Annotated in this window: 50 protein-coding genes and 3 tRNA genes (1 of these 53 running past the window's edge); 38 read left to right on the top strand and 15 right to left on the bottom strand. The window is 58.3% G+C overall.

The window, feature by feature from the left end:
• The 8 genes from atpB to ABD720_RS08025 form a co-directional block, all read left to right on the top strand.
• On the top strand, nt 1-603 hold the 3' portion of the coding sequence (gene atpB / locus ABD720_RS08060) for a F0F1 ATP synthase subunit A (protein ID WP_425547971.1). 225 nt of this gene lie to the left of the window's left edge; only the last 603 of its 828 coding nucleotides appear in the window; its start codon lies beyond the left edge, outside the window; its stop codon occupies nt 601-603.
• 86 nt (nt 604-689) lie between these two features.
• Nucleotides 690-935 (top strand): F0F1 ATP synthase subunit C, encoded by a 246-nt coding sequence (gene atpE / locus ABD720_RS08055; protein WP_009664937.1) that lies wholly within the window; start codon nt 690-692, stop codon nt 933-935.
• A 66-nt stretch (nt 936-1001) separates the two neighbouring features.
• Nucleotides 1002-1472 carry a F0F1 ATP synthase subunit B gene (locus ABD720_RS08050; protein ID WP_344762754.1) on the top strand — a complete coding sequence of 157 codons (471 nt, stop codon included), beginning with the start codon at nt 1002-1004 and terminating at the stop codon, nt 1470-1472.
• Between the two features lie 2 nt (nt 1473-1474).
• Nucleotides 1475-2008 carry a F0F1 ATP synthase subunit delta gene (locus tag ABD720_RS08045; protein WP_344762753.1) on the top strand — a complete coding sequence of 178 codons (534 nt, stop codon included), beginning with the start codon at nt 1475-1477 and terminating at the stop codon, nt 2006-2008.
• A gap of 51 nt (nt 2009-2059) precedes the next feature.
• Nucleotides 2060-3595 (top strand): F0F1 ATP synthase subunit alpha, encoded by a 1536-nt coding sequence (gene atpA / locus ABD720_RS08040; RefSeq protein ID WP_344762752.1) that lies wholly within the window; start codon nt 2060-2062, stop codon nt 3593-3595.
• A gap of 29 nt (nt 3596-3624) precedes the next feature.
• A complete protein-coding gene (gene atpG, locus ABD720_RS08035; RefSeq protein WP_344762751.1) occupies nt 3625-4494 on the top strand; it encodes a F0F1 ATP synthase subunit gamma in 870 nt (289 codons plus the stop codon).
• Between the two features lie 159 nt (nt 4495-4653).
• Nucleotides 4654-6054: a F0F1 ATP synthase subunit beta gene (gene atpD / locus ABD720_RS08030; protein WP_344762750.1), complete on the top strand. Its 1401-nt coding sequence runs from the start codon at nt 4654-4656 to the stop codon at nt 6052-6054.
• Between the two features lie 76 nt (nt 6055-6130).
• Nucleotides 6131-6553 (top strand): F0F1 ATP synthase subunit epsilon, encoded by a 423-nt coding sequence (locus tag ABD720_RS08025; RefSeq protein ID WP_344762749.1) that lies wholly within the window; start codon nt 6131-6133, stop codon nt 6551-6553.
• A 107-nt stretch (nt 6554-6660) separates the two neighbouring features.
• Here the strand turns inward: ABD720_RS08025 and ABD720_RS08020 are convergent, their stop codons facing one another.
• Both ABD720_RS08020 and ABD720_RS08015 read right to left on the bottom strand, forming a co-directional pair.
• Nucleotides 6661-8436, bottom strand: a complete 1776-nt coding sequence (locus ABD720_RS08020; RefSeq protein WP_344762748.1) for a sensor domain-containing diguanylate cyclase — start codon at nt 8434-8436, stop codon at nt 6661-6663.
• A gap of 41 nt (nt 8437-8477) precedes the next feature.
• The gene (locus ABD720_RS08015) at nt 8478-9611 is read right to left on the bottom strand and encodes an ABC transporter substrate-binding protein (protein ID WP_344762747.1); all 1134 of its coding nucleotides are present in this window, start codon (nt 9609-9611) and stop codon (nt 8478-8480) included.
• Nucleotides 9612-10038: 427 nt separating this feature from the next.
• On the opposite strand from ABD720_RS08015, the gene ABD720_RS08010 reads away from it, so the two are divergent.
• From ABD720_RS08010 to ABD720_RS08000, 3 genes are all read left to right on the top strand, one after another.
• Entirely contained in the window at nt 10039-10845 is an 807-nt protein-coding gene (locus tag ABD720_RS08010; RefSeq protein ID WP_344762746.1) for a PPK2 family polyphosphate kinase, read from the top strand.
• 93 nt (nt 10846-10938) lie between these two features.
• The gene (gene hemE, locus ABD720_RS08005; protein WP_344762745.1) at nt 10939-12018 is read left to right on the top strand and encodes a uroporphyrinogen decarboxylase; all 1080 of its coding nucleotides are present in this window, start codon (nt 10939-10941) and stop codon (nt 12016-12018) included.
• 737 nt (nt 12019-12755) lie between these two features.
• On the top strand, nt 12756-14795 hold the full coding sequence (locus ABD720_RS08000; RefSeq protein WP_344762744.1) for a primosomal protein N': 2040 nt from the start codon (nt 12756-12758) through the stop codon (nt 14793-14795).
• Between the two features lie 16 nt (nt 14796-14811).
• Here ABD720_RS08000 and ABD720_RS07995 read toward each other — a convergent pair whose 3' ends face one another.
• Nucleotides 14812-15282 (bottom strand): SRPBCC family protein, encoded by a 471-nt coding sequence (locus ABD720_RS07995; protein WP_344762743.1) that lies wholly within the window; start codon nt 15280-15282, stop codon nt 14812-14814.
• 709 nt (nt 15283-15991) lie between these two features.
• Here ABD720_RS07995 and ABD720_RS07990 point away from each other — a divergent pair.
• The 6 genes from ABD720_RS07990 (at nt 15992) to ABD720_RS07965 (ending at nt 23711) form a co-directional block, all read left to right on the top strand.
• On the top strand, nt 15992-16390 hold the full coding sequence (locus ABD720_RS07990) for a CAP domain-containing protein (RefSeq protein WP_344762742.1): 399 nt from the start codon (nt 15992-15994) through the stop codon (nt 16388-16390).
• 200 nt (nt 16391-16590) lie between these two features.
• On the top strand, nt 16591-19428 hold the full coding sequence (locus ABD720_RS07985) for a M16 family metallopeptidase (protein WP_344762741.1): 2838 nt from the start codon (nt 16591-16593) through the stop codon (nt 19426-19428).
• Nucleotides 19429-19488: 60 nt separating this feature from the next.
• Nucleotides 19489-21537: a UvrD-helicase domain-containing protein gene (locus ABD720_RS07980; protein WP_344762740.1), complete on the top strand. Its 2049-nt coding sequence runs from the start codon at nt 19489-19491 to the stop codon at nt 21535-21537.
• 210 nt (nt 21538-21747) lie between these two features.
• Nucleotides 21748-22164: a hypothetical protein gene (locus ABD720_RS07975; protein ID WP_344762739.1), complete on the top strand. Its 417-nt coding sequence runs from the start codon at nt 21748-21750 to the stop codon at nt 22162-22164.
• A gap of 109 nt (nt 22165-22273) precedes the next feature.
• Complete coding sequence (dinB, locus tag ABD720_RS07970; protein ID WP_344762738.1) at nt 22274-23353, top strand: DNA polymerase IV; 1080 nt, start codon at nt 22274-22276, stop codon at nt 23351-23353.
• Nucleotides 23354-23432: 79 nt separating this feature from the next.
• Nucleotides 23433-23711: a type II toxin-antitoxin system Phd/YefM family antitoxin gene (locus ABD720_RS07965; RefSeq protein WP_344762737.1), complete on the top strand. Its 279-nt coding sequence runs from the start codon at nt 23433-23435 to the stop codon at nt 23709-23711.
• A 356-nt stretch (nt 23712-24067) separates the two neighbouring features.
• Here ABD720_RS07965 and ABD720_RS07960 read toward each other — a convergent pair.
• From ABD720_RS07960 to ABD720_RS07945, 4 genes are all read right to left on the bottom strand, one after another.
• Nucleotides 24068-24144, bottom strand: a tRNA-Asp gene (locus tag ABD720_RS07960).
• Between the two features lie 30 nt (nt 24145-24174).
• Nucleotides 24175-24250 (bottom strand) — tRNA-Val (locus tag ABD720_RS07955).
• A gap of 121 nt (nt 24251-24371) precedes the next feature.
• Nucleotides 24372-25217, bottom strand: a complete 846-nt coding sequence (gene fghA, locus ABD720_RS07950; protein ID WP_425547942.1) for an S-formylglutathione hydrolase — start codon at nt 25215-25217, stop codon at nt 24372-24374.
• On the bottom strand, nt 25217-26323 hold the full coding sequence (locus ABD720_RS07945; RefSeq protein ID WP_344762736.1) for an S-(hydroxymethyl)glutathione dehydrogenase/class III alcohol dehydrogenase: 1107 nt from the start codon (nt 26321-26323) through the stop codon (nt 25217-25219). The genes fghA and ABD720_RS07945 overlap by 1 nt, the downstream gene beginning before the upstream one ends.
• Nucleotides 26324-26447: 124 nt before the next feature.
• Between ABD720_RS07945 and pip the strand changes: the two genes are divergently transcribed.
• Complete coding sequence (gene pip / locus ABD720_RS07940; protein ID WP_344762735.1) at nt 26448-27419, top strand: prolyl aminopeptidase; 972 nt, start codon at nt 26448-26450, stop codon at nt 27417-27419.
• Nucleotides 27420-27445: 26 nt separating this feature from the next.
• Here the strand turns inward: pip and ABD720_RS07935 are convergent, their stop codons facing one another.
• From ABD720_RS07935 to ABD720_RS07920, 4 genes are all read right to left on the bottom strand, one after another.
• Nucleotides 27446-29491, bottom strand: a complete 2046-nt coding sequence (locus ABD720_RS07935) for an AsmA family protein (RefSeq protein ID WP_344762734.1) — start codon at nt 29489-29491, stop codon at nt 27446-27448.
• A gap of 94 nt (nt 29492-29585) precedes the next feature.
• The gene (locus tag ABD720_RS07930) at nt 29586-30161 is read right to left on the bottom strand and encodes an SRPBCC family protein (RefSeq protein WP_344762733.1); all 576 of its coding nucleotides are present in this window, start codon (nt 30159-30161) and stop codon (nt 29586-29588) included.
• A gap of 29 nt (nt 30162-30190) precedes the next feature.
• The gene (locus ABD720_RS07925; protein WP_344762732.1) at nt 30191-30748 is read right to left on the bottom strand and encodes an SRPBCC family protein; all 558 of its coding nucleotides are present in this window, start codon (nt 30746-30748) and stop codon (nt 30191-30193) included.
• Nucleotides 30749-30831: 83 nt separating this feature from the next.
• Nucleotides 30832-30981, bottom strand: coding sequence for a hypothetical protein (locus ABD720_RS07920; RefSeq protein ID WP_344762731.1), 150 nt, complete (start codon nt 30979-30981; stop codon nt 30832-30834).
• A gap of 141 nt (nt 30982-31122) precedes the next feature.
• Here ABD720_RS07920 and ABD720_RS07915 point away from each other — a divergent pair, with 141 nt between their 5' ends.
• The 6 genes from ABD720_RS07915 (at nt 31123) to ABD720_RS07890 (ending at nt 35026) form a co-directional block, all read left to right on the top strand.
• Nucleotides 31123-31617, top strand: coding sequence for a TonB family protein (locus ABD720_RS07915; RefSeq protein WP_344762730.1), 495 nt, complete (start codon nt 31123-31125; stop codon nt 31615-31617).
• A 110-nt stretch (nt 31618-31727) separates the two neighbouring features.
• On the top strand, nt 31728-32279 hold the full coding sequence (locus ABD720_RS07910; protein ID WP_344762729.1) for a hypothetical protein: 552 nt from the start codon (nt 31728-31730) through the stop codon (nt 32277-32279).
• A complete protein-coding gene (locus tag ABD720_RS07905) occupies nt 32276-33712 on the top strand; it encodes a dihydrolipoyl dehydrogenase (RefSeq protein ID WP_344762728.1) in 1437 nt (478 codons plus the stop codon). The genes ABD720_RS07910 and ABD720_RS07905 overlap by 4 nt, the downstream gene beginning before the upstream one ends.
• Nucleotides 33713-33891: 179 nt before the next feature.
• Nucleotides 33892-34194, top strand: coding sequence for an ElaB/YgaM/YqjD family protein (locus ABD720_RS07900; RefSeq protein WP_344762727.1), 303 nt, complete (start codon nt 33892-33894; stop codon nt 34192-34194).
• A gap of 16 nt (nt 34195-34210) precedes the next feature.
• Entirely contained in the window at nt 34211-34603 is a 393-nt protein-coding gene (locus ABD720_RS07895) for a phage holin family protein (RefSeq protein ID WP_344762726.1), read from the top strand.
• A gap of 39 nt (nt 34604-34642) precedes the next feature.
• Nucleotides 34643-35026, top strand: a complete 384-nt coding sequence (locus ABD720_RS07890; protein WP_344762725.1) for a hypothetical protein — start codon at nt 34643-34645, stop codon at nt 35024-35026.
• An 81-nt stretch (nt 35027-35107) separates the two neighbouring features.
• On the opposite strand, the gene ABD720_RS07885 is transcribed toward ABD720_RS07890, so the two are convergent.
• Nucleotides 35108-35983, bottom strand: a complete 876-nt coding sequence (locus ABD720_RS07885; RefSeq protein ID WP_344762724.1) for a c-type cytochrome — start codon at nt 35981-35983, stop codon at nt 35108-35110.
• A gap of 183 nt (nt 35984-36166) precedes the next feature.
• Here ABD720_RS07885 and ABD720_RS07880 point away from each other — a divergent pair.
• Nucleotides 36167-36242 (top strand) — tRNA-Arg (locus tag ABD720_RS07880).
• Between the two features lie 204 nt (nt 36243-36446).
• Here the strand turns inward: ABD720_RS07880 and ABD720_RS07875 are convergent.
• Nucleotides 36447-37949, bottom strand: coding sequence for an ATP-binding protein (locus tag ABD720_RS07875; protein ID WP_344762723.1), 1503 nt, complete (start codon nt 37947-37949; stop codon nt 36447-36449).
• A gap of 776 nt (nt 37950-38725) precedes the next feature.
• Here ABD720_RS07875 and ABD720_RS07870 point away from each other — a divergent pair.
• The 6 genes from ABD720_RS07870 to ABD720_RS07845 all read left to right on the top strand — a co-directional run bounded on the left by ABD720_RS07870 (nt 38726) and on the right by ABD720_RS07845 (nt 47383).
• On the top strand, nt 38726-40996 hold the full coding sequence (locus tag ABD720_RS07870) for a PAS domain S-box protein (protein ID WP_344762722.1): 2271 nt from the start codon (nt 38726-38728) through the stop codon (nt 40994-40996).
• Nucleotides 40993-41640 (top strand): response regulator, encoded by a 648-nt coding sequence (locus ABD720_RS07865; protein ID WP_344762721.1) that lies wholly within the window; start codon nt 40993-40995, stop codon nt 41638-41640. Before ABD720_RS07870 ends, ABD720_RS07865 begins: the two co-directional genes overlap by 4 nt.
• Before the next feature lie 209 nt (nt 41641-41849).
• A complete protein-coding gene (locus tag ABD720_RS07860) occupies nt 41850-43022 on the top strand; it encodes a sensor histidine kinase (RefSeq protein ID WP_344762720.1) in 1173 nt (390 codons plus the stop codon).
• Entirely contained in the window at nt 43006-43446 is a 441-nt protein-coding gene (locus ABD720_RS07855) for a response regulator (protein WP_344762719.1), read from the top strand. The genes ABD720_RS07860 and ABD720_RS07855 overlap by 17 nt, the downstream gene beginning before the upstream one ends.
• On the top strand, nt 43446-45551 hold the full coding sequence (locus ABD720_RS07850; protein WP_344762718.1) for an EAL domain-containing protein: 2106 nt from the start codon (nt 43446-43448) through the stop codon (nt 45549-45551). The genes ABD720_RS07855 and ABD720_RS07850 overlap by 1 nt, the downstream gene beginning before the upstream one ends.
• A 110-nt stretch (nt 45552-45661) precedes the next feature.
• Complete coding sequence (locus tag ABD720_RS07845) at nt 45662-47383, top strand: methyl-accepting chemotaxis protein (protein WP_344762717.1); 1722 nt, start codon at nt 45662-45664, stop codon at nt 47381-47383.
• 103 nt (nt 47384-47486) lie between these two features.
• On the opposite strand, the gene ABD720_RS07840 is transcribed toward ABD720_RS07845, so the two are convergent.
• Nucleotides 47487-48320: a type II toxin-antitoxin system HipA family toxin gene (locus ABD720_RS07840; RefSeq protein WP_344762716.1), complete on the bottom strand. Its 834-nt coding sequence runs from the start codon at nt 48318-48320 to the stop codon at nt 47487-47489.
• Nucleotides 48321-48636: 316 nt separating this feature from the next.
• On the opposite strand from ABD720_RS07840, the gene ABD720_RS07835 reads away from it, so the two are divergent.
• The 7 genes from ABD720_RS07835 to ABD720_RS07805 all read left to right on the top strand — a co-directional run bounded on the left by ABD720_RS07835 (nt 48637) and on the right by ABD720_RS07805 (nt 56898).
• A complete protein-coding gene (locus ABD720_RS07835; RefSeq protein WP_344762715.1) occupies nt 48637-49368 on the top strand; it encodes a type IV toxin-antitoxin system AbiEi family antitoxin domain-containing protein in 732 nt (243 codons plus the stop codon).
• 2 nt (nt 49369-49370) lie between these two features.
• Nucleotides 49371-49868 (top strand): nucleotidyl transferase AbiEii/AbiGii toxin family protein, encoded by a 498-nt coding sequence (locus ABD720_RS19315; protein WP_425547941.1) that lies wholly within the window; start codon nt 49371-49373, stop codon nt 49866-49868.
• Between the two features lie 33 nt (nt 49869-49901).
• Nucleotides 49902-50369 (top strand): hypothetical protein, encoded by a 468-nt coding sequence (locus ABD720_RS19310; protein WP_425547940.1) that lies wholly within the window; start codon nt 49902-49904, stop codon nt 50367-50369.
• A gap of 256 nt (nt 50370-50625) precedes the next feature.
• Nucleotides 50626-50775, top strand: a complete 150-nt coding sequence (locus tag ABD720_RS07820; protein WP_425547939.1) for a DUF2256 domain-containing protein — start codon at nt 50626-50628, stop codon at nt 50773-50775.
• Nucleotides 50772-52058 carry a DASH family cryptochrome gene (locus ABD720_RS07815; protein WP_344762713.1) on the top strand — a complete coding sequence of 429 codons (1287 nt, stop codon included), beginning with the start codon at nt 50772-50774 and terminating at the stop codon, nt 52056-52058. Before ABD720_RS07820 ends, ABD720_RS07815 begins: the two co-directional genes overlap by 4 nt.
• 212 nt (nt 52059-52270) lie before the next feature.
• On the top strand, nt 52271-55594 hold the full coding sequence (locus ABD720_RS07810; RefSeq protein ID WP_344762712.1) for a transglutaminase family protein: 3324 nt from the start codon (nt 52271-52273) through the stop codon (nt 55592-55594).
• A 242-nt stretch (nt 55595-55836) separates the two neighbouring features.
• Nucleotides 55837-56898: a hypothetical protein gene (locus ABD720_RS07805; RefSeq protein WP_344762711.1), complete on the top strand. Its 1062-nt coding sequence runs from the start codon at nt 55837-55839 to the stop codon at nt 56896-56898.
• Nucleotides 56899-57428: 530 nt separating this feature from the next.
• Here the strand turns inward: ABD720_RS07805 and ABD720_RS07800 are convergent.
• Nucleotides 57429-57638 (bottom strand): hypothetical protein, encoded by a 210-nt coding sequence (locus ABD720_RS07800; RefSeq protein ID WP_344762710.1) that lies wholly within the window; start codon nt 57636-57638, stop codon nt 57429-57431.
• Between the last annotated feature and the right edge of the window lie 33 nt (nt 57639-57671).

Below are 57671 nucleotides of genomic sequence, written 5' to 3'. Positions count from 1 at the left end.
GAAATGGTCTACGAGATGGTAGACAATCAGGCGAAATCAATCGTCCATGGCGATCGCAGTTTCATCGCTCCGCTGGCACTGACGATTTTTGTCTGGGTCGCTCTCATGAATTCGCTCGACTTCCTGCCGGTCGACATGTTCTCCGGTTTGTTCAGCTATTTTGGTATCGAACATATTTTCCCGCATCACCGCGTGGTTCCAACCGCTGACCTCAATGGCACCATGGGGATCGCGCTTGGTGTATTCGCACTGATGATCTATTACAACCTGAAAATCAAGGGTGTCGGCGGCTTCATTCATGAACTCTTCGCTGCGCCCTTCGGTATCTGGCTTGCCCCGTTCAACTTGCTCCTCAACGTGATTGAATTTGCCGCGAAGACCGTATCACTGGCCATGCGACTGTTCGGAAACATGTTTGCAGGCGAGTTGCTGTTCCTGCTGATTGCATTGCTCGGTTCGACTGCTACCGTGTTCGGTTTCGCCGGCCACGTCCTCGCAGGTACTATCTGGGCAATCTTCCATATCCTGATCGTGTTCCTGCAGGCATTCATTTTCATGATGCTGACGCTGGTGTATATCGGCCAGGCGCACGAAGGGCATTGATCGGTTTCAGGTTTTGAAATTGTTGTATTGGTACGCTGGTTTTTTGATTTGATTTTTATATTTATTTTAACTTTTAAGGAATTGTCATGACTGACCTCTCATTCGTAGCATTGGCGTGTGGTTTGATTATCGGCCTGGGCGCCATTGGTGCTTGTATCGGTATCGCTATCATGGGCGGTAAGTATCTTGAAGCATCGGCTCGCCAACCAGAATTGATGAATGCACTGCAAACCAAAATGTTCCTGCTGGCTGGTCTGATCGATGCTGCGTTCCTGATCGGTGTTGGTATCGCCATGTTGTTTGCCTTCGCAAACCCGTTCATCGCCAAGTAATTCGCTGCTCGTGGCCGCGCTCCGTTCCGGAGTGTCGGCCGACCGTATTCTGCTAAGGAAAATACCATGAACCTCAATGCAACTTTGATTGCACAGTTCGTGGTCTTCTTCATCCTCGCTGGCTTCACGATGAAATTCGTATGGCCACCGTTGACGAAAGCGCTCGATGAGCGTGCCAAGAAGATCGCGGACGGTTTGGCTGCGGCCGAACGTGGCAAGGCCGAAATGGCTGCCGCAGAGAAGCGTGTTCAGGCACAACTGGCATCGGCTAACGATGCTGGTCAAAAGCGGATCAGCGATGCTGAGAAGCGTGCCCAGGGCATCATTGACGAAGCCAAGAACACAGCCTCCGCTGAAGCCGCGCGCATTCTTGCCGCTGCCAAGGCAGAAGCCGATCAGCAAGTGACCCAGGCCCGCGAAGCATTGCGTGATCAGGTCGCGACTCTGGCGGTGAAAGGTGCTGAACAGATTCTGAAGCGTGAAGTCAATGCAGCCGTCCACGCTGACCTGTTGACCCAACTGAAAACAGAGCTGTAATCATGGCCGAACTCGCAACGATTGCCCGTCCTTACGCCGAAGCCCTGTTTCGCATCGCACAGTCCGAAGATCTGGCCGCCTGGTCGTCCCTGGTGTCGGAGATGGCCCGGGTTGCTGCAGATCCTGATCTGCAAGCCCTGACGCACAACCCGAAGATTTCGGACGCCGATATTGCCTCCACGTTTTTGTCAGCGGTTAAATCACCTGTCAACGCCGAAGTCAATAACTTCGTCACGATGCTGATCGAGAACGGTCGCCTGACCTCGCTGCCCGAAATCGACGCTCAGTTCCAAGTATTGAAAAATACTCTGGAAGGCGCCGCGGATGCGGAAATCGTCAGCGCGTTCGACTTGTCATCGGCTCAGGTCAGTGAGTTGATCGCTACACTGGAAAAGAAATTCGGTCGCAAACTCAATCCGTTAGTGTCGGTCGATCCGTCGCTCATTGGTGGTGTGCGCGTTGTTGTCGGTGACGAAGTGCTCGACACGTCGGTGCGCGCAAAGCTGCAACAGATGCAGGTCGCGCTCACCGCGTAACCAGCAAAACTTGCTCTTCGCGTAAGCCAGAGAATAATTTTAGGAGTTTATATGCAACTCAACCCGTCCGAAATCAGCGAACTGATCAAGAGCCGGATTCAAGGTCTCAGCGATAGCGCCGAGATCCGCAATCAGGGTACGGTCATTTCCGTATCCGATGGTATTTGCCGCATCCACGGTCTGTCCGACGTCATGCAAGGCGAGATGCTGGAATTTCCAGGTAACACCTTCGGCCTCGCGCTGAACCTCGAGCGTGACTCGGTTGGTTCCGTGATCCTGGGTGATTACGAGCACATCTCCGAAGGCGATACCGTCAAATGTACCGGTCGTATTCTGGAAGTGCCAATTGGTCCTGAGTTGTGTGGCCGCGTGGTCAATGCACTCGGTCAACCGATTGATGGCAAAGGTCCGGTCAACGCCAAGCTGACCGCACCGATCGAAAAGATCGCCCCAGGCGTGATTGCCCGTCAATCCGTATCGCAGCCTATGCAAACCGGTCTGAAGTCGATCGACGCGATGGTACCGATTGGTCGCGGTCAACGCGAATTGATCATTGGCGATCGTCAAACCGGCAAGACCGCGGTAGCGATCGATGCGATCATCAACCAGAAAGGCCAGAACGTAACGTGTATCTACGTTGCAATCGGTCAAAAGGCATCATCGATCAAGAACATCGTGCGCTCGCTCGAGTTGCACAACGCGATGGAATACACGATCGTGGTTGCCGCATCGGCTTCCGAGTCGGCCGCAATGCAGTTCGTTGCGCCGTACGCTGGTTGCGCCATGGGTGAGTACTTCCGCGATCGCGGCGAAGACGCACTGATCGTGTATGACGATCTGTCCAAGCAAGCTGTCGCGTATCGTCAAGTGTCGTTGTTGCTGCGCCGTCCACCAGGTCGCGAAGCGTACCCTGGCGACGTGTTCTACCTGCACAGCCGTTTGCTTGAGCGCGCAGCACGCGTGAACCCGGACTACGTCGAAGCCTTCACCAAGGGTGAAGTCAAGGGCAAGACCGGTTCGCTGACTGCATTGCCGATCATCGAAACTCAGGCGGGCGACGTCTCTGCCTTCGTTCCAACCAACGTGATTTCGATCACCGACGGTCAGATCTTCCTGGAAACCTCATTGTTCAACGCCGGTGTCCGTCCTGCGATTAACGCCGGTATTTCGGTGTCGCGCGTCGGTGGCGCTGCTCAGACCAAGGTCATCAAAAACCTGTCCGGTGGTATTCGTACCGACTTGGCCCAGTACCGTGAATTGGCGGCGTTTGCGCAATTCGCTTCCGACCTCGATGCATCGACCCGCAAGCAGCTCGATCGTGGCGCGCGCGTCACTGAATTGCTGAAGCAGGCACAGTACTCGCCGTTGTCGATTTCGCTGATGGCGTGTTCGCTGTTTGCAGTCAACAAGGGTTACCTCGACGATGTCGAAGTCAAGAAAGTACTCGCGTTCGAATCAGGTCTGCATGGTTTCATGAAGAGCAGCCACGCGGCATTGCTGCAAAAGATCGAAGATACCAAGCAGCTCGACAAGGACGGTGAAGTTGCACTGGCCGCCGCGATTGCAGATTTCAAGAAATCGTTCTGACCCTAACTGTGCATAAGGAGTAATTCAGCATGGCTTCAGGTAAAGAGATTCGAGGCAAGATCAAGAGCGTAGAAAATACGAAGAAGATCACCAAGGCGATGGAAATGGTCGCCGCATCCAAGATGCGCAAAGCGCAAGAGCGGATGCGTGCGGCTCGCCCATACAGCGAAAAGATCCGTAATATCGCGGCCAACCTGTCTCAGGCGAACCCCGAGTACACGCATCCGTTTCTGGTCACGCAAGACAGTGCAAAGCGCGTTGGTTTTGTCGTCGTCACAACCGACAAAGGGTTGTGCGGCGGCTTGAATACCAATGCGCTGCGTTTGCTGACGACCAAAATGCGCGATGTCGAAAGCAAGGGTAGCAAGATTGAAGCCGTCGCAATTGGCAACAAGGGATTCGGATTCCTGAACCGTATCGGTGCGACCATTGTGTCGCATGCCGTGCAGCTCGGTGATGCTCCGCACCTCGACAAGCTGATTGGTCCGGTCAAGGTCTTGCTCGATGCGTATCAGGAAGGTCGTCTTGACGCGGTGTATGTGGTGTACACCAAGTTCATCAACACGATGCGTCAGGAAGCGACTCTTGAGCAACTTCTGCCATTGTCAGCCGACAAGCTGGAAGCCGACAAAGACAGCCACGCCTGGGATTACATCTACGAACCGGATGCCCAGCTGGTCATCGACGAGCTGTTATTGCGTTACGTAGAAGCATTGATTTTCCAGGCAGTCGCAGAAAACATGGCGTCCGAGCAATCGGCGCGTATGGTCGCGATGAAGTCTGCCAGCGATAACGCCGGCAACGTGATTGGTGAATTGAAGCTTGTGTATAACAAGACGCGGCAGGCAGCGATTACGAAAGAATTGTCGGAGATTGTTTCCGGAGCAGCGGCAGTTTAATGCCGCTTACGGGGCAGAGTTGATGAAGCGCCGATGGCGACAATTGACTCTGCCAGCAATTGACTAGTACACAAGACGCGACTCGATTACATGCCGCTTTCAGAGCGAACGCAGGTAACCGGGCTGCCAGGAATTTAAATTACTTTTGAAGGAACGAACATGGCTGACGGCAAAATCGTTCAGTGTATCGGCGCAGTGGTGGACGTTGAGTTCCCGCGCAACGCGATGCCCAAGGTGTACGACGCCTTGAAAATGGAAGGCTCGGAGCTGACACTGGAAGTGCAGCAGCAGTTGGGCGACGGCATTGTCCGTACCATCGCGCTGGGTACGTCCGACGGTTTGCGCCGCGGCATGATTATCCAGAATACCGGCGGACCAATCATGGTGCCAGTCGGTAAAGCAACCCTCGGTCGCATCATGGACGTGTTGGGTAACCCGATCGACGAATGCGGTCCGGTCAGCCACGAAAAGATGGCATCGATCCATCGCAAGGCACCTGCGTATGACGAGTTGTCGCCATCGCAAGACCTGCTCGAAACCGGTATCAAGGTGATCGACCTGGTGTGTCCGTTTGCCAAGGGCGGTAAAGTTGGCCTGTTCGGCGGCGCTGGTGTCGGCAAGACCGTGAACATGATGGAACTGATCAACAACATCGCCAAGGCACACAGCGGCTTGTCCGTGTTTGCCGGTGTTGGTGAGCGTACGCGTGAAGGTAATGACTTCTATCACGAGATGGCTGACGCCAAAGTGGTCGATCTGGAAAATCCGGAGAACTCCAAAGTCGCCATGGTCTACGGTCAGATGAATGAACCGCCAGGTAACCGTCTGCGCGTTGCGCTGACCGGACTGACTATCGCGGAAAGTTTCCGCGATGAAGGTAAAGACGTTCTGTTCTTCGTTGATAATATTTACCGCTTCACACTGGCCGGTACCGAAGTCTCCGCACTGCTGGGCCGTATGCCATCCGCCGTCGGTTACCAGCCAACACTGGCCGAAGAAATGGGCCGTCTGCAAGAGCGCATCACATCGACCAAAGTCGGCTCGATCACCTCGATTCAGGCCGTCTACGTTCCTGCGGATGACTTGACCGACCCATCGCCAGCAACCACCTTTGCTCACCTGGATTCCACCGTCGTTCTGTCGCGTGACATCGCTTCGCTGGGTATCTATCCTGCGGTCGATCCACTCGATTCAACCTCGCGCCAGCTTGATCCGCTCGTCGTTGGCCAGGACCACTACGACACAGCCCGTGCGGTACAAGGTATCCTGCAGCGCTACAAGGAATTACGCGACATTATCGCGATTCTGGGCATGGATGAATTGGCTCCGGAAGACAAACTGCTGGTCGCGCGTGCTCGCAAGATGCAGCGTTTCCTGTCACAGCCATTCCACGTTGCTGAAGTATTTACTGGCGCGCCTGGTAAGTACGTGTCGCTGAAGGACACGATCAACGGCTTCAAGATGATCGCCTCCGGCGAACTCGATCACCTGCCAGAGCAAGCGTTCTACATGGTCGGCACGATCGAAGAAGCAATCGAAAAAGCCAAGAAGACTCAGTAATTGTTGCCTGCCGGCGTCTGGACTACCTGGCGCCGGTTACACGATGACTGACTCATTGAACAGATAAGGTTTCAAGATGGCACACACTATTCACGTTGATGTGGTTTCGGCAGAAACGCAGATCTTTTCCGGTGAAGCCGAATTCGTCGCATTGCCGGGCGAGTCTGGCGAACTGGGTATCTACCCGGGCCATACGCCACTGATCACCCGCATCAAACCGGGCACCGTCCGCATCAAGGTTGCAGGTCAGGCCGAGATGGAATTGGTGTTCGTCGCTGGTGGTATTCTGGAAGTGCAACCAAACGCCGTCACCGTTCTGGCCGATACCGCAATTCGCGGTACCGACCTCGATGAAGCCAAGGCATTGGAAGCCAAGCGTCTTGCAGAAGAAGCGATGATCAACCAGGAATCAAAAATCGACTACGCAGCGGCGCAAGCTGAATTGTCGGTGGCGATTGCCCAGTTGGCAGCGATCCAGCGCTTGCGTCAAAAGCGTTAAGCAGCAGGCAGCGCGCAGCAAATGAAAAAGCAGCCTCGGCTGCTTTTTTGCATTCCAGGGGAGTGTGTAATTGGCTGATCGGGCCCGATGCATGTAGTCTGATCTGATCAGGCAGGCGAGAGCGTTGTCGTCGTATCCCTGCCGAACATCACCACCTGGTTGCGCCCTTGCTCCTTGGCACGATACATTGCCTTGTCCGCCATCCGGATAAACATCTCGGCAGTTTGCTCATCGTCAGGTATCAGTACGGCAACACCAATACTGGTGGTCACGCAGCCCACAGCCAGTGGCGACTTGGCATGTGGTAACGCTAGCGCTTCCAGTGCTCCACGAATACCTTCGGCGAGCCCCATCGCGCTAGCGGCATCGGTATCGACCGCGAGCATCACGAATTCTTCGCCGCCGTAGCGCGCAACCAAGTCGCTCGCCCGTCGAGCGTGCGACTGCATCAGGCGAGCCACCTTGCGCAGGCAAACATCGCCTTCCTGATGGCCGTAATGGTCATTGTAATTTTTGAAGAAATCGACATCGAGCATCATCAGCGCGAGCGGCTTGCCGGTGCGCGCTGCACGATGCAATTCCGCGAGCAAGACCGTATCGAAGTGACGCCGGTTCGCAATACCGGTAAGTCCATCGGTCAGGCTCAATGATGCCAGCTTGTGGTTGGCTTCTTCCAGATCGCGTGTGCGCTCTCCGACCCGCTCTTCCAGTCGTTCGTGTTCCTGGGCGATTTTTGTCGCCATGTCATTGAACTGTTGCGATAGCGTGGACAGTTCGTCGTCTCCCTCTTGCGTCATGCGAATCGCGTAATTGCCCTTCTCAGCTTGCTTCATGCTATCGATGAGCTCTTCCAGCGGGGTCGAGATACTGCGTGAAATGAGGTAAGCCAACACGATCGACGCCGCAAAACAGAGCAATCCGATGAGGATGATCTGGTTGCGGACAGATTTGGCTTCAGACAGTAAATTTCCGTACGGAATTGAACTGACCACAAACCAGCTGGTGCGCGGAATCTGGGCATATGCGGCAACATATTTGCCCGACGGATTATCCTGCGTGTTCGCGACCGATTTCACGTCATAGATCAGGAACCCAACGCTTCGTCGTTGCGCCAGGCTAGATCGTATGTCATCCAGTAATGTCTGATCGGGCGTCGTCGTTGCGGCGATTGCTGACTTGCTCGCCGTCTTGAGCAGCACGCTTCCTGTCCGTGAATCCAGGACCGATATCCCACTGCCGCTACCCAGATCGACATTGTCGAAGACCCCGGCGAAATGTGACTGGTCGACACCTAAAAAAAGACTGCCGGCGCCACGCCCGTTCGCCTTGAAATAAATATCACGCAACATGACGATGCTCTTGTCGCCACCGAAGACGTCCAGAGTGGTCCAGTAAGGCCGGCCCTTCGGGCCGGTGGCATGTTCGACCAGCCGGACCACTGCCGCGCTCAATTGCGGAAAGACCTGCGCATCCATGATCTTCATGTCCGTACCAAGAAAATATTTCTGGTTGATGTAGTCGAATGAACCATACGCATCCAGCAGGATTTTGGTCATGTCTGCGCGTGCACGTACGCGTTCAGCGTCGTTCTCGCCCGCATAGCGCAACAATCCCGATTGTACGTCGTCCGATAACACCAGCGCCTGGCTATCCGATTCCACTTGGGCCATTTGCAGCTGGACGTTTTTGGCGACTTGCTTGACGATCTCGGTCGAAAAGATGCGAGCGTTGTTCTCGATGGATTTACCCGATTCGCTGTACGAGATGATCCCTGTCACCAACAGTGGTAACAGGGACAGCAGGATGAACGAGCCCATGAGTCGATAGCGGATTCCGATTTTCCGCAACCAGTCAATCGAGTTTGCGACGGGATATGTGTTCATTGATCGTATCGAGCGCCAATTGTCATTGCTAAAAAACGGGATTATTTGTTGTCTATCCGGGCTTCGTTCTTCACCGAGTCATCCAGACGTTGCGCCGCGCCTTGCGGCGTTTCTTTCCCGAACAGGACGTCTTGCAGTAAGGTATGCGTCAGTGTAATCGTCGACGCTGGCAGGAACGCGTAGTACGGACTGGCGGTGACCGGATAAGCGCTGATTGCGTCGATATACGCGGCGATCTTCGGGTTGCTGACCATCGTACCCTGCACAACTTTCATCGGTGCGATGTTCTGCCGTTTGTTCTGCTGCATGGGATAGCCTTCGCCCGTCATGAACTCGAGAAATTGAAGAGCAGCCGCTTTATTGGGCGTGTCGCTAACTGCGAAACCCGTCTCGCTGCCAATGACCGGCACAGCCATTTTGCCGTGCGCATTCCATGGAGGAAGAAAAACTCCGGTGTTAAATCCATCGCCATCCATCAACAGCCCCGAAGCCCAGGTTCCATGAAATGCCATTGCCACCTTGCCTTCAGTGAATAACTTGATGCCTTCATCGTAGTTGGTGTTCATGAAATTCTTTTGTACATAGCCCCGCTCTGCGATGAGCTTGATCTTGCCAAAGATATCAGCGCCTTCTGTCGTCGCCAGATCCAGGCTGCCATTGGCGATTTCCTTTTTCCAGTCCGGGTGGGTCGCCACGATATTGTTGGCGAATCCTGAACTGAACGGACCATTGCCCAGCACATTCGGAAAGCCGCCATTCCAGATGATCGGCGTCAATCCGGCTTGTTTCAGCTGCGCGCAGACCGCCAGGAATGCCTCAAAATCAGCAGGAAGCGCGGTAATGCCTGCCTTCCGGAACATCGATTCGTTGTAATAAACCAGGGTCGCTGCGACACCACCAGAGATGCCGAAATGCTTGCCTTTGTTACTGGTCCAGTCGGGCTTCAGGCTGTCGAGCATGTTTGCCCAGGCGAAGGTCGTCCCCAAATCAGCCAGGAAGCCCTGATCGGCTAACTCCGCAGCGTAGGCATTCGGATTGACAGAAACTATATCGGGCAGCGTATTGGACGCGACTTTTGGCTTGATGTTTTCTTCGACTGAATTACCGATCATGAATTGCACGTTGACATGGATCGACGGATGGGCTGCCGTGAATGCCGCGGCGGTTTGCAACATTTGCTCCGGCCAGTCAGGTGCCCAGATTAGTGCAGTAATGGTAATTGGCGCCTGGATAGAGGGCGCGGGGTCCTGGTTCGTACGAGAGCAGCCGGCGGCCAATAGCGCGATGCCAAGCATTGCGACAACATGGGCGAGCTGTGTTGAAAATTTCATTGGCGCAATTATCGACATGTTGCGTTGGAGGTTACGTCAATGCTTGACATGGTGAGTGCGTCGCGCGAGACAACGCGCTAGTTCCTGTTATTAATTTCCATAAAGCAAAGCGCAGCTAGTGTACCCGTAGTTAGTTGGTTTTGGTCCGAAGTAGTGGGCATCTTCCGGGCCGGGTAGCTGTAATGGCAGGCTGGCATCGTCGTCGCTTTTTTCGCTGTGGAAGTACAATCGGTGCGTCGCGTTTTATCGTCACTTTCCGATCGGAGAACTCATGAAATTCAGTACCCAGTTTCGCCCGAAAAAATCCTTCAAAGTCAACGATAGTGATGCCGGCGACAAGCCCTTGTCGAGCGGAGACAAGGCCAAGGACAAACTGGCGGTCGATGCGCTGGCGCAGCAAATTGCCGAACTGCAGAATGTGTTTTATGCGGCGCACAAACGCAAGTTACTGTTGGTATTGCAGGGCATGGATACCTCCGGAAAAGATGGCACCGTCAAAGATGTACTGGGTCGCATCGATCCACTGGGTATCCGCAGCGTCGCTTTCAAGGCACCAACTACCATTGAAAAAGAACACGATTACCTGTGGCGCATCCACCGTGAAATGCCGGCCCAGGGCGAGATCGTTATTTTCAACCGCAGCCATTACGAAGACGTGCTCATCACGCGCGTCCATGACTGGATCAATGATGACGAAGTCCAGCGCCGACTGGCCCAGATACGCGATTTTGAACGGATGCTGAGCGAGACCGGTACCGTGGTCCTGAAGTTCTTTTTGCATATCTCGAAAGATCAGCAAAAGAAGCGCCTCGAAGACCGCATTGCCGACCCCGACAAGCACTGGAAGTTTGATTTGCAGGATATCGAAGAGCGTAAATCATGGGATGCCTACCAGAGTGCCTACACCACGGCCATCAACGCAACCGATGCGGACCACGCACCGTGGTTTGTGATTCCGGCCGACTCGAAAACCCACCGCAACCTGGTGATTGCGTCGATCGTGCTGGAAATACTGGAAGGCATGAAGCTGGCGTATCCACCGGCCAAGCCTGAGTTGAAAGACCTGAAAATCATCTGATGCCGGTCGGGCGTGATCGCCGCAGCATACTATTTTTCAGGCGGTGCTTTCGGCGATAATACGGCCTTCTCCGATGTTGTCAGGATCAGCCCGATGTCCACCAAGTTTGCTCCGCTCAAGAACGATACCTTCCTGCGCGCTCTGTTGCGCCAGCCTACCGATTACACCCCTGTCTGGCTCATGCGCCAGGCCGGTCGCTACCTGCCGGAATACCGCGCTACCCGTGCCCGGGCCGGTTCCTTCCTCGGGCTCGCCAAAAATCCCGATTACGCCACCGAAGTGACGTTGCAGCCGCTGGACCGGTTCCCGCTGGATGCTGCGATTCTGTTCTCGGATATTCTCACCGTGCCTGACGCGATGGGGCTGGGTCTGTATTTCGCGGATGGCGAAGGACCAAAATTCGAACGGCCGTTACGCGACGAGGCCGCGGTGATGGCATTGCAGGCACCCGACCTGGGCGACCTGCAATATGTCTATGACGCGGTAACCCAGATCCGCACCGAGCTCGATGGTCGCGTGCCACTAATCGGTTTTTCAGGCAGTCCCTGGACACTTGCCTGTTATATGGTCGAAGGCGGTGGGTCGGATGATTTCCGTCGGGTCAAGAGCATGTTGTACGACCGGCCTGACCTGATGCACCGAATCCTGTCGATTAACGCTACCGCAGTAGCCGGTTACCTGAATGCCCAGATCGCTGCCGGCGCTCAGGCCGTGATGATTTTTGATAGCTGGGGGGGCGCTCTCGCCGATGGGGCGTACCAGAAATTTTCGCTCGATTACATGCGGGAAGTCGTTGCTCAGTTGCATCTGGATCAGGACGGTGTGCGGATTCCCTGCATCGTCTTCACCAAGGGTGGCGGCTTGTGGCTGGATCAGATTGCCGATATCGGTGCCGATGCAGTTGGCCTGGACTGGACGGTCAATCTTGGCAAGGCACGCGCGCTGGTCGGTGATCGCGTGGCCTTGCAGGGAAATCTGGATCCGGTTGCGTTGTTTGCCAAGCCAGAACAGATCCGCGCCGAAGTCTCCAGCGCACTGGCTTCGTACGGTCCGCCGGGCGCGGGTCATGGTCACGTATTCAATCTTGGTCACGGAATCTCGCAGTTCACGTCACCGGACGCCGTCGCGGTGATGGTCGAGGCGGTCCATACGATCAGCAAATCGATGCGCTGACTACTCTGTTTGCCCGCAAAAGCTATCTGCGGTGCAGCATAGTTCGGGCAGATTTTCAATCTTATTCACAAAAATAGTGTTGCTTCATCGAATACAAAAATTTTTTTGAAAATTTTTTTTATCCAAATTATATTTTCCAAGTCATTGATTTATAAAGACATTTTTTTTGCTTCTGTAATCAGCAATTTGTCAAACCCCGCGTCCGCATTGGGCTGGAGACCTGTCAAGCCTTACTTGTCCACAAAGTTATCCACAGATATTGTGGATAGCAGCAAAAGTGCTTATGAAACGGTGGGTTACGTGCGTTCTTCAAGCTTTACATGAGGTATGGAGATCGGTGGGGATTGCTTTTCGCTAGCGGCGGTGTTGACACAACTTGTTTTTTCCGCTCCTCGATATGACTGGGAATGTCACCATCAATTGAGATAAAGAAACAAAAAGTCAACACGAAATATTCCGGATATTTTTACTTATTCACAAAATAAACCTTGCGTTGCTAGGCAAGATTTTGTTTTAAATTTGTTTAAATATGAGAGCCTCAAATTCCAATGTATTGATTTTAAACAGTTTTATTTTTGCTTTTCTTTTAAGCATTTGCTACGAACCCGCATGGATGCTGGCTTGGCAGGCTATCAAGAGGCCGTTATCCACAAAGTTATCCACAGACACTGTGGATATTAATAAAAATGCTTATGAAACCGATAGTTAGCCAAATTCTTCATGCTTCACCTTAAGTCGTGAAGGAATTCATTCTGCAAGTAGCGCTTGATGCGCCACTCGACTTTTGTTTTGATTACCGCTGGGAGGGCGCTCCGGGCGCGGATGTGTTGCCACAGGTTGGGCAACTTGCCATCGTCCCGTTTGGGCGGCGTGAAGTGGCCGGGATGATTGTCGGTATCGGTGATCAGACCGACGTCCCCGCGGACAAACTGAAAAATGCGCTGGCGGTACATCGACAGTTGCCGCCGCTGAGTCGCGAGTGGCTCGCGCTGTGCCGGTTTGCTGCCGATTACTATCATCGACCGCTGGGCGAGGTGGTTATTCCGGCGCTGCCAAAAAACCTGCGCGGGCTGAAAACCGTCTCGCTGGATCGCGCCCTCAAAAAACTCAACAAGCCACGCGAAGCGCACAACGCCACGCCGGCGAACGTCCCCGCGCTCAATCCAGCCCAGCAGGATGCTGCCGACGCGATTGCCGGGGCTACCGGTTTCGCGCCGCATTTGCTGTATGGCGTCACCGGCAGTGGCAAGACCGAAGTGTATTTGCATGCGGCCGCCACCATCCTCAGTCAGGCCAACAACCACGACAACCCGGCGCAGATCCTGATCATGGTGCCCGAGATCAACCTGACGCCGCAGCTGGAAGGCAATATCCGGGCACGTTTCCCGAACGTGATGGTGGCGACGCTGCACAGCGGTCTGGCCGAAGGCGAGCGGCTGGGCAACTGGCTGGCCGCGCATCTGGGCCACGCCCGCATCATTCTCGGTACACGCCTGGCATTGCTGGCGTCGCTGCCGCACCTGAAGCTAATCATCATTGATGAGGAACATGATCCTTCGTACAAGCAACAGGAGGGATTGCGCTATTCAGCGCGTGACCTGGCGGTCTGGCGCGCACGCCAGCTAGCGATTCCGCTGGTATTGGGTTCGGCAACGCCGTCGCTGGAAACCTGGCATCACGCCCAGTCAGGACGCTATCGCCAGCTCGATCTGCGTGAACGGGCCGTGCGCGACGCGGTACTGCCGACGGTTCGGCTCATCAACATGGAACACGACAAACCATTTGAAGGCATCACGTCGACCCTGCTGGCGGCGCTGAAGCTGCGTCTCGACCGCGGCGAGCAATCCCTGCTGTTCCTGAACCGACGGGGCTATGCACCCGTGCTGGCGTGCGACGCATGCGGCTGGATCAGCAATTGCACGCGTTGTACGGCCTTCATGGTCCTGCACAAACCCGACCATCGGCTGCGCTGCCATCACTGCGGGCTGGAGCACCGTATTCCGAAAGCCTGTCCGACTTGCGGCAATGTCGATATCCAGCCGCTGGGACGCGGTACGCAGCGGGTCGAAGAGGGTTTGCAAAGCCTGCTGCCGACTGCGCGCCTGTTGCGTATCGATGCCGATTCGACCCGCCGCAAGGGCAGCGCTCAGGCGGCATTCGACAGCGTGCATCGCGGCGATGTCGATATCCTGATCGGCACCCAGATGGTTGCCAAAGGCCATGACTTCCAGAATCTGACACTGGTCGGCATTCTGAACCCGGATACCGCGCTGTTTTCGCAGGATTACCGCGCCAGCGAACGGTTGTTTGCTCAATTGATGCAGGTGGCGGGACGGGCGGGGCGGGTCGCGCAAAAGGAGGGGGGCAGCGCCAGCGAGGTGCTGATCCAGACGCGCTATCCGCAACATCCGCTGTATGCCGCGATCATCGCGCACAACTACGACCGTTTTGCCAACGAGTTATTGGCAGAGCGACGGCAGGCCGGCTTGCCGCCGTTTATTTTCCAGGCCTTGCTGCGGGCCGAAGCGCGCGAACTGAGCATCGCCCTGGAGTTCCTGCACACCGCCGCCGCCGCCGTGACGCAGAGCGGCATCATCATCAACGACCCGATTCCGATGACCATGACGCGGGTCGCCAATGTCGACCGGGCGCAGCTGCTCGTTGAATGCCCGTCACGTCCTGCGTTACAGGCATACCTGTCGGTCTGGATTGCCGCGTTACGCCAGATCAAGACGCGGGCGCGCTGGTCGGTTGAAATCGATCCCGTCGATATCTGACCGGGTTCGCTGCCGATCAGCCCAGCTTGCCTTCCTGTGCCATTTGCCGGATCAGGCGGATCGTATCGATATCGGCTTCTTCGTAGGCTGACAGACGAAACTCGTTGTAGAACGCATCAACCGACCCGGCTGCTTCGGCATGCGTGTCTTCATACGCAAACCGGACGAAGAACAGATCCGGTTGGGGTTCCTCGATCGTCATTGTCAGCGATGACGGCGCAATATCTTTTTGCTCGGGAATGGCGTAGAGCACCGTGTGCTCGGGGGTCAGCGTGACCAGATCGAGAATTTCAAGGTCGCCGTATCGCAATGTTCGCGTAAATCCGGTGCCGGACACAGCACTGATTGTGCAGCCGTCCAGATACGGAACGAACAAGGCGGGTTCTTGCGCACGCAAAACCAATCCTTGCCATAGTTGGTTGCGCGTTAGCGCATCCACCAAGGGAAGTAGCGGATCATTGATTTGGATCAAGTGGTTGAACTTCATACAATTTGTAATTTCTTTCGACATAAAAAACAGGCGACGATTTTAATCCCCGTAGACGGCTTTGCAACAACTTGCTTGCGAACACATGACCCGTGACTACTGGCCTGAGCGGCATCGACAGATGACGTTAGGAAAAACCCATCTCGCGCCACGAATGGTGCACCGCACCCCGAAAAGTTGTAGAGGTTGAAAGTTACTTGCGCAGGTAACTTATCGGGTGGCTATTACTGTTCATGCAATTAACGAATACTTGCCGCAAATCCACATTTTTCCCGGAACTTTCACCAAAAAAACTCTGTCTTGATCCTCGGGTTCGATCAAACCGTCCCGCTTGGTGCTGTCACAGTCCGGGCACCAAATCCGTAATCCATCTATCAGCACGTCGCGTCTTCACCGATCCAGCGCGGTCGCCGGAGGCATATTTACACACAACACTGGAGTTCTTCACGTGAATTATCTTGCTTGTTCTTCCGCCCTGCTTTTGTCATGCACCCTCGTCGCCTGCGGTAACGATACTGGTTTCAGCAGTCCGTTCCGACAGGGAACCAGTACACCGACGCCGGCCCCTACGCCGGCCCCGCCTGCTCCAGCTCCCGTGGCGAAGGCTCCGCCGCCGCCTGCCGTTGCATCGACACCGACACCAGCCCCAACCCCAACCGCAACCTCCACGTCACAAACCTGTGGCTTACCCAATTTTCAGCAGGAACTGATGAGCCGCATCAATCAGGTCCGTGCTTCCGGTCGCTCCTGCGGCGGTACCGGCTATGCCGCAGTCGCTGCGCTCAGCTGGAACGATAAATTGCTGGCAGCCGCCGCGCTGCATTCGGCCGATATGGCCGCCAGAAATTATTTTTCGCACACCGGCAGTGATGGCAGCAAAGGTGGTGAACGTATGACCAGAGCCGGTTATAGCTGGCGCGTGTGGGCCGAGAATATCGCTGCCGGGCAAACCTCGGTCAGCCAGGCCATGCAAAGCTGGCTCGACAGTCCCTCGCATTGCGCTGCGCTGATGGGACCCTCTGCCGTCGAAGTGGGTGTCTCGTGCACGCGTAACGATGCCGGCGCCTACAAGTATTACTGGACCATGGAATTTGGCACGCCTTCCTGAATGCATTGATACGTTGGCAGAAAGCCTGTGCAAACAGGCTCGCCAACGTGCATACCGCATCCCGCAAAGTATTTGTCCATCCCGGTCATTAGTGGTCTCGACGAATGCTTTACCGAATACGGTACTTGTGGTGATGCAGGCATAATCACGCGTTGTAATTCAGACGTTGTAACGCCTGCCAACCACACCCGGAGAGATGGATGAAGACCACGAAGCTGTTGGCATTACCTGCCTTATTGCTGACCCTGAATGCCGCACTGGTACCACCGGTGCTGGCGGCAGAATCTGCGGTGACTGCGGTCACGGCCAACGCGCCATTACCCAATGTCCCGTTTGAAAAATACACGCTGCCCAACGGGCTCGACGTGATCCTGGTCGAAAATCACCGGCTGCCGCTAACCGCCGTGAACCTCTGGTATCACGTCGGGCCGGCCAACGAAGCGCCCGGCCTGACCGGCTTTGCCCATCTGTTCGAACACATGATGTTTGCCGCCTCGAAGCATGTACCACGCGGCATGGCCGATAAATTGCTGGAAGGCGCCGGCGCCACCGATTCGAATGGCAGTACCGATTTCGACCGCACCAATTATTTCGACACCGTGCCGTCGAACCAGCTTGAGCTGGCGCTCTGGGTGCACGCCGACCGGATGGGCTATCTGCTCGACGTGCTGGACCAGACCGCGCTGACCAACCAGATCGACGTGGTGCGCAATGAGCGCCGCCAAAGTACCGAGAACACACCGTACGGCATCGTCGAAGAAGCCCTGTTCCACCAGTTGTTCCCGAAGACCCATCCGTATTACGCCAGCATCATCGGTTCGCATGCCGACATTCAGTCCGCCAAACTGGGAGACATCAAGGACTTTTTTACCCGCTACTACCGGCCCAATAACGCCAGCCTGGTCATCGTCGGCGACATCGACAAGGTGCGCACCAAAGCGCTGGTGGCGAAATATTTTGGCACCTTCAAGCGCGGCCCTGCGCTGCCGAAAATTGCCGTCGTGACGCCGCCCATTACCACCGAGCGGCGTGCCGTCGTCACGGACCGGGTCGAGTTGCCGCGCGTTTACATGGCGTGGCTGACGTCGCCGGCCTACCAGCCCGGCGATGCCGAACTGGCCATCGCCGGGCAGATCCTCGGTGGCGGAAAATCCAGTCGGCTCTACAAGTCGCTGGTCTACGAAAAACAGATCGCACAGGAAGTCAGCGCAGCACAGGGTTCGAACGCGCTGACCTCGATGTTCATGGTTTCGGTGACGGCGCGTCCCGGCCACGATGCTGCTGAAATTGAAGCTGCAATCGATGAGCAACTGCAGAAACTGCGCCAGGACGGCCCCGATGACAAGGAAGTCGAACGGGCCCGCAACACCATCGAAACCGCGATGCTGACCCGCATCGAAAAAGTCGGTGGCGAAGGCCTGGCCAACCAGCTCAACCAGTACAACCAGTACCTCGGTGATCCGGGTTATCTGCCGAAGGATATCGAACGCTATCGCCAGGTAACAGCCGCCGACGTCAAGCGCGTGCTGGCAGCGCAACTGGCACCGAATGCGCGCGTGGTCGTGCATGGCGTGCCCGGACCGAAGCAGCTCGGACCGGAAGTTGCCACCCCGCCGGTGCTGAAAACCGCGGTCGCAAAGCGCACGTCGCTGAATCAGGACGAGCCGTGGCGTCGGCAGGTACCGAAAGGCCAGGTACTCAAACCGTTTGCCCTGCCCACCGGCGATACCTTCACGCTCGCCAACGGATTGACTGTGATCCACAACCGCAACCCGGCACTTCCGCTGGTGGCGGCCCAGCTGGTCGTACGCAGCGGGTCGGACGCCAACCCGGCCGAGCGTCCCGGATTGTCCGGCTTTACCGCGCACATGCTGGAGGAGGGCACCAGCAGCCGCAGCGCACCGCAGATCGCCGATGACATCGCCCAGCTGGGTGCGTTCATGGCCACCGGGTCGAGTGCGGATGCCTCGATCGCGTCAGTGATGTCGCTCAAGGCCAACTTCGCAAAATCGCTGGATGTGCTGGCCGACCTGGTGCAGCACCCGGCATTTCCACCCGATGAAGTCGAGCGCAACCGCAGCAGCCGGCTCGGTGAGCTCAGCCAGGAACGCGAGAATGCACCAGCCGTGGCGGCCCGTGTCGAACTGGCGGCGCTGTATGGCAGCCAGCATCCGTACGGCAGTGTCGAACTCGGCACCGAAACCGCCATCAAGGCCACCAGCCGCGCCGATTTGCAGGCTTTCTGGCAGCAGCATTACGTACCCGGCAATGCAGCGCTGGTGGTGACCGGCGACATCACACGTGACGAAGTCCGGGCATTGGCCGAAGCCCGTTTCGGTGACTGGAAAGGCACTGCGCCCAAGCCGGTGGTATTCGGTCCGGTGCAGACGACGACCGCAAAACTGATCCTGGTCGACAAGCCCGGGGCGCCGCAGACGGCGCTGCGTGTCGCCACCCTCGGACCGCAACGCAGCTCGCCCGACTACGCCGCACTGCAGGTCATGAACGCGGCGCTCGGTGGCCTGTTCACCAGTCGCATCAACAGCAATCTGCGGGAGGAAAAAGGCTATACCTATGGCACCAAATCGGCCTTCGCGTTTCATCGCGCATCGGGACCGTTTGCAGTTGCTGGCAGCATCCGTACCGATGTCACCGGTCTGGCCGTCGCCGAAATTTTCAAGGAAGTGCGTGGCATGATCCGCCAGCCGATGGGGGCGGCCGAACTGGCCAACGCGCGCAATTCGCAGATCCTGTCACTGCCGGGACGCTTTGAAAACAACCAGGCCATTGGCGCTTCGCTAGCGAACATTTTCGTCTATGACCTCGGCGCGGATTACTACGCCGGCTTGCCCAAACGGTTTGCTGCCGTGACCGGCAAACAGGCGCAAGCCGTGGCTGCCAGGTATCTGACACCGGAGAACCTGATCGTCATCGGGGTGGGTGACCAGGCCAGCATCGCACCACAACTCGACAAGCTCCGGCTTGGCCCGGTCGAGCTGCGCGATGCCGATGGCAAGGTGCTCGTCCCCGCCAAGTAAGCCCCGGATGGTCGGGCCTGCAGCGTTACAATGCAGCTCGCCCGACTATCCCCCTTTTCCATGTCTTCGACTCCCCCGTTTGGCCTGAATGCACCGCAGCGCGAAGCGGTGTATTACCTCGATGGCCCGTGCCTGGTGCTGGCCGGTGCCGGCTCCGGCAAGACCCGCGTCATCACGCAAAAGATCGCGCATCTGATCGAGGATTGCGGCTACGAACCCAAACATATCGCTGCACTGACCTTCACCAACAAGGCCGCGCTGGAAATGCAGGAACGCATCGCCAAACTGCTCAAGCAACCGCGTCAGGCCAAGCAGTTGACCGTCAGCACCTTCCATTCGCTGGGCGTCAAAATCCTGCGTCAGGAAGCGCGCCAGCTCGGCCTGAAGGATCGCTTTTCGATCATGGACAGCGACGATTGTTTTTCGCTGGTGCAGGACTTGGCGATCACCACCGACAAGCAGTTGATCCGCCGCATTCAGAACGCCATGTCATTGTGGAAGAACGGCCTGATCGATCCCGATACCGCCATCAGGCAAGCAGTCGACGAGGACGAAGCCGAGGCGGCGCGCATCTATCGCAGTTATGTCGCGACGCTGTCGGCCTATCAGGCCGTCGATTTCGATGACCTGATCCGCTTGCCGGTCGAGCTGTTTCGCAGTAACGAGGCGGTGCGTGACAAGTGGCAGCGGCGGCTGCGGTATTTGCTGGTCGATGAATACCAGGACACCAATACCTGCCAGTACGAGCTGGTTAAGCTGCTGGTCACCGGCATCGGCAAGAAACCGCTCTTCACGGCGGTGGGCGATGATGACCAGGCGATCTATGCCTGGCGTGGCGCGACCATCGAAAACCTGAAGACCTTGCAGGTGGATTTCCCCGATCTCAAAGTCATCAAGCTGGAACAGAATTACCGCTCCAGCACGCGCATCCTGAGCGCTGCCAACGCCGTCATTTCCAACAATCCGAAACTGTTCGACAAGGCACTCTGGTCCGAGCATGGCCTCGGTGATCCGGTCAAGGTGATGGCCATGGAAGACGATGAGATCGAAGCCGACCAGGTCGCCATCATGCTGTCGGCGCATCGCTTCGAGCGGCGTGCCAATTTCTCGGATTACGCGATCCTGTACCGTGGCAATCATCAGGCCCGCGTGCTCGAAAAAGCCCTGCGTCGCGAACGCATTCCGTACACGATGTCGGGCGGCCAGAGCTATTTTGACCGCGCCGAAATCAAGGACATCATCAGCTACCTGCGCTTGGTCGCCAACGGTTCGGACGACCCGGCCTTCATCCGCGCCGTGACCACGCCCAAGCGCGGCGTCGGCCAGTCGACGCTGGAAGTGCTGGGTACCTTTGCCGGCCAATGGCAATGTTCGCTGTTCGAGGCGGTGTTCAAGGGCGGGCTGGACGCCAAGCTGCCGGATCGCCAGCTCAAGCCCCTGCGCGACTTCGGCAACTTCATCCGCCAGCTCGAAGAACGTGCCACCGACACCGGCGAAGATGCTGCCGAAGTCCTCGACGACATGATGAAAGCGATCAATTACGAGCACTACCTGTACGACAATTTCGATGATCGCCAGGCCCGCAGCAAATGGGAAAACGTGGTCGATTTCACTAGCTGGCTGAAAGAAAAATGCACCGGCGGCAAAGATGGCGAAGCACCCGAAAAAAGCCTGCTGGAATTGACCCAGATGGTGGCCCTGATGACCATGCTCGAAGGCAAAGACGAAGAGCCCGATGCGGTGCGCATGTCGACGCTGCATGCGTCCAAGGGACTGGAATTTCCGCATGTCTTTTTGATCGGTGTCGAAGAAGGCATCCTGCCGCACAAGGGCGATCCCGATGCGCCGTTCGAGACGCTGGGTGCGCGCATCGAAGAAGAGCGCCGCCTGATGTACGTTGGCATCACGCGGGCGCAGCGCACGCTGCACGTGAGCTGGTGCAAGCGCCGCAAGCGTGCCCGCGAAAGCGTGAACTGCGAGATGTCGCGCTTTATCAAGGAAATGAAACTCGATGAAGGCGATGCCGTGCCAACCGAAGCGGACATCATCTCGCCGAAGGACCGGTTGGCGAACCTGAAGGCGCTGCTGCAAAAACCACGCGTTCCGTAATGTCTGCAGCACTGGTTCAGTGCAGGTCATGGCACATTCCCCGGCGCGGGAAAGATGTAAGTAAAAACGACGATACGTCCTTTTCAAAGAACTTCTGATAATGTCAACGTGTCAATGAGTCGTGACCCCTTGAACCCGGTACTGGTTCCATCGCGGCCACCTCGAGAACGGGTTGCCGTTCCATTTTTTCCATTTTAAAAGGATTTAACCATGATGAAATCACCTAAATTTTTGCTGGGCACAGCCGTCCTTGTATTTGCCAATTTTGCCGGTGCACAAACCTTGTCCGTGCCTGCTGTCGGTGCCGGCATCAATAGCAACGGAGGCGTCAATGCTCCCGTCGCCGTGACCCCGATGAGCCCGGCCACGCCTGCCGTCGGCGTCGGTGCCAGCGGTGCCGTGTCCGTGGCACCAGCCGCCGATCCGTATGTCCAGAAGCGCGCAGAAGATGCCGCCGCCAAGAGCGACTACAAGATGAAAAAGGACATGGCAAAAGAGGAGTACAAGGAAGACAAGGCTCAGGCCAAGTCGGACATGAAAGCCGAGAAGCGCAGCGCCTCCCGCGAGCGCAAGGCCCGTCTCGCCGCTGACGCAAAAATCCAGAAGAAAGACGACACCATCAACTGACCCACACGTCGCGTGTCACAAAAAACCGCTGCATCCGGCTAACGGATGCCGCGGTTTTTTTATTGCCCGACCGTTAGAATGAGCGCCCGATTCCCGCCGACACGCCAACTTGAAACCTCCTCAGCGAAAGATCATCCACTGCGATTGTGATTGCTTCTATGCCGCTGTCGAAATGCGCGATGACCCCTCGTTGCGCCTGCTGCCGGTGGCTGTTGGCGGTCGCGCTGATCAGCGCGGCGTGGTCGCGACCTGCAATTACGAAGCACGCCGTTTCGGTGTGCGTTCGGCCATGGCGACATCACAGGCTTTGCAGCGTTGCCCCGGCCTGATCGTCGTGCGCCCGGCGATGGAGAAGTACCGTATCGCGTCGAAGCAGATCCTGGCGATCTATCGCGACTACACCGCACTGGTCGAACCGCTGTCGCTGGATGAAGCCTACCTCGACGTCACCCATGCCACGCAACATGGCGGCAGCGCGACCCTGATCGCACAGGAAATTCGCGCGCGCATCGAAGCCACCGTTGGCATCACCGCATCAGCAGGCATCGCGCCCAATAAATTCATCGCCAAGATCGCCAGTGACTGGAATAAGCCGAATGGGCAGTTCGTCGTGCGGCCGCATGAAATCGATGCCTTCGTTGCCGCATTGCCGGTCAAAAAACTGCACGGCGTGGGCAAGGTCACGGCCGCCAAGCTCAACGCGCTCGGTGCCCACTACTGCGCCGATCTGCGCAACTGGCCGCGCGCCGAATTGACGCAGCAGTTCGGCAAGTTCGGTGAACGGCTCTACAACCTGTGTCGCGGTATCGATGAGCGCGTGGTCAATCCGTCGTCCGAACGCAAATCGGTCAGTGTCGAAGAAACCTACGTCACTGATCTGGCCGATCTGGCAGCTTGCGCCGCCGAATTCGACGCAATCATTGACATGCTGATCGCGCGCGTGCAGCGCGCCGCAGCCGAAAAGCATATTCATAAACTGTTCATCAAGATCCGCTTCGCCGACTTCCGCCAGACCACGGTGGAATGTGTCGCCACGGCGATTGATCGGGACGTGCTGCATGGCTTGCTGGAAATCGGCTTCCGACGTCGTCAGCAGGCTGTGCGACTGCTTGGTGCGGGTGTGCGGTTGGGCGAGGAGGAGGGGGTGGATGGGCAGATGGCATTGTTTGATCGTGACGATCGGAGATGAGTTAGCGGGGCATGTCAGCCGTTGACTTCAACTAAATTCAGTACCAAATTCAGGTATGGCGAACCCTGGGGGAGACACCATGCAGTCGATAGCCAATATCAAGTCCATTTCCTACCTGAAGAGTCATACGGCGCAGATTTCCGAAGATCTGGAAATGAACGGTAATCCGTTCGTCATCACCCGCAATGGTGAGGCCGGCATGGTGATTGAGGGCGTCAAACAGTTTCAGGAAAAGGAATCCCTGATTGCCACATTAAAAATTATTGCCGTGGGCGAGAAGGACCGCATGCAAGGAAAAGGGATCTCCGTTGCCGAATCACGGACACAGTTGTTGGCGGCTCGTCAAAGCCGCAAATAATGGCGGTCATTGTTCTTCCTGACGCACAGGCGGACTTGCTTTCACTGCAGCATTCTATGCTCGACAAGTGGGCTAGCCGCAAGCCGCGCAGGCGGCTTACTCCACTCCGCAGAGTGTGCCCGCAAGCGGGCATATATGACGGGCATAAAAAAAGCCTGCTTGCGCAGGCTTTTTTAAATTGGCGGAGTGGACGGGACTCGCCTACCGGCGGCAGGCCGCTCAATCGCTTGCAAGCGATTGCCTTCGCGTCCCGCCGCAAGCCGCGCAGGCGGCTTACTCCACTCCGCAGAGTGTGCCCGCAAGCGGGCATATATGACTGGCATAAAAAAAGCCTGCTTGCGCAGGCTTTTTTATATTGGCGGAGTGGACGGGACTCGAACCCGCGACCCCCGGCGTGACAGGCCGGTATTCTAACCAACTGAACTACCACTCCTAAACTGGACTTGCTGCCAGGTTGTGTACCTGGTGGGTGCTGACGGGCTCGAACCGCCGACCTACGCCTTGTAAGGGCGCCGCTCTACCAACTGAGCTAAGCACCCGGCTGCACATCCCCGGCAATACTTCTGCCTGCTTCAAAACACGATGTTTGTCTTCACACCTGAAGGGCCCGAAGTCTACAACAGATTATTTCTTTTGCCTAGCAGGCAAGCAAAAAAGACTTCAGGCCGACAGGTGGCGATGATGAAACGCCAGGTGATCCGCAATGAAACTGGCAATAAAGTAGTAACCATGGTCGTAACCGGGATGGCGTCGCACGATTAGCGGTTGCTGCGCATGTCGACAGGCGGCTTCGAAAACTTCCGGCAATAACTGCTGCGCCTCCAGAAATTTGTCGCCCAGTCCCTGGTCGATCAGGATGCCGTCGGGGAACGGTGCCTTGCTCTTTGCCATCAAGCTACTGGCATCGTGCGCGTCCCAGGTCGACTGGTCGGCGCCGAGGTAGTGGGTGAATGCCTTTTCGCCCCACGGACATTGCGACGGCGCGGCGATCGGCGCGAACGCCGAGACCGAGCGAAACACGTCCGGGTGCCGCAACGCCAGTGTCAATGCGCCATGCCCTCCCATCGAGTGACCGCACACGCCAATCGCATCGGCGCGGGCCGGAAACTGCTGCACGATCAATGCGCGCAGTTCGTCGACCAGGTACGACTCCATCCGGAAATGCGTCGACCACGGCGCCTCGGTCGCATCCAGATAAAAGCCGGCGCCGTTACCGAAGTCCCAGCTATCGGCCGCGCCCGCAATCCCGGTATCGCGCGGGCTGGTATCGGGCGCGATCAGCATGATGCCGTGCTCGGCCGCATAACGCTGCGCACCGGCTTTCATCATGAAGGTCTCTTCGGTACAGGTCAGGCCAGCCAGAAAAAACAGCACCGGTACCGGGCCGTCCTTGGCTTGCGGCGGCTGGTATACCGAGAACCGCATCGGCAACCCGATCGTGGTCGAGGCGTGCTGATAAAAACCCTGCACGCCACCAAAACACGCATGCTCGCTGAGGCACTCCATCAGTACAGCACGACCGAGCGGATCGACTCGCCGCTCTTCATCAGGTCGAAGCCTTCATTGATTCGCTCCAGCGGCAGGCGGTGCGTGATCAGGTCGTCGATATTGAGCTTGCCTTCCATGTACCAGTCGACGATTTTTGGTACATCGGTACGGCCGCGTGCGCCACCGAAGGCCGAGCCTTTCCATTCGCGGCCGGTCACCAGCTGGAATGGGCGGGTGCTGATTTCGGCACCGGCTTCGGCCACGCCGATGATGATCGATTTGCCCCAGCCCTTGTGGGTGCATTCCAGGGCCTGGCGCATGACCTTGGTGTTGCCGATGCATTCGAACGAATAGTCGGCGCCGCCATCGGTGATCTGGATGATATGGTCGACCACATTCTCGACTTCCTTGGCATTGACGAAATGCGTCATGCCGAATTTACGGGCCATGGCTTCGCGTGCCGGGTTCAGATCGACGCCGATGATCTTGTCTGCGCCAACCATTTTTGCAGCCTGGATCACGTTCAGGCCGATGCCACCAAGGCCGAACACCACCACGTTCGCGCCGGCTTCCACCTTGGCGGTAAAGATCACGGCACCCACGCCGGTGGTGACGCCGCAACCGATGTAGCAGACCTTGTCGAACGGCGCGTCTTCGCGGATTTTTGCGAGTGCAATTTCCGGCACCACGATGTAGTTCGAGAAGGTCGAGGTGCCCATGTAATGGAACAGCGGCTTGCCATCAATCGAGAAACGGCTGGTCGCATCCGGCATCAAGCCACGGCCCTGGGTCGAGCGGATCGACTGGCATAAATTGGTTTTTTGCGAGAGGCAGAATTTGCACTGACGGCATTCCGGCGTGTACAGCGGAATCACATGGTCATCCTTGCGGATCGACTTCACGTCAGGCCCCACGTCGACCACGATACCGGCGCCCTCATGGCCCAGGATCGCCGGGAAAAGGCCTTCCGGATCGGCGCCGGAGAGCGTGTAGTAATCGGTGTGGCAAATGCCGGTGGCTTTGATTTCGACCAGGACTTCACCGGAGCGGGGGCCGCCCAGTTCGACGTCTTCGATGGTCAGGGGACGGCCTGCTTGCCATGCTACTGCGGCTTTGGTTTTCATTGACGGTTCTCGCTTATGTCGGTGTTTTTGGTTGGTTTATGATGCTGCATCGGTACAGCTCGCCGACGCATTATCGGCGACATCGCCGATTTTTTCTCACCTCGACCCAGAACCCGAAAGCACCATGAACGATACCGCCGATGACGTCCTGTTCCCGCCACTTGTTCCATATCGCACGGGCAGGCTTGTCGTCGATACGTTACACACGCTGTATTGGGAAGAATGCGGCAATCCGAACGGCATGCCGGTGCTGTTTTTGCATGGCGGTCCGGGTGGCGGGCTGTCACCGAACCATCGACGCTTTTTCGATCCGGCGTTTTACCGCATCGTCCTGTTCGATCAGCGTGGCGCCGGCCAGTCGACCCCGCTGGGCGAATACCGGCAGAACACCACCCAGCTGCTGGTGGCCGACATTGAACAACTGCGTGCGTTGCTTGGCATCGACCAATGGCTGGTATTCGGCGGGTCATGGGGGTCGACGCTGGCGCTGGCCTATGGCCAGGCGCATCCGCTAGCCTGCCTCGGTTTCATCCTGCGCGGAATCTTCCTCGGCTCCAGAGCCGAGATCGACTGGTTCATCAACGGCATCCAGTGGTTCTATCCGGATGCGCATCAGCGCTTCGCCGACTTCATTCCCGAAGACGAACGCGGTGACCTGATCCACGCCTACGAAAAACGCCTGTTCAGTGATGACCCGGCGGTCTACCTGCCGGCGGCGCGCAGCTGGAATCGCTACGAAGGTAGCTGCTCGTTCTTGTTGCTGCAGGACGAACAAGGTGAACCGGACGCCGAGTCCGATCGGGTCAGCCTGGGTATTGGCCGGCTCGAAGCCCACTACATGCTGCATGACTGTTTTTTCTCGGAGAACCAGCTACTCGATGGCATCGATCGCATCCGGCATCTGCCCGCCGTCATCGTGCAAGGACGCTACGACGTGGTGTGTCCGCCGAGGGCTGCGCATCGATTGCTGGCGGCGTGGCCGCAGGCGCAAATGCGCCTGATTCCCGACGCCGGACATGCTGCGCTGGAACCCGGCACCGTGGCCGCGCTGGTGGCGGCGACCGAAGCATTTCGCTTGCGTCGCCGGTTCGACTGATCGCGTACTGATCAGCCCACTGAAGCCTATTTGCGTGGTGCGGTTTTCATGCCGCGGTTGGCATCGGCGACGATAGCCGGGCAGGGCGATTCGTTGTTGTTACTGGGCGCGACCATCGCCAGCAATGCCGCAAACGGATTCAGCAAGCCCAGTCCGACCGCCGCCGCGCCCCGCACGGCCAGCGGTCCCACGGCGACACCGACTTGCGGATCCTTGAAGGTTCCTTTTACGTACAGCGGCGAGCGCAGCGAAAATACCCGAAAGCCTTTGGTATGCGGATGCACGTTCAGGTCGAGTTGTTCATTGCCAAGATTGACCGTGCCATCCACGTTGATCAGCGCGTCCTCCGTATCGAGCGCAAACACACGTGATTCCAGTACGCCTTTTTTGACGATGAACTCGGCGGCCGCGCAGTTGATCTTGACGATCTTGTCACCAAACAGTTTTGCCAGCACGATGTTGGCCACGTTCAGTCCGGCCTGCTCCAGCAGGGTGCCGCTGATGGCGCCGTCGTTGAGCAGCATGCGCACCTCGCCATCCAGCGTTGCCGCCAGTGCCATCGGCGTATTGCCGACGGCGCTCAATCCGGCATCACCATTGATCTGGCCAAAGCTGGCTTTCATCGGTTCGAAGGTGGGGAACAGCTCTTTCAGGCGCAGTTTGCGGGCCGACAGATTGAACTTGGCGCGCAGCGGATCGGTGCTGCCATCGAGCGCGATATTGCCGGTCAAGGTGCCGCCGGCGACGCCGAACTGCAGCGGGTTCAGCGTCAGCACGCCATCGTTCATGATCACGTGGGCCGAGACATCGTTGACCGGCAACGCCGCATCGCGAATGATTTTTTTGCCGACGAACTTGACGTCGGCATCCATGGCTTTCCAGCGATCGGTACGAAATGGGGTGGCGGGGATTGCCCGGCCGGGAAGCTGTTTGACTTCTTCGCGTGCCGGTGCGTTTTTGCTGTTGCTGTTGGCGCCAATCAATGGCGCGAGGTCGGCGAACAGCAGCTTTTCGGAACGCACGTCACCGGTGAGTTTGGGGCGTACTCCGCCGGTGGCGTAGCCTAGCGTACCGGACAGGTCCGAGCCGCCGACCCGGCCGGTGAATTTTTCGTAGGTGAACACGCTGTCGTTCTTGCGTAGCCGGCCAGTCAGGTGACCGCTGGTGCTGAAGGGCGGGGTGTCGGGCAGGGTCATGCCGGTGAGTTCGTACAGGTGCGCCATGCTGCTGGATGCCAGCTGCAATTGCAGGTCCATCGCTGCCAGGTTGCCGGGGTCGGTGATGGTACCGCTCAGCACGATATGGTTGTCGCCCAGGCGCAGGTCGGTTTGCAGCGGAAATGGCTGACGCGCATCGACCAGCGACAGCACGCCACCGAACTTGCCACTGCCTGTCAGTGCGGCCTTGTTGTAGGTTCCCTTGACATCGAACGCAAAACCGTACTGTGTTGCTGCTGGCTTGTCCGGGATCGATCCTGCTGTCGGTTTGTCTACCAGCGCGCCGATATCGACGTCGCCGACCGGGCGAATCGTCGCCACCGCAGCGATTTTCTTGACCTTGTCAGCGATGGTGACGGTGCCGGTCGCAAAGCCGATCCGGTCCAGGTTCAAGGTCCATTCCGATGGGCTGGAGCGGGTCTTGAAGGTCCAGTTAAAGCGGCCGTCAGCAAGGCGTTCCAGATCGATGGCGGGATTGACCAGCGTGATGCTGGGAATGTCGATTTCCTTGCGCAGCAGCGGCAGCACGCCGAGGTCGAAGTGAATCTGGTCGAGTGCTGCGAAGGTCGGCTGGTGCGCCCATTCAGGATTCCCGATCACCACATCGCTGGCGGTAAAACGTGGCCATGGCAGATAGCTGCGCCAGCCGGTTTCGCCCGGTGGACGATGCCAGCTGACGCTGATGTGTCCGCGGATGGCGAAGTCGCGACCGATTGCCTGTGTCACCTTGTCGTTGAGCCATGGGCGGCTGCGATCCCAGTCCCAGGTCACCAGGACGATCAGCAGCAGCACCACCGTCGCGATCAGGATGGCAGCGCCGGTCGCAGCGATCTTGCCCGTTTTGTTCAATGTCATCATTCAGGTTTCCTGGAGAAGTGCGGTGCGGTGTGGCCGGGCAGCGGCGCAACACGTTCGTCGTGTTCGCCGCGTGCTCATGGCTTGCTCGTGGCTATTTCATGGCCGCTTTGCGGGTCAGCATTTCGACGCGCATTTGCTCGAACTGATGACGCGATTCGGTTTCGATGAAGGCGGTACCGATCAGCGGCGGGACGAAGGTATTCGGAATCGATTCGGCGTGATACACGATATGCGTACCGACCTCGCTGGCACTGAGCAGCGTGGTGCCGTCCAGCTGTTTCATGTTGCCGGATAGCAGATGGGTAGTGATTTTTTCGAACGGCTTCAGTTCGATCTCGCGCACGGAATCGAAACTGAAACTCAGCGGTCCGCGCTGCGCCGCACCCTTTTGCGTGACCTGTAATTTGTCGCGCTGGCGCGCCGTGACCGCGCTGAACGTGACGTTCGAAATGAAGCGTGACATGTGATCGAAATCGGTCAGCACTTCCCAGGCCTGTCTGGGCGGAACCGACACGCTGAAGTCGGCATCGACGGTGATCAGGTCACCATGTTTGCTGACGTGAACCACGACCGGCGACTCATTGTCATCGATGGCGGCGAGTGCAGTCGTGGCTGTACCTGCCATCAGCAGGACGGAGAGAAGTACGACAGTGGCTGGATATTTCATCGGTGTCTCCTGCGGCTTTTGATGCCGTTTTATTGATCAAGTTCGGTAATGACTGCTTCCATCATTTTGCGGATATCCGCGCGTACGATCGCATTCCCAAGCACTGGCGGAACAAAAAAATCCGGTTCGATCGATCCGCTGTAATCGATGCGGGTACCCGCTGCGCCGGATTGCTCGGCGGGTGTCAGCAGCCAGCGCGCACTGTAACGTTTCATGTCACCAGAGATTAACGCCACGTCGATGCTGGAAGGCTGTTTCTCCAATATTCTGACCTTCAAATGGATCGCGCGCTTGAACAAAAAAAAGCCGCCGCGGCCATCTTGCTCCAGCACCAGTTCGGTTCCGTTGCGCGACACCACACGGGCTGCAGTCAGGTTGGGCACGTAGTCCGGCTGGCGTTCGTAATCGGTCAGTACTTGCCAGACTCGTTCCGGTGTGGCGCGGGTAAATCCGCTCGCCCGGATGTCGAAAAACGCTTGATCCGAGGTCCGGTTGCGCACCACCATCACGTCGAGAGCCTCACTTGCATGGGCCGGCAACGCCATCAGGCCGAGTAGCGACAATGACACGAAACGGGCGAGATGCATGGCGATGGCGACCCCTGATGAACAGCATCAAAGCGTGAACCATAGCAGAGAAAGCAAGTTTTCTGGCGCATGGTGCCAAGGAGTCAACCTGTGCTGGCTGCGCCGGGATTGTTGACCGCAAAGTTTTTGCAACACCCGCATCGGCAGGAGATGCGGCGCATGCCAATGGCGACATCTTGCGTAAAGGCGTTGAAATGCGGGCCGAGGTCGGGTACAACGAGATCGATGGTCATGATGTACGAAAGCTGGCGGCCGGCCCCTGGGCGCTTGTGACGCGAATCCGGTTGAACGTCCCGCCTCGCCGTCAATCACATGCCAACCCGTTGTAGACGATAGCGCCACCGTGTCATGTATATTTTTTAGGAATTGCGTTCATGAAAACCCGCCTCGCCGTACTACTTGCCGCGCTCAGCGCCGCACTTGCTGCCTGTACTTCCAGTCGGCCCGGCAGCACCCCCCGCAGCGATACGCTCGGCCAACCCGCCGTACCAGCGACATCCTCCGCGCCGACCAGTCCGGGCGCCCGCACGCTGGGCATGTACAAGGAAGAGATCGCCCAGCGCATTTCAGACGCTAACGCCAGTCAGGTTTATCCGGGCCAGCCACAGGCTTTTTTGCGCTCGGTCATTGTGGTCAAATTCGAACTCGACGCAGCCGGCAAGCTGCTGCGCAGCGAGATCCTGCGCAGCAACCACGACAAGGCGACCGAGTCGACCGCGCTAGCGAGTTTGCGGGCGAGCGCACCGTTTCCGCGACCGCCCGCGCACCTGCTGCGGCACGGCAAACTCGACATTTCCGAGACCTGGTTGTTCAATGGCGATGGCCGTTTTCAGATACGCAGCATTGCGCAGCCACAAATGAGCGAGTGACCCCGACGATCGCAGTACAACCGCAGCCTCGCAAGACGGTAGAATCCCGACTTGTATAGCGGCTTGCCACATAGGGCAGGCCAGCCAGATTGACCCAGATCAGGAGCACCATGTCCGTATCCAACCGTGTTGAAGCAAGCCGTCCGTCCAAGCTGTACTTTTATGCGGATCGCGTGACTGCCGAACGCGCGCTGCAGGCAGGCGAATTCCGCCTGCGCCCGAATAGCTATGGCGAGCCGTTGACCAGCACCTCTGCTGCCAGCCAGATATTGCCGTTCGGCGCGCCGCGCGCCTTGCCGGCAGCGAGTTTCCTGACACTCAGCCTGTCGACTGCGCTGAGCGAAAAACTCTTTCAGCAAGATCAGGCCGCACCGTGCTGCGTGATCATTCATAACACCGAGGAGTTCGGTGAGCGTATCCATCGCGCCGTACAAAAAGCCCTGCCGCAATGGGCCGGCATCGATGCGGCAGTGGCCTATGGCGCGCCGAGTCCGCTGGGTGCAGCGTTCACCAAAGGGCGCCATCTGGCTGGCCAGAAAGAGTGGCTGTTTGCCTGGCGCCCGATCCAGACCATGCTCTCGATGAACCCGATCGTGGTACGCATCGGCAGCATCGACGCGTTCGCCGAACTGCGCGAACAAAATACCGTCGGCCCCGCATGAATACTATCGACGTCGATGTCGCCGTGATTGGCGCCGGCAGTGCCGGTCTGACCGCTTTTCGGGCGGCAAAATCGCATGGTGGCCGGGTGCTGCTGATCGAACGCGGACCACATGGCACGACGTGCGCGCGGGTCGGATGCATGCCCAGCAAGTTGCTCATTGCGGCGGCGGATGCGGCCCATGCGGTGGCTGACGCAGCCGGTTTTGGTGTTCATGCCGGACCGGCGCGCATCGATGGCAAGGAAGTGATGGCGCGGGTCCGTGCCGAACGCGACCGCTTCGTCGGTTTCGTGCTGGATGGCATCGAGCAGATTGCCGAATCCGACCGCATCACCGGCAGTGCCCGCTTCCGCGGTCCGCAGCAATTGCAGATCGATGACCACACCCTCATCAACGCGGCCCGCATCGTGATTGCGACCGGCTCCAGTGCGGTGATGCCGCCGGACCTGGCCGGACTCGGCGAGCGGGTCATCAACAACGAGCAACTCTTCGCGTGGACCGACTTGCCGGCGTCGGTCGCCGTGCTTGGTGCCGGCGTGATCGGTCTGGAACTGGGTCAGGCGCTGCAGCGGTTGGGTGTGCGGGTGGCGCTATTCGGCCGCGGTGACAAGGTCGGGCCGCTGAGCGATCCCGAGGTGATCCGCAGCGCGGTCGCGTGCATGGCCAGCGAACTCGATCTGCGCCTCAACAACCAGCGTTTCGAGGCACGGTGTGATGGCGATGGCGTGCTGGTGCGTTCCGTTGGCAAGGATGGCATCGAGCGCAATGAGCAGTTTGCGCTGGTCGTGTCGGCTGTCGGACGCAAGCCCAATCTGGCCGGCTTGCACCTGGAACACAGCGGATTGGCGCTCGATGAACACGGCGTTCCGCTGTTCGACCGCGACACGATGCAATGTGGCAGCAGCACCATTTTCATTGCCGGCGATGCAGACGACGCGCAACCGTTGTTGCACGAAGCGGTTGACCAGGGACGTATAGCCGGCGACAACGCCGGCGGTTATCCCGTGGTCAGACCTGGTTTGCGCCGCACCGCCATCGGCGTGGTGTTCTGTGATCCGCAAATTGCCATGATCGGGCTGCGGTTTCGCGATCTGGCGGCGCTGCGCGTGGCAATTGGCAGTGTCTCGTTTGCCGATCAGGGCCGCAGCCGCGTGATGCGGCAGAACCGTGGCGTGCTGCGTATGTATGCAGAGCTTGGCTCGGGCCTGTTCCTCGGCGCAGAAATGGTTGGCCCGCGTGCCGAGCACATTGCCCACCTGCTGGCATGGGCATGCCAGAACCGCATGACGGTATCGCAGATGCTCGATATGCCGTTCTATCATCCGGTGATCGAAGAAGGCGTTCGTACCGCGCTGCGCCGACTGCAGGACCAGATCGAGAAAAACCTGCCCGATAGCATCGTGCATTGCGGCGACTGCACGCCTGGCATGTAGCGTTGGCTGGCATCAAACGCGCTTGCGTTATCTGATGCTTTTCCGACAAGACACAGGCAGACTATGTTCGTTAGCGAACTGTTATGGCTTGCAATGCCGTTTATGCTCGGAAAACATAGGGTCTGGTATGGTGTACAGGCTTAATGAATCACTATTTTTTACTGAAAAGGAATTTCGCCATGCTGACATCCCACTTGAAAACTGGCCGTACCGATATGAAAACCCTCGTCAAGGACGCGCAGGACCTGTTCCGCGAAGCCACCTCGGCGACCGGCGTAAAAGCCGACGAGTTGCGCACCAGAGGCATGGAATTGCTGGAAGCCGCCGCTGGCAAAGCGCATGACGTACAAGCTGCCGCGGTCGAGACCAGCAAAGAAATCGCCACCACCGCCGACGACTATGTACACGAGAACCCATGGCGCGCCGTGGCGGTATCGGCCACCGTTGGCGTCCTGATCGGCATGCTGATCGCGCGCAAGTAAGCGGCGATAGATCGCCATGGATCGCCAACAACCCGGGAACACCGGCCCGACCTCCGGACTGATTATCGGTCTGGCCGGAATGGCCAGAAACTTCTTCTCTCTGCTGCTGTGCCGGATCGAACTTGCGGCGATCGAATTGGCCGAGGTCCGCTCCAACTTGTTGAAGCTGATGGCAGTTGCGGTCGTGGGTGCCATTGCGGCATTTTTTGCACTGGTGTTCTGGACCGGGTTGCTGGTGGCGCTGACTTGGGATGCCCTCGGCTGGAAAATTCTGCTGATCATCGCTGCCGCATTTACTGCCGTTGCGATCGGAGTTCTGATTTACGCCCAGTCGATGCTCAAAAACGGGCAATTGTCCTTGCCGGCCACGCTCGCCGAGCTGCGCAATGACCGCGACGCATTGTTGTGATGTTAGCCTCGATGCGTCGCCGACACTACCGGAGCTGTCATGACCAATGAACTCAATACCGGCGAAGAACTGACGCTTGCCCAACGCAAGGAAGTACTGATACGGCAGGGTGCCAATTACCGCGCGGGAGTGCACGTGTCTATTGCCTTGATCGGTAAAAATCTGCAAACCGATACGCTGGCCCGCAGCATCGTCAGCCAGCTGACCGGAACTGCCTATGCTGCCGTGGGCAACCTGTTGCGCGTCAAAAGCGCCAACCTGCAAACGCTGCTGCCGATTGTTGTCAGCGGGCTGTCGTTTGCGATGAAAGCAAAGTTGCTGCGACCAATCCTGCGCACGTCCGTGATTGTCGGCGGGTTCGGTGCCGCCGCTTATTTTCTGTTTCGTAACAAGAAAAAAAGCGTGAACGACCTTCCGATGTAAGCAGCGTTACGCCGTCGTTGTACGGTACATGCAAAAAAAAATGCCGACGCAATGTCGGCATTTTTCATGGATGCGCGCTGGTTATTTTGCAGCGGCGACCATGTAATCAACAGCTGCCTTGACTTCCTCATCCGTGGCGGTGGAACCGCCCTTGGCTGGCATCACGCCGGCCTTGCCCTGATAACCCTTGATGGCATGGTCATACAGAGTAGGGGAGCCTTGCTTGATGCGATCTGCCCATGCCGTCTTGTCACCAAACTTCGGTGAACCGGCGATGCCGGCGGTGTGGCAGGCCATACAGACACTGTCGTACAACTTCTTGCCGGCATCTGCGGCGAGTTTGACTGGTGCGGCAGGCGCTGCCGGTGTTGCCATTGCTGCTGGAGCGGCCATTGCTGCCGGCGCTGCAGCCGGTGCTGTGTCAGCGGCCGGTGCTGCAGCAGGTGCTGCCTTGACTTCCGGCTCCTTGAATTTGCCGCCGGCCTGATTGGCCATGAAGACCACTGCGCGGGCCACTTCAACCTCGTCCAGATCCGGATTGCCACCTTTGGCTGGCATGCCACGAATGCCCATGACAGCGTGCGACACGAGCGTCTCGTAGCCTTGGGCAATACGTGCCGACCAGGCAGTCACGTCACCCGTCTTTGGCGAACCCGCTACACCTGCGGCATGACAAGCCATGCAGACTGCCTTGTAGACGGCTTCGCCAGTCTGGAGGACTTTCGGTGCATTGATGTCTTTTAACGTGAAGCCTTCGTCGGCAACCGGCTTCAGGCGCGCCGTGATGGCCATGGGGGTTTGTGCATCGGCACCTGCGCCGACCTTGTCGCCGCTGGCGACGTATTGTGCCAATAGGACAATACCGATGATCGGTACGATAAAGCCGGCAACGACGGCTGCAATGAGTTGCTTTGGTGTTTTGATGCCGGTTTCGTGGTCGTCGTGTGAATCGCTCATGTTTCCCTCAGTGCAAATGTCGAAGCCGGTAGGCGGTCATGCCCGCACAGCAAGGTGCAGGATGTCGCAAAAGTTCCCGATTATAGATGGTTTGGTTTAGGTTTGGAACGCGCATGCATGCCTATCCATGGACGCAACTGAAGAAAAACGGTATCCTTCACGCCTCTTCAGTGTTCATCACATGCGGCTGTAGCTCAGTGGATAGAGTATTGGCCTCCGAAGCCAAGGGTCGCTGGTTCGATTCCAGCCAGCCGCACCAGTAGCATCAGTAGCACCAATGACTTGGCCCGACCTTTCTGGTTGGGCTTTTTGTTTTGGTCGGTCTGTGTCGGTGTCAAGATTTACTTGGATCGATCCGTTTTTCATGCTGGCAATTCTTGAGTGTCCGGGCCACCGCCTGATGCCTCGACGCGCACTGGGGAATGTTGTTGTTCAGATCGAGCGATGAATGCCTTCCACCCTCTTAAAAAAGCGCGGCATAGTCGTGCAAGTCCATGGCTAGATACCCCTTGGCGGCAGCTTGCTTGCGGTCTCCCGAACTGAACGCCGGCGAAAAAAGCACCATTTCTTTTTTCCACTCCAGCAAATGCCGATGCTGTTTAGCGGCAAAAAATCCCGCAACGTGCTTTTCAAACGCCGCAACAGTCGCGTTGGTGTGCGCTTCGGCCGCATGTTTGCATGACCCGAACCGTATCCGCTTGTTCGTTTCGTCCAGCGCGACCACGTCGATTTCGATACTGAGGCTGGTGTCCTTGGGGCGGTTCCAATAGCCCAGCTGCAGGCTCGACAGTTCGAAGTCTCCCTTGCCTTTGCGCGAACATTCCTGATGCAGCTTTCGGATCAGTTTCTCGAAAGCGAAGCCTTCCAGCGTCGCCAGCCGCGGCCGGGCCAGCTCCAGCGATTTCTCGATCGGTTTCATGCGCGCGGCCTCCCGGGCGGGCTTGGCCACTGCCAGCCAGGCTTGCAGGAAATTGTCGGCAACGTAGTAACGTGCGTTACGGCTCTTGCCATCCGAAAAAACGGGATTGAGCTTGGCAACCATCTCGTAGTTGGTAACCAGCTTCGTCAGGTACGCGCTGGTTTGTGTTTTTTCCTCCGGTCCCCCGGTGCCTGCCAGCAGCTCACCGTTGCTGCAGCCGGCATGATCGGCCAGGAAGGTCAGCATGGACAGTAAGCGCCCGCGTAGCTCCCGCAGAAACCAGGTGTCGGCTTCTTCCGACAACGGGCTTGCGCTACGCAGGAACATCCTCGTCAGCAATTCGTCGGCAAACTTGTCGGGTGCAACCTGATACAGGTCCTGGTCGAAAGCGTCGTGATAGAACTTTGGCACGCCTTCGAAGTAGGTCCAGAGGGTGAGCCATTGCGAGGGTGCCTGCACGTCCTGGCTACGAAAGATGTCCAGAAGGTCTTCGAAATCCCAATGGTCCAATTTCATGCGCTGAGTGAGTCGCCCGTAAAGCGGCGCTCCCTTGTCTTCGAGAAGCTGATTCATGTCGGCGTGCAACGAGCCCAGCACGAACAAACCACCATGCTTGATGTTTGCGTCGCGTAGCTTGTCGACCTCGGCCTGTAAAAAGGAGTTGAAACTTTTCAACGCTGTTCGGGTGAAGTATTGGAACTCGTCAATGACAACCACGACACCAGCACGGCAAAGTTCGCCAATGGCCCGTGCCATGGACGGAAAATCCACTACTGTCGACCTTAATTTCCGTGCCAGATCGTGCTCGCAATCCGTCAATGCGCGCGCGAAAGTAGCCACCACGTCGCGTTCGTCCGAGTCAGGGACCTGCATGTACAGCACGCTTTTTGAGAGAGGTACATCGCCTCTGGTGAGTTGCGAGAGCAACGATGTTTTACCAATCCGGCGCCGTCCTTCAATACGACAAAAGAACCACCGCCCCGCATTGACAATGCGATTCAGCTCCGAAAGTGGCTCGGTCCGTCCATAAAATTTCCATTCAGCCATAAAACCTCGCAAGATAATTAAAATTATCTTATAGAATAGACGGTCTCAAGACAATGATTTCATTGCTATTTTTCGTTGTCATCTCAAGGAAAAAACTGTGCGGCGCCAAGCTAGCATTTGTATTCCCAAAGCCCGCGCTCCGGATGTCGGCAACATGGTGGCGCGGTCCAGAAAGATGCCGAAATTGGAGTCTCTCGGGAAAAGCTGACTGCAGCCAGCCTCAGCTCCGGCGCAAACGCAATCGGATGGTGCATTCGGCCCCTATGTGTCATTGGACAGGACGCGATATCGTCCAGCCAAACGTCCACGTTTTCCGGGAGCGCGGAACCTGTCGTCGCCTTGACTGGCGGCGATTTTTTGTTAGCGCTCATGCCGGGCCTTTTTTCGCCGTCGACAGTGCTCGTCGCGTCATTCGGCGTCTTGCAGCCGTCGACCCACCGGGTCCTCCGCAGCCAGTAGCGCGAGGTTCTTTTCGAGACCAAGTACAGCCATTAAGCGCAGATAGGTGCCCATCGTCACTTGCGGTCGCACGCGCCATCTGTGCTTGCACAACCCGCAGGCGCCAATTCGTGCGCAGGCAACCGCACCCCGTGCCACCGAAAAATCGATGCGTCATGGCGAACAACCTGTCCATGATTTATCACCACCGAGAGTTGCGTCGGCCAGAGCGAATAACTAGTGCACAATAAAAAGATGATAAATGCCAATGCGAGTCCTGCAGTTCCCCCACACCGCCAACGCGGCGGAGTCCGAAATTCAGTACGGGCTGGCGGCCAATGAGCACCCCCGGTGCCAACGTCCTGATCGTCGGCACAAACGACATTGAATGCGAGGCGGTATCTGCCATCCTGCAGCCCGATGCGTACGGCCTGCTGATCGCAGAAAGCATCGAGTCAGCCCGCACCGCCATCGCGCGACACGATCCCGAACTGATCGTGCTCGATCTGACGGGCAACGCATACAAGGGACGTGCACTGGTGCGCACACTCAAGCGGGATACGGCAACGGCGCATGTCCCCGTCGTGGTGCTGCATGCCAATGCCGCACGCCGGGCCCGACTGGCTGCGCTCGCAGCGGGAGCCGCCGATGTCATCACGCACATCGACGCTGCCGCACTGCGGCTGCGTGTACGCAATCTGTTGCGTCTGGCGGGCAGCACCGGACGGTCTCAACCCGGGCGGCTCGGCTTGCAACTGGCTGACGGTGCCATCGAAGTGGCGATCATCGATTCCTTACCTGCCAACATAGGCCTGATCGACCGCGATGGAATGCTCGTGTCGGTCAACGAAGCATGGCGCCGTTTCGCCAATCAGAATGGCATGCCACGCGCCAGCCGATATGGTGTCGGCAGCAATTACCTGGGTATTGTCGAACCGGACGCGCATGCGCCACAACACCACGATGACACTCTTGCCACCGGCATCCGCGCTGTCTTGCGCGGCGACGCGGGGCATTTTTCGCTGGAATATCCTTGCCATACACCGGACCGGCAGCGCTGGTTCATGATGACCGTGTCACCCCTGGGCGATGGACCGGAAGGCGCGCTGGTGATGCATGTGGACGTGACCCAGCTGTACCTGACAAAGCAGTCCCTGCGCGAGAGCAATATGCAGTTCGCGCAGATGGCGGCCAGTATTCGGGATATCTTTTTTCTCGTCGATATCGCTAGCGGACGCGTGCTGTATGTCAGCCCGGCCTATGACGACATTGTCGGCAGGCCTGGCGCGGAACTGGGCACACGTCCCGATGCGTGGCTGGATGCGGTATTGCCGGAACATCGGATACGCGTTGCGGCGGACTATGCCGCGCACCTGAAACATCCGGACCACCCATTCGAATGTGTTTTCGAGATCGTGCGACCCGATCAGAAGGTGCGCTGGCTGTGCTTGAAACTGTTCTGGATACGCGATCAGGATGGCTCGGTGACGCGCATGGCAGGCGTCGCGCAAGACATCACCGACAGCAAGAATGCAGAGCGCAGCCTGCGTGATAGCGAACGCCGTTTCCTTGAATTTCTCAATAACACCAGCATGCTGGCGGTCATGCTCGACCTCGATGCGCAAATCACCTTTTGCAACGATTCCTTGCTCCGACTGATGGGCTTGCAGCGCGAACAAGTCGTCGGCGGCAACTGGTTCGACGTCTTCATGGCATCCGATCCGAACGAAACCAGGAAGCGTTTTCTGGCCCGCCTGGCACAGGGGTCGGGCGAGCTGCGGTATGAGGACGAGATCATCAAGCTGGACGGTGAGCGCCGCGTGGTCTGCTGGAATACCTCGCTGCAACATGATATCGGCGGCGCCGTCATCGGCATGGCCAGTATTGGCGAAGACATCACCGAGCAAAAAAAATCCGCGCTGAAAATTCTCGCGCTGAATGCCAATCTGGAAAAAATGTCCAGCCAGTTGCTCCATGCGCAGGAGCAGGAGCGCATCGGCCTGGCGCGTGAGCTGCATGACGAGCTCGGCCAGCACCTGGCCCTGTTGAAAATCGAACTGCACCATTTGCGCGGTTTCCTGCACGACACCGCCGCGTTGATGCATTGGCAAAAAATCGATGCCGCGGTGCTGACCCTGATTGCGCAAATTCGGGTCATCTCGGTGTCGCTGCGGCCACCCGTGCTCGACTATCTGGGGCTGGAGTCTTCTCTGCGGCAGCTACTGGAACGCCAGTTTGCCATCGGCGACTGCCGTTATGTCTTCGAATATGCGGGACTGCCTGCGCGGCTCGCGCTGCCGATCGAAATTGCGATCTACCGTATCGTGCAGGAAAGCACGACCAATATTGTTCGCCATGCCCACGCCACCTGCGTGGTGGTGGAATTGAACGGCGGCGAAACCGGGCGCGAACTCGAACTGCTGGTGCGCGACAACGGTATCGGTTTTGACCAAGAGGCCACGGCACAGGAAGTGCATGCCGATGGCAGCGGCAATGGCTTGCGTGGAATGGAGGAGCGCGTGAAGTTGCTGGGCGGACGATTCGACGTGGTGTCGTCATCCAGCAGTGGCACGCGTATCGCCGTCTCGTTTTTACTGGGGGCGTCATGAAGAAAAAAACCACCATACTCCTCGTCGATGACCACGTTCTCGTGCGCGCGGGCATCCGCAGCCTGATCGATCAACTTGGCGATTTCTCTGTCGTGGCCGAAGCCTCCGATCCGGCCGCCGCGATGGAAGCGATAGCCCTCTCAGTGCCCGACATCGTGTTGACCGACATCGCCATGGGCCCGTACAGTGGACTGGACCTGGTGCGTGATCTGAAGCTGCAGTATCCGCAGGTAGCCACGATGATCCTGAGCATGCACGCTTCCGAGGAGATGGTGGCCGAGGCCCTGCGCCACGGTGCCTCGGCCTACCTGCTGAAAGAATCCGCGCCTGCCGAGCTCGACATTGCCCTGAACGCCGTGGTGCGCCATGAGACCTACTTAAGTCCGGCGGTATCGACCAGGATGATCGAGCGTTTCATACGCGCGCCGTCCGCTGAAGCGAGCAGCTTTCCTGCCCTGACGGCGCGTCAGTCGCAAATCCTCAAAATGATCGTGATGCGCAAAGGCACCAAGGAAATCGCCTTCGAACTTGATCTGAGCGAGAAGACCGTGGCCGCCCATCGCTCACAACTGATGGAGCGGCTCGGCGTGCGCGACGTGGTCAGCCTGGTGCTGCTGGCCGTCAAGCATAACTTCGACAAGTAGTTCCTCGCTGCCGGCACTGGTTGCACCACGCAATATTGCGCGCTGCTGTCGGTCAGACAACTCCGAGAAATTCCCCTGTATTCGCCGGGAATATCTCTCGGTTCTCAAAAGCAATATAAAACGATACTGGGACGTATCTGAGCGCTGCGCACGTTGCGCTGCGCGTCAGGTCGCTTCGGCAGTCAGTCTCTTGCCCAGAGAAGAATCAATTGAACAGCCTGTTCCAGTATTTTTCGTCCGACAACTACATGCCGCATGGGCACTGCTACCTGTGGGAGCCCATGCTGCTCTGGCTGCACGTCGGCTCGGATGCGCTGATCGCGGCGGCTTATTTTACGATTCCGCTAACGCTGATTGCGTTTGTGCGGTGCCGGAAAGACCTGCAGTTTCATTGGATGTTCCTGTGTTTCGCCGTGTTCATCCTTGCTTGCGGTACCAGCCATCTGATGGAAATATGGACCGTCTGGCATCCGGACTACTGGCTGTCCGGTGCCATCAAGGCAGTGACTGCCCTGGCATCGATTCCGACCGCTTTTTTGCTGATGAAGCTGGTACCGCTTGCGCTGGCATTGCCCAGTCCGGCAGCGCTGGCGGCCAGCAATGAAGAGCTGCGCCGGGAAATCGACGACCGGATTCGCGCAGAAAACATGCTCAGCCAAAAGAACCTCGAACTGAATAATCTGAACGAGGAACTCAAAGCCTTCAGCTATTCCGTTTCGCACGATTTGCGCGGGCCGCTGCGCAGCATGGATGGTTTTTCGCTGGCGCTGCTTGAAGACCATGCCAACCAACTTGATACCGACGGGCAGGATGCCTTGCAGCGCATCCGCATGGCCAGCCAGCGCATGGGAAAACTGATCGATGATTTGCTGCGCCTGTCGGAAGTGGGGCGGGCGGAATTGCACGGAACGCAAGTCGACCTGAGTCAGCTATGCACGGCAATCGCCGCGTCGCTGGTGGCGGAGCAGCCGCAGCGTCAGGTGGCGTGGGTGATCCAGCCGAATGTCTTCATGCACGGCGACCGCGCCCTGCTGCAGATCATGCTGCAAAACCTGCTCGAAAACGCCTGGAAATTCACCAGCAAGACCGTCGCCGCCGAGATCCGGTTTGGCGCGACCATGCAGCAAGGAAGGACCGTCTATTTTGTGGCCGACAATGGTGCCGGTTTTGATCCCGGCCACATGGAAAAGATCTTCGATGCATTCCAGCGCCTGCATTCGGTCACCGACTTCCCCGGCACGGGGATAGGGCTCGCACTGGTGCACCGGATCATACGGCGCCACGGCGCCGAGATATGGGCCACTGCCGAGGTCGGCTGCGGTGCCACTTTCCATTTCGGCGTGCAGCCGGGTCAGCAGGATCACTATGCCAAACCGCACTGACGCCCCGCTGCTGCTGGTCGAAGACAACCCCGACGACCTCGCGCTAAGCCTGCGCGCCTTCCGGCTGGCCGGGCTGGTCAATCCGATCGTCGTGGCACGCGACGGCATCGACGCGCTGGAGCAGTTGGCCATGCATCGCGGGCCTGACCTGCCCGTGCTGGTGGTGCTCGACCTGAAAATGCCTCGTCTCGACGGTATTGGCGTGCTCAAGGCGATTCGCGCCGACCCGCGAACCTGCCTGATTCCGGTGCTGATATTGACATCCTCGGTACTGAGCGACGATATCCGTGCCTGCTACGGCGTGGGAGCCAACAGTTATCTGGTCAAGCCCATCGATTTTGCCGAATTTGCCAGCACGGTAGCCCTCATGACGCAGTACTGGTTGCACTGCAACGCACTCCCTCCGCCGGCGGAGCTGGTCTGATGTCGCGACTGAACGTCTTGCTGGTCGAGGATTGCGAAGACGACGCACTGCTGATCTTGCGTGCCCTGCGCCAGGGCGGATTCGAGGTTACTTCGCAGCGGGTACAGGAGGTTGCCGCTCTGGCGGAGGCGCTGGCACAGCCGTGGGATGTTGTCTTGTCGGATTTTTCCATACTCGGCTTTAGTGGGATGGACGCGCTGTTGCTGTGCCGGTCGCTGCAGAGCGATGTCCCGTTCATTCTGGTGTCCGGAACGGTAGGCGAAGAAATGGCCGTCGCCGTCATGAAAGCAGGAGCCAACGACTATGTCATGAAGCATAGTTTGACCCGTCTGGCACCGGCAGTAAGACGCGAACTCGACGATACGGCGCGACGTGCCAGCCTGCGGCGCACCGAACTGGCCCTCATCGACAGCGAGAAACGGTTTCATGCCTTCATGGATGCAGGACCTTTTGTGGCGTCGATCAAGGATCAGGATTGCCGCTACATGTACATGAACAAGGGCTGGGAAAGCACCTATGGTGCCGATGGGGCGGACTGGATCGGGCGACTCGACACCTTGTCCGCGGCCCAATTACAGACTGTTTCTTTAGTCAGCGATCAGGACATCGTTGCCAGTGGTCGCGCCCACGAAACGATACAGTCGTTCCCCTTGTCCGGCTCCGCTGTGTCGTACCGGAAGACGATTCGTTTCCCGTTCATCGGCTCGGCAGGGCACTGCCTGCTAGGCGAAATATCGACCGACGTGACGGCCCTGAAGCAATCCGAAGAGACGATCCGCAGGCTGGCTTTTCTCGATCCGCTAACCGCGCTGCCGAACCGGCGGCTGATGCACGACCGGCTTGGTCATGCGTTGGCACTGGCGCACCGCAGCAAGCAGCATGGCGCCTTGCTGTTCCTCGATCTGGATAACTTCAAGACGATTAACGACACCCATGGCCACGATGCGGGCGATCAGATTCTCAAGCTGGTTGCAGCGCGACTGTGCGCCGGCATGCGGATTCAGGATACCGTTGCGCGCACCGGCGGCGACGAGTTCGTCATCATTCTCGAAAAGCTCAGTGGAGATGCCGATATTGCCGCGCGCGAGGTCGATGCCATCGGCAACGACATCCTGTGCCTGACCAGCGCGCCCTACGAACACGATGGCGTTGCGTACCGCATCTCGGCGAGTATCGGCGTCGTCCTGTTCTGCGGCACCGAACATTCGTCGGACGAACTGATGAAGCGTGCCGACATTGCCTTGTACAGCGCCAAGGCGGCAGGGCGCAATGTGCAGATGATTTTCGATCCGGTCATGCAGGCGCGGGTTGCCTTGCGTAACGCGCAGGAAGAAGACTTGCGACTTGCGTTGGAGCGGCAGCACTTCGTTCTGCACTATCAACCCCAGGTGGATGACACCGGGACCCTGACCGGGTTCGAAGCACTGCTGCGGATGCAGCATCCAGGCAAGAATGTGGTGATGCCTGACGCCTTCATCGGACTAGCTGAAGAGACGGGGCTGATTGTCGAACTGGGTTACTGGACGCTGAGAACGGCGTGCGAGCAGTTGTACCAATGGTCAAAGTTGCCGGCCACTGCGCTGCTAACCGTGTCGGTCAATGTCAGCGCCCGCCAGTTCAGCGATGAGGCGTTGGTCGAGCGCGTGTTGGCCATCGTCCAGCAAAGTACCATCGATCCGGCCCGACTGATTCTTGAGTTGACCGAAAGCATGATGCTTGACCAGGTCGACAGCACCGTCGTCAAGATGCGCGCGCTGCGACGCAGTGGCATTCGGTTTTCTCTGGATGATTTCGGTATCGGCTTTTCTTCCCTGTCGTACTTGAAACGGTTGCCGTTACACGAAATCAAAATCGACCGCGAATTTGTCAACAACATTACCCATGACGCGAACGATGCCGTCATCGTCTGCGCCATCATCGCCCTGGCCCAGGGATTCGGCCTGTCGGTCATTGCCGAGGGGGTGGAAACGGTCGAGCAACAGGTGTTTCTGGAGAGCCGGGGCTGCCACCGGTTTCAGGGATATCTGTTCGGGCGTCCCGTGCCGCTCCCCTTGATCGATTTGTCGACACTGACACCTGAAAAAAGCGCGGTCACATTGATGTGAAAAAACCATGAACGAGCAAGCATGCTGGCGGTTCCTGTGACGGTGGCCGCCGGTATTTTTACAGGATTCTTCCTCAACCGAAATTTTTACCAACCTAACGGATCACGACCATGGGTCACTTCACCATCAGAGCAAGACTGCTGTTTTCATATGGTTTGCTCGCCTTTATTTTTCTGCTTTTTTCCGTCCTGTTTCTAACGTCGCTGCAAGCGGCGAATGCGCACTTCGAAAGTTACGTCAACGGTATTGCCGCACGCCAGAATATGGCACACGGTGTGCGGGAAGCGGTGGACCTGCGTGCCATCGCGGCGCGCAATCTGGTGCTGGTCACGACGGCGCAGGACACGGCTATTGAAAAGGCCGTGGTACTCAAAGCCCACGAGGATGTGACCGCGAATCTGGCCAGATTGCAAAAACTGGTAGACGCCAAGGATGCCTCCAGCGAGGCCCGCACCTTCGTCGCCGGTATCGCGAAAATTGAAGCGGCGTACTCCCCGGTGGCCTTGCGGATCGTTGAACTGGCACTCAACAAGCAGACCGATGAAGCCATTGCCATGATGAACCAGCAATGCCGACCATTGTTGGCCGCCCTGGTCAAAATCACCCGGGACTATTCGGACTGGAACGACATTCGTAGCGCTGAGGTGGTGGCGCAGGCCGGTGCCGATTTCACGCAGCGCCGCACGATTGTTCTGGCCGCCTGTCTGGCGGTGCTCGCGCTGGTGATCTTGGCCGGCGTGTTCATCACACGTTCGATCCTCCTGCCGATCGCGCAGGCGGTCAGCATCGCGCAGACGGTCGCCGAGGGAAATCTGAGTTCGTCGATCAACACCTCGGCACGTGACGAAACCGGCAAATTGCTCAGGGCATTGAGCGAGATGCAGGACAGCCTCGTCAGGGTGGTCAAAAAAGTGCGCGACGGCAGCGAGTCCGTGGCATCGGCCAGCATTCAGATCGCACAAGGCAATATGGATTTGAGCGGACGCACCGAATCTCAGGCGAGTGCTCTGGAACAAACGGCGGCATCGATGGAAGAATTGAACGCGACCGTAAAGCAGAACGCCGAGAATGCGCTGCAGGCCAACCAGCTTGCCAGGCGTGCTGCGGATGTGGCGGTGGATGGCGGCCAGGTCGTGTCGCAAGCGGTGGTGACGATGAAGCAGATCAGCGATTCGAGCAAAAAAATTGCCGACATCATCGGCGTCATCGATGGCATCGCTTTTCAGACCAATATCCTCGCCTTGAATGCGGCTGTTGAGGCAGCACGGGCCGGCGAACAGGGGCGCGGTTTTGCGGTGGTGGCGACCGAAGTGCGCAATCTGGCGCAGCGCTCAGCCGCAGCCGCCAAAGAAATCAAGATCCTGATTACTGACAGCGTCGACCGGGTCGATCAGGGTACCGCGCTGGTGGGCAAGGCGGGCAGCACGATGGATGACGTGGTCGGTGCGATCCGGCGCGTCACCGACATCATGGCCGAAATCAGCGCTGCCAGCGCCGAACAAAGCACCGGCGTTGCACAGGTCAGCGACGCAGTCAATTCCATGGATGAAAACACCCAGCAAAACGCCGCGATGGTGGAGCAAATGGCAGCCGCGGCAACCGGATTGAACACGCAGGCCAATGAACTGGTCGACGCGGTCGCGGTATTCAATCTCGGCCAGCGGGTTGGGCCGGTTGAGCAGGCGGTGCGGGTGGTGCAGATGACGCAACCGGCGCGGCTGCAAGCGACGGTAACACCGCGCAAATCACCCGCCTTGCGCGTGACTGCTCAGGCAAAAATTCCGGCACGGACGATGCCGGTGCGTTATGTCAGTACCCTGGAATCCAGCTAGCCAGATAGCCATCACACAGGCGGTGCCAGACATGCCGTCCGGTGGTTGCGGACTGTCCACATGGCGCATGGATTGATACGCACACCTGCCGACGATGATCTGGTCAAGCCATGCGCTTCCGGTTGCCGTCGATGGCATTGTTGATGATCGTCAGCGTGCCCGGCTTGATGCCGACCCCCTTTGCCTGCGTGGCGAACGTTCCTGCCACGGTAGTGATGCGCGCCATCGTCTGGCGTGCCCATGCATCAGGGAGATCGACCGCTGTCGCCAGCGCCAGCAGCTGGTTATGCCCCGGGTATCGACCTTCACCGCTAATCGTCATCTGGTGCGCACCACCAACGCCGACGTTGTACGTCCGGTCGTAGCACGGCGCCAGCTGCCACTGCATCGATGCATTCATCACGTAGCCGACGTTCCTGGTGTGGTCATCGCGGTTGTTGAAGACGACATTGAACACGCATCGCTCGAACGCCTTCTTCACCTGACGCTCGTCCCTGGTCAGCGTTCTTGTCGCTCTCAGGAACACCGCGTAGTCCCGTGTCGGCAAGCGGAAATTGTCGTCGAGCAGCCCTGCCAGGCGCAACATTGGCACTCGCATGCCGCGTTGACGATCAAAGCGCTCGATCCCGAAGCCGGCCAGCGTCGGGGTCGGGTCGAAGTACTTCGTGGCGGGCATGTCCAGGTCGCACTTCCGGGCCATGGTGGCGTAAAGCATCTCGATGGCACAGACTTCCTTCGCTTCACCCTGCGCCTGAAATTTGACCAGCCATGCCGCGCCTGGCGCTGCCCGGTCGGTGCTGACCTGCCCTGTGGCAGTGTCGTACTGAACCAGAACTTTCGGCCGCGCGCCGTGGGGCGAACCACCGGTGAGCGCCAGCTGCTCAAGGGTGGTCGTATCCTTGCCGGCCAGGACCGCCTGTGCACCCTCCGCCAGCACGCCCAACTCGATATACTTATTTTTCGTTTTTTTCGCGGCGCGTGAGTTTCCGAGTCTGGCTATTGTTTTCCTCGGACAACGCACTGGTTTTGTTTGCTGGAAGGCATGATTTTTTCCGGGCATCGCGGCAGGGGCAAAGTGAGCAGAAATCGCTGGTGCGCGGATACGGCATGTACGATCACTCGAAGAGGTAATGTTTGGATTTTGTAGCTATATTTAACCAAGGAGCTAATTTCGTCAAAAAAATCAAACGCCCACTTGGTATGTTTGCTTAATGTCTTAAAATTTAACCATGACGCTAAATTCCAGGAATTCCTTGCTCAAACCCCTCTTGCAGCGCTTGCCGCACGGGCGCCCGTTCGGTCTGCCTGAGCTTGCCGAGCATGGCATCTCCCCGGTTTTGGCCGCCAAGTACGCCAGGAGTGGGTGGCTGGTGCGTTTGGAGCACGGGACCTATGGTTACCCGAATGACGCATTGCAGCTTGACGAATGTCTGCTGTATTTGCAGAAGCGCAGTCCCGGCTTGCATGTTGGCGGGAAAGCCGCCCTGTCATGGCAGGGGATACGCCATAACATGAGTTCCCGGAGCACGATCCATTTGTGGGGAACGCGGCGATTCAAACTACCCGAGTGGTTTTTTTCGCGTTTCCCCGTGCGATATCACCAGCGCGACCTGTTCGACCTTAAGCAACTACAGTCACTACTTCCTGACGAAGGCATGGTTCGACTGGCGGACCACGCCGACGGCGTGTGTGTTTCTGGCCGCGAGCGAGCGTTAATAGAGGTCTTGAACGAGGTTGGCGTGACGCAGGACATTGAGGAGGCAACACATTTATTCGAATCATTTACCAGCATGCGATTGGACGTGGTCGGTGCTCTGCTAACGGCATCCACCCGGATCAAAACCGTTCGGCTGTTTCTCCAACTGGCAGAGCAATCAAACGCCATCGATGTCATTGCCCTTCGCGAACGCTTCACCCTGAAACTCGGAAGCAACGCGCGATGGACCCGCCGCCTTCAGGATGGCTCCCTCCTCACCATAAAATAATCATGCTCGACGCTTTTTACATCAATACGGTGCGATTGTTGTTGGATGTAATTCCAGATGTGTTCGTCGATGGGCAATTTGCCATCAATCTGTTTGTCCGGGAGGCTCCGCGGTTGTCGGTCGATATCGATCTTGTCTATTTGAACGGCACCGAGCCAAGGGAGGTCGCGTTAGCCACGATAGCAAAAGCGCTTCAAGATATCGCGAGCAGGTTAGAAGCCCGAGGACTGAAGGCGAGGCAGGTTCGATCGGGAAACGAGCCTGAATCAAAACTGCTGGTCATGGAGGGGCACGAGGGACTTACCTTGAAAATTGAGGTGAATACCGTGTTCAGAGGCACTGTTCTGCCAGTCATTGCGCGCAAGTCTGTTTCGGCGGCGGTCGTGGAGAAGTTCGGAATTCAAGTCACTGCGCCAATTTTTGACCATGATGAGCTGTATGCGAGCAAGCTCGTTGCTGCTCTGGACCGACAGCATCCGCGAGATTTGTTTGACGTTTGACTGCTCTATCAGAACGGTGGTTTGACGCCGGCAATGGTCGATTGCTTTGTGGTCTACTTGGCAGGTCACAATCGCCCAACGCATGAAATTTTGGGCGGTAATGACCTGGATCTGCGACAAACCTACGAAAACCAGTTCATCGGTATGACAGAAGCGGAGCCGCCTTCGACGCGATCTCCTCGAACTGTTGTCAGGCAATCACCGACCTTTTCTGATCAGCTTGGCGAACGCTACACCGGACTGGACTCTCCTGCCGAATCCGGAGGTTCAAAACCTGCCCGCCTTGCGATGGAAATTAGTGCATCTCGTCAAATTCAAGAAGACCCAGGCTCAAAAGAGCGCATCCCAAGTCGCCGCCCTGGAAGCAATTCTGTTTGCAACGACGGCTGCAGGCTGAAAAGAGGACGATTACCGCAGCAGCGCACAAACTTCAAGCGCATCCCTCACAGGCTGGGCTTTTTGTTTTTTACGGCTATCGCAACGCCGGCGCGATGTGATTAGTCCATATTCCGGTTACGTCATTCCTGCGACCTGATTCGGCGAACCATCGCATTCCCTTTCACGGGTGACAAAGCCGTCTGTAATCGCTCAATGGTTCATTCGCTCATGCAAGCGACTGGCGTGCACCGATCCGCAGGCAGGCTGATACGGCCCAGTCATCACGTCCGGCACGATTCGCCGCGGTGTGGCAAAGTTCAACGCGGTTTGCCAATATCGCGGCCCGCTGCCCCCGAATACTCTCTTGCCGGAACCCCGTATGAAAATGCAAAAAAAATCCGACCTGCCCACCAGAATCTGCGTCCGTTGCGGCCTGCCGTTCACCTGGCGCAAAAAATGGGAACGCGTCTGGGATGAGGTCAAGTACTGTTCCGAGCGCTGCCGTCGCACCAGGGACGGTGCCGCATGAGTACCGTGATTTACTGGTTTCGCAATGACCTGCGTCTGCTCGACAACCCCGCCTTCACGCAGGCTTGCCAGGCTGGCACACGGCTTCTGCCCGTGTATTGCCATGATCCCGCCGGCGACACGGTGACGCCGTGGGGTTTCGCCCGTACCGGTGCGCATCGCCGGCATTTTCTGGCGGCGACGCTGGCTGATCTGGCGGCGCAACTGACTGCGCGTGGCAGCACATTGCTGGAGCTCGATGGTCGTCCGCAGGAGGTCTTGTCCGCGCTGGCGCAGCGTCTTGGCGCAACCCGGATCGTCTGCGAGTACATCGCCGCGCCCGAAGAACAAGCCGAGGCCGCGGCCTTGCGTGCCGCTGGCCTGAACGTTGACACCGTGTGGCAGTCCAGCCTGCTCGATCCGAGCGATCTGCCATTTACCACGAACCGCCTGCCCGACATGTTCACGACATTTCGCAATGCGGTCGAAAAGGCCGCGGTGCTGCCGCCCGCAGTGGTACCGATACCGGCAGTCATTCCAGCGTTGCCGGACCTGCAGGAGCCAGTGCGCATTCGCTCCGTGCTTGCGCCCGTCGAGGCCGATGCGCGCTCTGCATTTCCGTATCAATCCTCCGCCTGCGCGGGTGGTGCCACCGCTGCACTGGCCCATCTCGACCAGTATTTCAACGGCCAGTTAGCGCACACTTACAAGCAAACCCGCAACGGGCTCATCGGTCTCGACTACTCCAGCAAGTTCTCGCCATGGCTGGCCAGTGGCGCCCTGTCGGCGCGCTCTGCCTATGCGGCACTCAAGGAATTCGAAGCCGAACAGGGTGCCAACGACAGCACCTACTGGCTCTGGTTCGAGTTGCTGTGGCGGGATTACTTTCGCTTCCTGCACCTGAAGTACGGCCGCAAGCTATATCGGGCCAACGGTCTGGCCGATCCCGACCTGGCCGCGCCAACCCATCATCCCGCGATGTTTGCGCGCTGGTGCCGTGGTGCCACCGGCGAGGCGATCGTCGACGCCGGCATGCGCGAACTGGCGGCGACCGGCTATCTCTCGAACCGGCTGCGCCAGATCGTCGCCAGTTATCTGATCCACGATCTGGGCGGTGACTGGCGCGCCGGCGCAGCCTGGTTCGAGGCGCAACTGGTGGATTACGACGTCACCAGTAACCAGGGCAACTGGCTGTATCTGGCCGGACGCGGTACCGATCCGCGTGGCGGGCGGCGCTTCAATCCACAAAAGCAGGCGCAGGATTACGATGCCGATGGCGCTTATCGGGCCTTGTGGAGCGCGTAGCCAGTTGGCGGGTTCACGTCAGGAAAACGCGGTGGGTGCAGATTTTGCTTATTGCTAACACCGAGTGCAAACAGTAAATACTGCTGCACCGGCCGGGTGCAAACCTGCCGGATGTCGCATCTGCGCATACACTGTTGCCCGGGGTAGTTGTTCCATCGCTGCGTTGCCGCGAGGACCGATCCGCCTCCCGCCCATTATCGAAAGGTTCCACCATGGCGATTCGAGTCGCACTGCACCACAAGACCAGTTATCGCTACGACCGACTCGTCAGCCTGTCGCCGCACGAAGTTCGGTTGCGTCCTGCCGCGCATGCTCGCACGCCGATCCTGTCGTATTCGCTCAATATCCTGCCGGAACAGCACTTCCTGAACTGGCAGCAAGACCCGTACGGCAACTACATCGCGCGCGTGGTCTTTCCGGAACGCACCGACACGCTGTCATTCACGGTCGATCTGGTGGCCGACATGACGGTCATCAATCCGTTCGACTTCTTCGTTGAAACCTACGCCGAAACCTTTCCCTTCAAGTACACCGACCAACTGACCTTCGAGCTGGGCGCGTATCTGAAAGTCGATGACGCCGGTCCGTTGTTGCTGGCCTGGGTAGCATCCGCCCGCCAGGCACTGGCCACGGGCAGCGTCGGCATTGCCGATTTCCTGGTCGCGCTGAACCAGCGCCTGCAACGCGATATCGGGTATCTGGTGCGCATGGAGCCAGGCGTGCAACTGCCCGAAGACACGCTCTCGCTGCGCTCGGGTTCCTGTCGCGACAGTGGCTGGCTGCTGGTGCAGATCCTGCGCCACCTCGGTCTGGCTGCCCGCTTTGTCTCCGGTTACCTGATCCAGCTGACTGCCGACGTGAAGTCGCTCGATGGCCCCAGCGGCACCACGGTGGATTTCACTGACCTGCATGCCTGGGCCGAAGTCTATGTGCCGGGTGCCGGCTGGATCGGGCTCGATCCGACCTCCGGCATGCTGACCGGTGAAGGCCACATTCCGCTGGCCTGCACCGCCGTGCCGTCCTCGGCCGCGCCGGTCACCGGACTGGCCGATTGGGCCAATGTCGAGTTCGAACATGTGATGACGATCACCCGCATCCACGAAGATCCGCGTGTCACCAAACCCTACAGCGAAGCCGACTGGCAGCGCATCGACAAGCTCGGCGCCAAGGTCGATGCCGACCTCAAAAAGCAGGACGTGCGCCTGACGCAAGGGGGTGAGCCGACCTTCGTCTCGATCGACGACATGGACGGGCCCGAATGGAACACGCTGGCGCATGGCGACCACAAGCGCGCACTGGCCGGCGAATTGTCACTGCGCCTGAAAAAGCAGTTTGCCCCCGGCGGCATGCTGCATTTCGGCCAGGGCAAGTGGTATCCGGGCGAGCCATTGCCGCGCTGGGCACTGAACCTGTTCTGGCGCATCGATGGCCAGCCGATCTGGCGCAACCAGGCCCTGTTCGCCACCGAAGACCACGACGACGGCTACACCGCAGCGCAGGCAGAGGCCTTCGCGCGGGCGCTGGCCGAGCGCCTCGCGCTGCATCCGGCAGCACTCATCCCGGCCTACGAAGACGTCTGGCAGCAAGCCCAGTTCGAGCAGCGTCTGCCCGAGAATCTGGACCCGCTGAAGGCAGACCTGAAAGCGCCCGAAGGCCGGCGTCGGCTGGCCCGTTTGCTCGAAGATGGCCTCGGCGAAATCGTCGGTTATGTGCTGCCGCTGGCACCGGCCAAGCCGACCGGCCGCAAACCACGCGGCAAGGCGCTGAGCGTCGGCACGGCGGCCTGGCTGACCAGCAAATGGCCGCTCAAGCGCGAACATCTGTACCTGATTGGTGGCGAATCGCCACTCGGCCTGCGCCTGCCGCTCGACACCTTGCCGTGGGAATTGCCCGACGAGATGGAGCCGGAATTCGATGTCGATCCGTTTGAACAACGCGCCGACCTCGATGCGGCAGCCACCGTCGATCACGCCGCCGCCAGGGTCAAGCCGAAAGACAAACCGCTGCCACGCGAAGTCATTCACACCGCGCTGTGCGTGCAGGTACGGACTGGTCGACTGCATGTGTTCATGCCGCCGGTCAAGCGCATTGAAGACTATCTGGCGCTGGTCGCCATCGTCGAAGACACCGCCGCCCAGCTCGACCTGCGGCTCTGGCTGGAAGGCTACACGCCGCCACGCGACCCGCGCGTCAAAATGCTCAGCGTCACGCCGGACCCGGGCGTGATCGAAGTCAACATCGACCCGTCATCGAGCTGGAAAGAGCTGGTTCACAAGACCACGGTGCTGTACGCCGAAGCGCGTCAGAGCCGCCTCGGCACCGAGAAGTTCATGCTCGATGGCCGACACACCGGCACCGGCGGCGGCAACCATGCCACGCTGGGCGGCGCCACCGTCGAAGACAGCCCGATGCTGCGCCGTCCCGACGTCCTGAAAAGCCTGATCACCTACTGGCAAAACCATCCGGCGCTGTCGTACCTGTTCTCCGGCACCTTCATCGGACCGACCAGCCAGGCACCGCGCGTCGATGAAGCGCGTGACGATAACCTGTACGAACTGGCCATCGCATTCCAGCAAATGGACAAGGTCCTGCCGGCCACCGAAGAGAGCGAGCGGCCGTGGCTGGTCGACCGCTTGCTGCGCAATTTGCTGGTCGATCTGACTGGCAACACGCACCGTTCCGAATTCTCGATCGACAAGCTGTATTCCCCCGATGGCCCGACCGGGCGACTCGGGCTGGTCGAATTTCGCGCCTTCGAAATGCCGCCGCACGAACGCATGAGCCTGCTGCAAATGCTGTTGCTGCGTGCGCTGGTGGCGCGTTTCTGGCGCGCGCCGTATCAGGGCAAGCTGATCCACTGGGGCACGCAGTTGCATGACCGCTGGATGCTGCCGCACTTTGTGGCGCAGGATATTCGCGACGTCGTGCAGGATTTGCGCGCGTCCGGGTACGCTTTTGAAGAGCGCTGGTTCGACCCGTTTGTGGAATTCCGATTTCCGCGTTACGGCACGGTCGCGTACCACGGCATCGAACTCGAACTGCGGCAAGCGATCGAGCCATGGAACGTGCTCGGCGAAGAAGTCAGCAGCGGCAGTACCGCGCGCTATGTCGATTCGTCGGTCGAGCGCATGCAGTTGCGCGTGCGCGGCATGGTCGATGGCCGCCACGTGGTCACCTGCAACGGGCGACCGTTGCCGTTGTCCGCGACCGGCGTGCCGGGTGAATATGTCGCCGGTATCCGTTTTCGGGCGTGGAGTCCGTGGTCGGCGTTGCATCCGTCGATCGGCGTGCAGGCGCCGCTGGTGTTCGACCTGGTCGACACCTGGAGCGGCCGCGCCATTGGCGGTTGCCAGTATCACGTGGTGCATCCGGGCGGACGCAACTATGAAGGCTTCCCGGTCAATGGCAACGAAGCCGAAGCGCGCCGCTTTGCACGCTTCGTCGGCCATGGCCACACGCCAGGCCCGATGACGGTCACGCCGGAGCCGCTCAATCCGGCGTTTCCGTTCACGCTGGATTTGCGCTGGCAGTTGTAATCGGCAAGGCTGGCGGAAACCCGGTTGGGCGCAATCTGATTGTGTCCAACCGATTTTTTTGCAGGAGATAAACGCCAGGATGTTCTGCCGCAGTGCGCCACTCTTCACTAAATTTTTCCCTTTTTGGAACCATTCCCCGGCGCCTGTCACTCATCGCGCAATGGTCGACACTCGTCGACTTTTTTGTTGCGCTGCCCGGACTTCCCGGAGGCAGGCAATGACTTTCATCGGGGATACCAGCCATGGCGAGAAATCGCGTACGACGCAATGCAGCAAACAATCCGGTATCTGCCGACAATCCGCCCGCCGGCCAGCAACCGGCACGTGATGCGCCGCGACCACCGGCCCAGACTCAGGCCCAGGCACGAGCACGACGTGCCCGCAGGCGTCAGGAAGAGCGCAGTGCCAGGGAGCGGATCACCCGTCCCGCCGATCCTGTTGTGGCCGTGCCAGCGCCGCAGGCAGGCGGCATGTCACCGAGAATGGTGGCATTTCACCTGTCGGTCATGGCGACGCTCTGGTTCTGTCACGAGCAGATTCTGGAGTGGGCCCTGCAAGGTCCGTCAGACCCGCGCTTGCGGCGACGTGCGGTCCCGGTAGCGCATGACGTTCCCGACTGCGGACCCGGGTCGTGTACCGAACGTTTCGTTGCCGACGGCACATATGCCAACGCCGTGTCTGCGCTGGTCGATACCACGCTGCACCACTTCGTGAGCGCCAACGGCGCGCATCTGGGGCCGGACCCTTCCGTGCAGATGTCTTACGAAACGCCGCGGTACCTGCATGACGCGGTGGGCAGCGCCCGATCCGGCAGCGGGAAAATCCGCCTGTCGATCGAGAATGTCGTCAAGCAGGCGCGTTTCATCAGTTCTGGCAATGCCGATGCCGCACTGATGCAGAGCGTGTATCACGAATGCACGCACGCGCTGGGTTCTGCTGCTTTCGTCAAGTCGGCGCGTCGCCTCGGCGTGAAGATGGTGAAGGCCGATCCGTATCTGCGTCGTTCCGGTAATCCTCAACGCAATGACGTCGTGATGGAAGCCCTGACGGCGGCGTTGGAAAATGTGCCGGGGATAACCGGTCGAACCTATTCCAGCGAATGGACCGGTCTGATGGTGGATCGGCGGCGACGGCCGGTCAGCTGGCGGCAATTCGGTGTGCATCTTGTCGATCAACTCGGGGAGGCGACGATTAAAAAGGCGGTGTTCAGCAACGATGCGGTGGCGGTGCGTGCGCTGGAGGGCTATATCGATGAATTGATTCGGACGCAACCGCGCAAGGTGCTGGTGCTGCCTGTCGTTTAGTGGGGGGGCTGCCTGGTAGTCAGTCACCTGCCGTTATCGTGTACGTTACCGAACCGTAGGTTGAGGCCGGAAAACGCAACATGCGTCAGGCTGCTTTGCGGGGCGCCACGACGCGCGGGCTGCGGTCTGCGGTAGCTAAAACGGGTTGTGCTCTGTGGAGCCAAGCCGGGTGCGGCCCGGCAGCCGGTTCTCTGCGCGGCGGCGTTGCGGCTTTGGGTCGTAGGTTGGGCTGCGAAGCCCAACATGCGTCAGGTTGCTTTGCGGGTCGCGGCGACGCGGGGGCTGCGGGCTGCGTTCTGCGGTAGCTAAAACGGGTTGCGCTCCGTGGAGGCAAGCCGGGTGCGGCCCGGCAGCCGCTCACTTTTTTTGCTTCGCCAAATAAAGTAAGCAAAAAAAGGCGACCGCTAGACCGCTGCCCTGCGGGTTCCCAAAAACCGGGTACGGCAAGAGGGAAGCCCGCAAACTCGCTACGCTCAGACAGTGCGGGCTTCTTATCCTCTTGCCGTACCCGGTTTTTGGCAGCGATCTTTTTATGCGGAATTCAACGTCAAGACCAAGCCCAGCCTTGGAACCAGCGAGATGGTCGTGCTCGCTTTGCGCGAGAAAACTTCCTCATCGTGATCGACATCGACTTCATAACCAACATCAAAACCAACATCAAAACCAACATCAAAACCAACGTCAAAACCAACGTCAAAACCAAAACCAAAACCAAAACCTACAAGGCTTTTACAAGCCATCTTTCTCGCGCAAAGCGAGCCTGGCCATCAATC

The organism is Actimicrobium antarcticum, assembly GCF_039536745.1.
In the GTDB taxonomy this organism is placed as follows: Bacteria; Pseudomonadota; Gammaproteobacteria; order Burkholderiales; family Burkholderiaceae_D; genus Actimicrobium; species Actimicrobium antarcticum.
Note: the sequence above shows the minus strand (reverse complement) of the source record. Positions and strands in the feature narration are given on the sequence as shown.

What these genes read in the sequence shown, in the direction of transcription:
- atpE (WP_009664937.1), top strand. Translation starts at nt 690, where the DNA reads ATGACTGACCTCTCATTCGTAGCATTGGCGTGTGGTTTGATTATCGGC.
- ABD720_RS08050 (WP_344762754.1), top strand. Translation starts at nt 1,002, where the DNA reads ATGAACCTCAATGCAACTTTGATTGCACAGTTCGTGGTCTTCTTCATC.
- ABD720_RS08045 (WP_344762753.1), top strand. Translation starts at nt 1,475, where the DNA reads ATGGCCGAACTCGCAACGATTGCCCGTCCTTACGCCGAAGCCCTGTTT.
- atpA (WP_344762752.1), top strand. Translation starts at nt 2,060, where the DNA reads ATGCAACTCAACCCGTCCGAAATCAGCGAACTGATCAAGAGCCGGATT.
- atpG (WP_344762751.1), top strand. Translation starts at nt 3,625, where the DNA reads ATGGCTTCAGGTAAAGAGATTCGAGGCAAGATCAAGAGCGTAGAAAAT.
- atpD (WP_344762750.1), top strand. Translation starts at nt 4,654, where the DNA reads ATGGCTGACGGCAAAATCGTTCAGTGTATCGGCGCAGTGGTGGACGTT.
- ABD720_RS08025 (WP_344762749.1), top strand. Translation starts at nt 6,131, where the DNA reads ATGGCACACACTATTCACGTTGATGTGGTTTCGGCAGAAACGCAGATC.
- ABD720_RS08020 (WP_344762748.1), bottom strand. Translation starts at nt 8,436, where the DNA reads ATGAACACATATCCCGTCGCAAACTCGATTGACTGGTTGCGGAAAATC.
- ABD720_RS08015 (WP_344762747.1), bottom strand. Translation starts at nt 9,611, where the DNA reads ATGTTGCAAACCGCCGCGGCATTCACGGCAGCCCATCCGTCGATCCAT.
- ABD720_RS08010 (WP_344762746.1), top strand. Translation starts at nt 10,039, where the DNA reads ATGAAATTCAGTACCCAGTTTCGCCCGAAAAAATCCTTCAAAGTCAAC.
- hemE (WP_344762745.1), top strand. Translation starts at nt 10,939, where the DNA reads ATGTCCACCAAGTTTGCTCCGCTCAAGAACGATACCTTCCTGCGCGCT.
- ABD720_RS07995 (WP_344762743.1), bottom strand. Translation starts at nt 15,282, where the DNA reads ATGAAGTTCAACCACTTGATCCAAATCAATGATCCGCTACTTCCCTTG.
- ABD720_RS07990 (WP_344762742.1), top strand. Translation starts at nt 15,992, where the DNA reads ATGAGCCGCATCAATCAGGTCCGTGCTTCCGGTCGCTCCTGCGGCGGT.
- ABD720_RS07985 (WP_344762741.1), top strand. Translation starts at nt 16,591, where the DNA reads ATGAAGACCACGAAGCTGTTGGCATTACCTGCCTTATTGCTGACCCTG.
- ABD720_RS07980 (WP_344762740.1), top strand. Translation starts at nt 19,489, where the DNA reads ATGTCTTCGACTCCCCCGTTTGGCCTGAATGCACCGCAGCGCGAAGCG.
- ABD720_RS07975 (WP_344762739.1), top strand. Translation starts at nt 21,748, where the DNA reads ATGATGAAATCACCTAAATTTTTGCTGGGCACAGCCGTCCTTGTATTT.
- ABD720_RS07965 (WP_344762737.1), top strand. Translation starts at nt 23,433, where the DNA reads ATGCAGTCGATAGCCAATATCAAGTCCATTTCCTACCTGAAGAGTCAT.
- fghA (WP_425547942.1), bottom strand. Translation starts at nt 25,217, where the DNA reads ATGGAGTGCCTCAGCGAGCATGCGTGTTTTGGTGGCGTGCAGGGTTTT.
- ABD720_RS07945 (WP_344762736.1), bottom strand. Translation starts at nt 26,323, where the DNA reads ATGAAAACCAAAGCCGCAGTAGCATGGCAAGCAGGCCGTCCCCTGACC.
- pip (WP_344762735.1), top strand. Translation starts at nt 26,448, where the DNA reads ATGAACGATACCGCCGATGACGTCCTGTTCCCGCCACTTGTTCCATAT.
- ABD720_RS07935 (WP_344762734.1), bottom strand. Translation starts at nt 29,491, where the DNA reads ATGACATTGAACAAAACGGGCAAGATCGCTGCGACCGGCGCTGCCATC.
- ABD720_RS07930 (WP_344762733.1), bottom strand. Translation starts at nt 30,161, where the DNA reads ATGAAATATCCAGCCACTGTCGTACTTCTCTCCGTCCTGCTGATGGCA.
- ABD720_RS07925 (WP_344762732.1), bottom strand. Translation starts at nt 30,748, where the DNA reads ATGCATCTCGCCCGTTTCGTGTCATTGTCGCTACTCGGCCTGATGGCG.
- ABD720_RS07920 (WP_344762731.1), bottom strand. Translation starts at nt 30,981, where the DNA reads ATGACCATCGATCTCGTTGTACCCGACCTCGGCCCGCATTTCAACGCC.
- ABD720_RS07915 (WP_344762730.1), top strand. Translation starts at nt 31,123, where the DNA reads ATGAAAACCCGCCTCGCCGTACTACTTGCCGCGCTCAGCGCCGCACTT.
- ABD720_RS07910 (WP_344762729.1), top strand. Translation starts at nt 31,728, where the DNA reads ATGTCCGTATCCAACCGTGTTGAAGCAAGCCGTCCGTCCAAGCTGTAC.
- ABD720_RS07905 (WP_344762728.1), top strand. Translation starts at nt 32,276, where the DNA reads ATGAATACTATCGACGTCGATGTCGCCGTGATTGGCGCCGGCAGTGCC.
- ABD720_RS07900 (WP_344762727.1), top strand. Translation starts at nt 33,892, where the DNA reads ATGCTGACATCCCACTTGAAAACTGGCCGTACCGATATGAAAACCCTC.
- ABD720_RS07895 (WP_344762726.1), top strand. Translation starts at nt 34,211, where the DNA reads ATGGATCGCCAACAACCCGGGAACACCGGCCCGACCTCCGGACTGATT.
- ABD720_RS07890 (WP_344762725.1), top strand. Translation starts at nt 34,643, where the DNA reads ATGACCAATGAACTCAATACCGGCGAAGAACTGACGCTTGCCCAACGC.
- ABD720_RS07885 (WP_344762724.1), bottom strand. Translation starts at nt 35,983, where the DNA reads ATGAGCGATTCACACGACGACCACGAAACCGGCATCAAAACACCAAAG.
- ABD720_RS07875 (WP_344762723.1), bottom strand. Translation starts at nt 37,949, where the DNA reads ATGGCTGAATGGAAATTTTATGGACGGACCGAGCCACTTTCGGAGCTG.
- ABD720_RS07870 (WP_344762722.1), top strand. Translation starts at nt 38,726, where the DNA reads ATGAGCACCCCCGGTGCCAACGTCCTGATCGTCGGCACAAACGACATT.
- ABD720_RS07865 (WP_344762721.1), top strand. Translation starts at nt 40,993, where the DNA reads ATGAAGAAAAAAACCACCATACTCCTCGTCGATGACCACGTTCTCGTG.
- ABD720_RS07855 (WP_344762719.1), top strand. Translation starts at nt 43,006, where the DNA reads ATGCCAAACCGCACTGACGCCCCGCTGCTGCTGGTCGAAGACAACCCC.
- ABD720_RS07850 (WP_344762718.1), top strand. Translation starts at nt 43,446, where the DNA reads ATGTCGCGACTGAACGTCTTGCTGGTCGAGGATTGCGAAGACGACGCA.
- ABD720_RS07845 (WP_344762717.1), top strand. Translation starts at nt 45,662, where the DNA reads ATGGGTCACTTCACCATCAGAGCAAGACTGCTGTTTTCATATGGTTTG.
- ABD720_RS19315 (WP_425547941.1), top strand. Translation starts at nt 49,371, where the DNA reads ATGCTCGACGCTTTTTACATCAATACGGTGCGATTGTTGTTGGATGTA.
- ABD720_RS19310 (WP_425547940.1), top strand. Translation starts at nt 49,902, where the DNA reads ATGGTCGATTGCTTTGTGGTCTACTTGGCAGGTCACAATCGCCCAACG.
- ABD720_RS07820 (WP_425547939.1), top strand. Translation starts at nt 50,626, where the DNA reads ATGAAAATGCAAAAAAAATCCGACCTGCCCACCAGAATCTGCGTCCGT.
- ABD720_RS07815 (WP_344762713.1), top strand. Translation starts at nt 50,772, where the DNA reads ATGAGTACCGTGATTTACTGGTTTCGCAATGACCTGCGTCTGCTCGAC.
- ABD720_RS07810 (WP_344762712.1), top strand. Translation starts at nt 52,271, where the DNA reads ATGGCGATTCGAGTCGCACTGCACCACAAGACCAGTTATCGCTACGAC.
- ABD720_RS07805 (WP_344762711.1), top strand. Translation starts at nt 55,837, where the DNA reads ATGGCGAGAAATCGCGTACGACGCAATGCAGCAAACAATCCGGTATCT.
- ABD720_RS07800 (WP_344762710.1), bottom strand. Translation starts at nt 57,638, where the DNA reads ATGGCTTGTAAAAGCCTTGTAGGTTTTGGTTTTGGTTTTGGTTTTGAC.